The 51,290-nt window shown below is 60.6% G+C and carries 45 protein-coding genes, 1 tRNA gene and 2 pseudogenes (1 of these 48 only partly in view); 38 read left to right on the top strand and 10 right to left on the bottom strand.

The features are described 5' to 3' along the window. Positions 1–407: pseudogene (locus tag BM026_RS25490) on the bottom strand (transposase); the annotation flags it as partial. Continuing rightward, positions 406–1,287, bottom strand: a pseudogene (locus tag BM026_RS25485) (DNA/RNA helicase, superfamily II protein); the annotation flags it as partial. The pseudogenes BM026_RS25490 and BM026_RS25485, both read right to left, overlap by 2 nt. Before the next feature lie 384 nt (positions 1,288–1,671). Here BM026_RS25485 and BM026_RS25480 point away from each other — a divergent pair. Then, positions 1,672–1,995 carry a DUF3077 domain-containing protein gene (locus BM026_RS25480; protein ID WP_093530481.1) on the top strand — a complete coding sequence of 108 codons (324 nt, stop codon included), beginning with the start codon at positions 1,672–1,674 and terminating at the stop codon, positions 1,993–1,995. Positions 1,996–2,147: 152 nt separating this feature from the next. Here BM026_RS25480 and BM026_RS25475 read toward each other — a convergent pair. Further along, a tRNA-Leu gene (locus BM026_RS25475) sits at positions 2,148–2,232 on the bottom strand. Positions 2,233–2,340: 108 nt separating this feature from the next. Here BM026_RS25475 and queA point away from each other — a divergent pair. The 6 genes from queA to BM026_RS25445 all read left to right on the top strand — a co-directional run bounded on the left by queA (position 2,341) and on the right by BM026_RS25445 (position 8,417). Continuing rightward, positions 2,341–3,390: a tRNA preQ1(34) S-adenosylmethionine ribosyltransferase-isomerase QueA gene (gene queA, locus BM026_RS25470; protein ID WP_093530479.1), complete on the top strand. Its 1,050-nt coding sequence runs from the start codon at positions 2,341–2,343 to the stop codon at positions 3,388–3,390. A gap of 5 nt (positions 3,391–3,395) precedes the next feature. Then, the gene (tgt, locus tag BM026_RS25465; protein WP_003175976.1) at positions 3,396–4,511 is read left to right on the top strand and encodes a tRNA guanosine(34) transglycosylase Tgt; all 1,116 of its coding nucleotides are present in this window, start codon (positions 3,396–3,398) and stop codon (positions 4,509–4,511) included. Between the two features lie 43 nt (positions 4,512–4,554). Then, positions 4,555–4,893 (top strand): preprotein translocase subunit YajC, encoded by a 339-nt coding sequence (yajC, locus tag BM026_RS25460; protein WP_003175975.1) that lies wholly within the window; start codon positions 4,555–4,557, stop codon positions 4,891–4,893. A gap of 62 nt (positions 4,894–4,955) precedes the next feature. Next, positions 4,956–6,827, top strand: coding sequence for a protein translocase subunit SecD (secD, locus tag BM026_RS25455; protein ID WP_071489243.1), 1,872 nt, complete (start codon positions 4,956–4,958; stop codon positions 6,825–6,827). A 9-nt stretch (positions 6,828–6,836) separates the two neighbouring features. Continuing rightward, complete coding sequence (gene secF, locus BM026_RS25450; RefSeq protein WP_071489244.1) at positions 6,837–7,751, top strand: protein translocase subunit SecF; 915 nt, start codon at positions 6,837–6,839, stop codon at positions 7,749–7,751. A 123-nt stretch (positions 7,752–7,874) separates the two neighbouring features. Next, entirely contained in the window at positions 7,875–8,417 is a 543-nt protein-coding gene (locus tag BM026_RS25445) for a glycine zipper 2TM domain-containing protein (RefSeq protein ID WP_092249227.1), read from the top strand. A 52-nt stretch (positions 8,418–8,469) separates the two neighbouring features. Here the strand turns inward: BM026_RS25445 and suhB are convergent, their stop codons facing one another. Then, entirely contained in the window at positions 8,470–9,285 is an 816-nt protein-coding gene (suhB, locus tag BM026_RS25440) for a type III secretion system regulator SuhB (RefSeq protein WP_003175971.1), read from the bottom strand. Positions 9,286–9,430: 145 nt separating this feature from the next. Here suhB and trmJ point away from each other — a divergent pair, with 145 nt between their 5' ends. The 21 genes from trmJ (at position 9,431) to BM026_RS25335 (ending at position 28,220) form a co-directional block, all read left to right on the top strand. Next, complete coding sequence (trmJ, locus tag BM026_RS25435; RefSeq protein ID WP_092249224.1) at positions 9,431–10,201, top strand: tRNA (cytosine(32)/uridine(32)-2'-O)-methyltransferase TrmJ; 771 nt, start codon at positions 9,431–9,433, stop codon at positions 10,199–10,201. Between the two features lie 2 nt (positions 10,202–10,203). Then, a complete protein-coding gene (gene cysE / locus BM026_RS25430; protein ID WP_093128400.1) occupies positions 10,204–10,986 on the top strand; it encodes a serine O-acetyltransferase in 783 nt (260 codons plus the stop codon). 286 nt (positions 10,987–11,272) lie between these two features. Beyond that, entirely contained in the window at positions 11,273–11,764 is a 492-nt protein-coding gene (iscR, locus tag BM026_RS25425; protein WP_003194020.1) for a Fe-S cluster assembly transcriptional regulator IscR, read from the top strand. Positions 11,765–11,814: 50 nt separating this feature from the next. Beyond that, positions 11,815–13,029, top strand: a complete 1,215-nt coding sequence (locus BM026_RS25420; RefSeq protein WP_058423378.1) for an IscS subfamily cysteine desulfurase — start codon at positions 11,815–11,817, stop codon at positions 13,027–13,029. A gap of 99 nt (positions 13,030–13,128) precedes the next feature. After that, positions 13,129–13,515 (top strand): Fe-S cluster assembly scaffold IscU, encoded by a 387-nt coding sequence (gene iscU / locus BM026_RS25415; protein ID WP_028617851.1) that lies wholly within the window; start codon positions 13,129–13,131, stop codon positions 13,513–13,515. A 28-nt stretch (positions 13,516–13,543) separates the two neighbouring features. After that, complete coding sequence (gene iscA / locus BM026_RS25410; protein WP_003175963.1) at positions 13,544–13,867, top strand: iron-sulfur cluster assembly protein IscA; 324 nt, start codon at positions 13,544–13,546, stop codon at positions 13,865–13,867. An 8-nt stretch (positions 13,868–13,875) separates the two neighbouring features. Next, on the top strand, positions 13,876–14,397 hold the full coding sequence (hscB, locus tag BM026_RS25405; RefSeq protein WP_028617850.1) for a co-chaperone HscB: 522 nt from the start codon (positions 13,876–13,878) through the stop codon (positions 14,395–14,397). 53 nt (positions 14,398–14,450) lie between these two features. Beyond that, positions 14,451–16,313 (top strand): Fe-S protein assembly chaperone HscA, encoded by a 1,863-nt coding sequence (gene hscA, locus BM026_RS25400; protein WP_092249218.1) that lies wholly within the window; start codon positions 14,451–14,453, stop codon positions 16,311–16,313. Positions 16,314–16,316: 3 nt separating this feature from the next. Next, positions 16,317–16,658, top strand: coding sequence for an ISC system 2Fe-2S type ferredoxin (gene fdx, locus BM026_RS25395; protein ID WP_003175958.1), 342 nt, complete (start codon positions 16,317–16,319; stop codon positions 16,656–16,658). A gap of 14 nt (positions 16,659–16,672) precedes the next feature. Then, positions 16,673–16,873 carry a Fe-S cluster assembly protein IscX gene (iscX, locus tag BM026_RS25390; RefSeq protein ID WP_016977667.1) on the top strand — a complete coding sequence of 67 codons (201 nt, stop codon included), beginning with the start codon at positions 16,673–16,675 and terminating at the stop codon, positions 16,871–16,873. A gap of 91 nt (positions 16,874–16,964) precedes the next feature. Continuing rightward, complete coding sequence (gene ndk / locus BM026_RS25385) at positions 16,965–17,390, top strand: nucleoside-diphosphate kinase (protein ID WP_003175956.1); 426 nt, start codon at positions 16,965–16,967, stop codon at positions 17,388–17,390. A gap of 29 nt (positions 17,391–17,419) precedes the next feature. Further along, positions 17,420–18,568, top strand: a complete 1,149-nt coding sequence (gene rlmN / locus BM026_RS25380) for a dual-specificity RNA methyltransferase RlmN (RefSeq protein ID WP_071489247.1) — start codon at positions 17,420–17,422, stop codon at positions 18,566–18,568. A gap of 12 nt (positions 18,569–18,580) precedes the next feature. Beyond that, positions 18,581–19,339, top strand: a complete 759-nt coding sequence (gene pilW / locus BM026_RS25375; protein ID WP_093128403.1) for a type IV pilus biogenesis/stability protein PilW — start codon at positions 18,581–18,583, stop codon at positions 19,337–19,339. Then, on the top strand, positions 19,339–20,310 hold the full coding sequence (locus BM026_RS25370) for a RodZ domain-containing protein (RefSeq protein WP_093128406.1): 972 nt from the start codon (positions 19,339–19,341) through the stop codon (positions 20,308–20,310). The genes pilW and BM026_RS25370 overlap by 1 nt, the downstream gene beginning before the upstream one ends. 2 nt (positions 20,311–20,312) lie before the next feature. Further along, positions 20,313–21,422, top strand: a complete 1,110-nt coding sequence (gene ispG / locus BM026_RS25365) for a flavodoxin-dependent (E)-4-hydroxy-3-methylbut-2-enyl-diphosphate synthase (protein ID WP_071489250.1) — start codon at positions 20,313–20,315, stop codon at positions 21,420–21,422. 21 nt (positions 21,423–21,443) lie between these two features. Beyond that, positions 21,444–22,733 (top strand): histidine--tRNA ligase, encoded by a 1,290-nt coding sequence (hisS, locus tag BM026_RS25360; protein ID WP_092249206.1) that lies wholly within the window; start codon positions 21,444–21,446, stop codon positions 22,731–22,733. A gap of 41 nt (positions 22,734–22,774) precedes the next feature. After that, complete coding sequence (locus BM026_RS25355) at positions 22,775–23,416, top strand: YfgM family protein (protein WP_032890712.1); 642 nt, start codon at positions 22,775–22,777, stop codon at positions 23,414–23,416. After that, on the top strand, positions 23,409–24,560 hold the full coding sequence (bamB, locus tag BM026_RS25350) for an outer membrane protein assembly factor BamB (RefSeq protein WP_071489252.1): 1,152 nt from the start codon (positions 23,409–23,411) through the stop codon (positions 24,558–24,560). The genes BM026_RS25355 and bamB overlap by 8 nt, the downstream gene beginning before the upstream one ends. Before the next feature lie 134 nt (positions 24,561–24,694). Then, positions 24,695–26,164, top strand: coding sequence for a ribosome biogenesis GTPase Der (der, locus tag BM026_RS25345; RefSeq protein ID WP_058423368.1), 1,470 nt, complete (start codon positions 24,695–24,697; stop codon positions 26,162–26,164). Positions 26,165–26,292: 128 nt separating this feature from the next. After that, a complete protein-coding gene (locus BM026_RS25340) occupies positions 26,293–27,441 on the top strand; it encodes a pyridoxal phosphate-dependent aminotransferase (protein ID WP_093513876.1) in 1,149 nt (382 codons plus the stop codon). Beyond that, positions 27,429–28,220, top strand: coding sequence for an amidohydrolase (locus BM026_RS25335; protein ID WP_092249200.1), 792 nt, complete (start codon positions 27,429–27,431; stop codon positions 28,218–28,220). Before BM026_RS25340 ends, BM026_RS25335 begins: the two co-directional genes overlap by 13 nt. Before the next feature lie 164 nt (positions 28,221–28,384). Here BM026_RS25335 and leuA read toward each other — a convergent pair whose 3' ends face one another. The 4 genes from leuA to BM026_RS25310 form a co-directional block, all read right to left on the bottom strand. Next, a complete protein-coding gene (gene leuA / locus BM026_RS25330) occupies positions 28,385–30,064 on the bottom strand; it encodes a 2-isopropylmalate synthase (RefSeq protein WP_071489254.1) in 1,680 nt (559 codons plus the stop codon). A 324-nt stretch (positions 30,065–30,388) separates the two neighbouring features. Then, positions 30,389–31,210 carry a M23 family metallopeptidase gene (locus tag BM026_RS25320; RefSeq protein WP_071489255.1) on the bottom strand — a complete coding sequence of 274 codons (822 nt, stop codon included), beginning with the start codon at positions 31,208–31,210 and terminating at the stop codon, positions 30,389–30,391. 3 nt (positions 31,211–31,213) lie between these two features. After that, positions 31,214–32,593 carry an exodeoxyribonuclease VII large subunit gene (gene xseA / locus BM026_RS25315; protein ID WP_093513878.1) on the bottom strand — a complete coding sequence of 460 codons (1,380 nt, stop codon included), beginning with the start codon at positions 32,591–32,593 and terminating at the stop codon, positions 31,214–31,216. Between the two features lie 10 nt (positions 32,594–32,603). Further along, entirely contained in the window at positions 32,604–33,494 is an 891-nt protein-coding gene (locus BM026_RS25310; protein WP_092249195.1) for a LysR family transcriptional regulator, read from the bottom strand. Positions 33,495–33,593: 99 nt separating this feature from the next. Here BM026_RS25310 and BM026_RS25305 point away from each other — a divergent pair, with 99 nt between their 5' ends. The 4 genes from BM026_RS25305 (at position 33,594) to guaA (ending at position 38,267) form a co-directional block, all read left to right on the top strand. Continuing rightward, the gene (locus tag BM026_RS25305; RefSeq protein ID WP_093128414.1) at positions 33,594–34,361 is read left to right on the top strand and encodes a sulfite exporter TauE/SafE family protein; all 768 of its coding nucleotides are present in this window, start codon (positions 33,594–33,596) and stop codon (positions 34,359–34,361) included. A 125-nt stretch (positions 34,362–34,486) separates the two neighbouring features. After that, positions 34,487–35,035, top strand: a complete 549-nt coding sequence (locus BM026_RS25300; RefSeq protein WP_093128416.1) for a sugar ABC transporter ATPase — start codon at positions 34,487–34,489, stop codon at positions 35,033–35,035. A gap of 104 nt (positions 35,036–35,139) precedes the next feature. Next, on the top strand, positions 35,140–36,609 hold the full coding sequence (guaB, locus tag BM026_RS25295; RefSeq protein ID WP_010207937.1) for an IMP dehydrogenase: 1,470 nt from the start codon (positions 35,140–35,142) through the stop codon (positions 36,607–36,609). An 80-nt stretch (positions 36,610–36,689) separates the two neighbouring features. Beyond that, positions 36,690–38,267: a glutamine-hydrolyzing GMP synthase gene (gene guaA, locus BM026_RS25290; protein WP_092249186.1), complete on the top strand. Its 1,578-nt coding sequence runs from the start codon at positions 36,690–36,692 to the stop codon at positions 38,265–38,267. A 74-nt stretch (positions 38,268–38,341) separates the two neighbouring features. On the opposite strand, the gene treR is transcribed toward guaA, so the two are convergent. Further along, positions 38,342–39,046: a trehalose operon repressor gene (gene treR / locus BM026_RS25285; RefSeq protein WP_093513880.1), complete on the bottom strand. Its 705-nt coding sequence runs from the start codon at positions 39,044–39,046 to the stop codon at positions 38,342–38,344. A 237-nt stretch (positions 39,047–39,283) separates the two neighbouring features. Here treR and treP point away from each other — a divergent pair, with 237 nt between their 5' ends. The 5 genes from treP to BM026_RS25260 all read left to right on the top strand — a co-directional run bounded on the left by treP (position 39,284) and on the right by BM026_RS25260 (position 46,627). Beyond that, a complete protein-coding gene (treP, locus tag BM026_RS25280; RefSeq protein WP_093125001.1) occupies positions 39,284–40,726 on the top strand; it encodes a PTS system trehalose-specific EIIBC component in 1,443 nt (480 codons plus the stop codon). Positions 40,727–40,843: 117 nt separating this feature from the next. Beyond that, complete coding sequence (gene treC, locus BM026_RS25275; RefSeq protein WP_093530477.1) at positions 40,844–42,490, top strand: alpha,alpha-phosphotrehalase; 1,647 nt, start codon at positions 40,844–40,846, stop codon at positions 42,488–42,490. A gap of 69 nt (positions 42,491–42,559) precedes the next feature. Continuing rightward, a complete protein-coding gene (locus BM026_RS25270; protein WP_093530475.1) occupies positions 42,560–43,780 on the top strand; it encodes a maltoporin in 1,221 nt (406 codons plus the stop codon). Between the two features lie 49 nt (positions 43,781–43,829). Next, positions 43,830–46,346: a phosphoenolpyruvate--protein phosphotransferase gene (gene ptsP / locus BM026_RS25265; protein ID WP_093530473.1), complete on the top strand. Its 2,517-nt coding sequence runs from the start codon at positions 43,830–43,832 to the stop codon at positions 46,344–46,346. Positions 46,347–46,348: 2 nt separating this feature from the next. Beyond that, positions 46,349–46,627: a PTS sugar transporter subunit IIB gene (locus BM026_RS25260; RefSeq protein WP_071489269.1), complete on the top strand. Its 279-nt coding sequence runs from the start codon at positions 46,349–46,351 to the stop codon at positions 46,625–46,627. A 124-nt stretch (positions 46,628–46,751) separates the two neighbouring features. On the opposite strand, the gene mltF is transcribed toward BM026_RS25260, so the two are convergent. Continuing rightward, entirely contained in the window at positions 46,752–48,212 is a 1,461-nt protein-coding gene (gene mltF / locus BM026_RS25255; protein ID WP_071489270.1) for a membrane-bound lytic murein transglycosylase MltF, read from the bottom strand. 287 nt (positions 48,213–48,499) lie between these two features. Between mltF and purL the strand changes: the two genes are divergently transcribed. Continuing rightward, on the top strand, positions 48,500–51,290 hold the 5' portion of the coding sequence (gene purL, locus BM026_RS25250; RefSeq protein WP_093530471.1) for a phosphoribosylformylglycinamidine synthase. 1,106 nt of this gene lie beyond the right edge of the window; only the first 2,791 of its 3,897 coding nucleotides appear in the window; its start codon is at positions 48,500–48,502; the stop codon falls past the right edge of the window.

Here is a 51,290-nt window from a genome sequence, read left to right as displayed (position 1 = left end):
AACATTTCGACCTTCTTACGTTCGTGGCGAGAGCGCACGTACGCAGGTGTCGTTGCGATTCGCCGAGCCACATCGCGCGCGGCTTCATGGACGCTGCGGGCGATCTTGCGGAACGCAGTGTTCGGGCAGCACTTGGCTTTCATCGGACAGGCAACGCAGTCGGTCTGCCTGGATCGGAAGATAATGGTGTTGGCTTTGGTGACGTGCGAACGCTCGTTCTTGAAGGCTCGCCATTCGCTACGTAATGCATTGCCAGCCGGGCAGCAGTATTCCTCAGCCTCTTCATTCCAGTGGAAATCGTTGCTCGAAAAACTGTCGTTCTTGCGTTCGGTTTTGTCCTACACCGGCACATGTGGCTCGATGTCCTTTTCCTCCAACATCCAGGCCAGCATCGACGCGGTACCGTAACCCGGGCAGGCGAATCAAGCTGTACGCCTTTCCGTCGGTTCCCGGCTCGAGCACGCCCCGTTGCAGCAGCTCCTTGTTCACCGCACTGATATTCATGCCCTTGAAGATTTCAGCCCTCCAGGCTTCCGGCAGCACGTAGTAGGTGTTGGTGGTGTGCAGTGCGTCCCCCATGCCGTGTTCCAGGGTCTTGCGAAAGCCCAGCCGATCAATCGTGCGTGGGCCGTGTTCATCGATTTTTGCGGCAGCAGATTCCCAGCGGGTAAAGCGGCTTTCTCCAAACCGCTCAATGACCTGTCTCAGCCGCGCCAAAATCGCATCACCCTCGAAATTTCCGGCGCCGCCATGCTCGGCCAGCCACGCATGCAGACACACGCGCGCGGCGGTCGTGGCTGTGCCGTCAGGCCAGCCGGTGACGCCGAAAGCGGTGGCCAACTCTCCGGCCGCTGCTGCGAGGCCAAAGCGAAGGGCTGCACGCTGGGCCTGTCCACTGGCCGATGCGGGTAGGTTTTGTGTGATGAACTGCTCCACCGTGCGGCGAACGATCACCGACCATCTGAGCATTTCTCCAGGCGCGCACAGTGCGTGCAGGAAGGCGGTGAGGGGTGTGCCGTAGTATTTGGCTACACGGACCTTGAGCGCATCGGAGAGGGCAGCAGCGTCCTCAAAACCGTTCAGCTCATCGAACATGCCGAGGCCTTTGCTCTTGTCAGCTGGCAGGGCGAGCATGCGAACTTCCATACCGGCTTTCAACTCTTTGTTGACGTCTGCCATGTGCTGCGCCAACGTCTTCTCGCCCGTAGAGAGAAACAGCAAGCGCCACGCCTGCACGTAAGCGGGGTTTGTGCACGACTTTCCTCTTCCTAACGCCCGCAACCCTCCAGACTGGCCGCCGGAAATCTCTCGCCACAGATACTAACTTTCATCTCCAGGCGCTCCTGAGCTACTTTTTCTCCGTCGCTTCCAACCCAGCGACCGGACTTGAGAATCCGAGAAACAATAGGCGCATAGGCGCCACCATCCATTAGACTGTTGGCGCTTTTTTGTGCCCGCATGTCTGTGTCATGGTGGCTATGCGTGGGAGACCTTCGGGTCTGCCGGGTTCCTATTGTCCCGGTTTCTCAGCCCGCGCATAGCTGCCACCCATTCGCATGAGAAACGAACGTGGTAGCTCTCTACATTAGGAGCTTGAGCAATGAGCGTTTCTGATAGGTCGTACCCTCGCAATCCCACAACCCACACCTCCGCCCACTTGGGAGGTGCCCAATGATCAACCCACCTCTCAACAAAACCCTCGGCGTCATCACCTTCTCCAACTGCGGCAAACAGCCCAGCCTCCACCACCTATTCCGCGTCAATTCCGGCGTACCCATTCGCGATGCCCTTGAGCATGCCTCCGAGCTTCTCCATTGTTCAAAAATGCTGGCATTGGATGCAGCCATGGACAAAGGCGCAGATCGCTATGCCTGGGCGGCGCATTATTTGGGGGAGATGGCGAAGGCGGTGGTGGATGATTTGGCGAATGGGATGTTGCCGAATGGGGTTGTGGCAGAGGGTGACTCTGGGGGGAGTAGGCAGCAGGTAGTTTGAGGGTGTTTGGGCTGGCGTCTTCGCAGGCAAGCCAGCTCCCACAGGGGATTGTGTTTGAACTTGATAGTGGGCGCTGAGCAGCGAGTCAGCTGACCATCCACTTTTCTACAGGCGAAAAAAAAGACCTTGAATTTCAAGGTCTTTTTTTAAGATGGTGCCCCGAGGGAGACTCGAACTCCCACTCCTTTCGAAAACGGATTTTGAATCCGCCGCGTCTACCAATTCCGCCATCAGGGCTCAATGGCGGCGAAGTATAGAGAGGTGATTACCGTTGGTCAATCACGTTTCATGGTCAATTTTGACTATTTCCGCTAGACTTCCCGGCCCTGCTAGACGAACCCCATCATGCGCGTTGCTGACTTTACTTTTGAGCTCCCTGATTCGCTGATCGCTCGCCACCCTTTGGCCGAGCGTCGCGCCAGTCGACTGCTGACCCTGGACGGGGTGAGCGGTGCCCTCGCACACCGTCAATTCACTGATTTGCTTGAGCATTTGCGCCCAGGCGACTTGATGGTGTTCAACAATACCCGGGTGATTCCGGCGCGGCTGTTTGGCCAGAAAGCCTCCGGCGGCAAGCTGGAAATCCTGGTGGAGCGGGTGCTGGACAGCCATCGCGTGCTGGCCCATGTGCGCTCCAGTAAGTCGCCGAAACCGGGCTCTTCCATCCTCATTGATGGCGGTGGCGAAGCCGAGATGGTGACGCGCCATGATGCGCTGTTCGAGCTCAAGTTCGCCGAAGAGGTGTTGCCGCTGCTGGAGCGTGTCGGCCATATGCCGTTGCCTCCTTATATAGACCGCCCCGACGAGGACTCGGACCGCGAGCGCTATCAGACGGTGTACTCCCAGCGCCTGGGCGCCGTTGCCGCGCCGACGGCCGGGTTGCATTTCGACCAGCCGCTGCTGGATGCGATTGCGGCCAAGGGCGTCGAAACCGCCTATGTGACCCTGCACGTGGGGGCCGGGACGTTTCAGCCGGTGCGTGTGGATAACATCGAAGACCACCATATGCACAGCGAATGGCTGGAAGTCAGCCAGGACGTCGTGGATGCCGTGGCTGCGTGCAAGGCGCGTGGCGGGCGGGTGATCGCGGTCGGCACCACCAGCGTGCGCTCCCTGGAGAGTGCGGCGCGTGATGGCGTGCTCAAGCCGTTCAGCGGCGACACCGATATCTTTATCTACCCAGGCCGGCCGTTCCATGTGGTCGATTGCCTGGTCACCAACTTCCATTTGCCGGAATCCACGCTGTTGATGCTGGTGTCGGCATTTGCCGGTTACCCCGAGACCATGGCCGCTTATCAAGCCGCCATCGACAATGGGTACCGTTTTTTCAGCTACGGTGATGCGATGTTTATCACCCGTAACCCGGCGCCACGCGGCCCAGAGGAACAACTATGAGTCGTATGTCGTTTGAATTGCTCGCCACCGACGGTAAAGCCCGTCGTGGTCGCCTGACTTTCCCGCGCGGCACCGTCGAGACCCCGGCCTTCATGCCCGTGGGCACCTACGGCACCGTCAAGGGCATGCTGCCGCGTGACATCGTCGCCACCGGCGCCGAGATCATCCTCGGCAACACCTTCCACCTGTGGCTGCGCCCGGGCACGGAAGTGATCAAGAAGCACGGCGACCTGCATGACTTCATGAAGTGGCAGGGCCCGATCCTGACCGACTCGGGTGGTTTCCAGGTGTTCAGCCTGGGCGCCATGCGCAAGATCAAGGAAGAGGGCGTGACCTTCGCCTCGCCGGTTGACGGTTCCAAAGTGTTCATGGGCCCGGAAGAGTCGATGCAGGTGCAGCGCGACCTGGGTTCCGACATCGTGATGATTTTCGACGAGTGCACGCCGTACCCGGCAGACGAAGATGTCGCGCGGATTTCCATGGAGTTGTCGCTGCGTTGGGCCCAGCGCTCGAAGAACGCCCATGGCGACAATACGGCGGCGCTGTTCGGGATCGTCCAGGGCGGCATGCATGAAAGCCTGCGCAAGCGCTCGCTGGAAGGCCTCGACAAGATCGGCTTTGACGGCCTGGCCATCGGCGGTCTGTCGGTGGGCGAGCCCAAGCACGAGATGATCAAGGTGCTGGATTACCTGCCGGGCCTGATGCCCGCTGACAAACCTCGTTACCTTATGGGCGTTGGCAAACCGGAAGATCTCGTAGAGGGTGTGCGCCGCGGTGTGGACATGTTCGATTGCGTGATGCCAACCCGTAATGCCCGCAATGGGCATCTGTTCATCGATACAGGCGTGCTGAAGATCCGTAACGCGTTCCATCGCCATGATGATTCGCCGCTGGATCCCACCTGTGACTGCTACACCTGCCAGAACTTCTCCCGTGCTTATCTGCACCATCTGGACAAGTGCGGGGAAATGCTGGGTAGCATGTTGAATACCATCCACAATTTGCGTCACTACCAAGTCCTGATGGCTGGTTTGCGCGAGGCTATTCAACAGGGTACATTGGCCGCCTTCGTCGATGCCTTCTATGCCAAGCGCGGGCTCCCTGTGCCGCCCTTGGACTGAGTTTTCCGACCCTAAGATTCACTATTTGCAACTGGAGTGCTAAATGAGCTTTTTTATCTCTAACGCCATGGCTGATGCCGCTGCGCCTGCCGCTGCCGGTCCTATGGGCGGTGGTTTCGAGTGGATTTTCCTGGTCGGCTTCCTGGTCATCTTCTACCTGATGATCTGGCGTCCACAGGCCAAGCGCGCCAAAGAGCAGAAAAACCTGCTCGGCAGCCTGCAAAAAGGCGACGAAGTGGTGACCACTGGCGGTATCGCCGGCAAGATCACCAAGGTTTCCGATGCTTTCGTGGTCCTGGAAGTCTCCGACACCGTAGAAATGAAGTTCCAGAAGGGCGCCATCGCCGCCACGCTGCCAAAAGGCACGCTCAAAGCGATCTGAGTAACAACCTTTACCAATCGACGGGGCGCGCAAGGCGCCCCGCGTTATAAGCGGGCGGCGTGATGCTGAACAAATACCCTCTGTGGAAATACGTACTGATCCTGGCGGTGCTGGCGATCGGTTTTATTTATTCCGCTCCCAATCTTTATCCTGATGACCCGGCGATCCAGATCACTGGCGCCAGCACTTCGCTGCAGGTCAATCAGGCTGATCTGGAACGCGCGAGCAAAGCGCTCAACGACGCGGGTATCCAGGTCAAGGCGGCAACGTTGGCAGCTGGTGCGAAAGGCGGTTTGCTGCGCCTGACCAAGGCAGAAGACCAATTGCCGGCCAAGGATGTCGTGCGCAAGGCCATGGGTGACGACTATGTGGTCGCGCTCAACCTGGCACAGACCACGCCACAATGGCTGCGCAGCATTGGCGCGCACCCGATGAAACTGGGCCTGGACTTGTCCGGTGGCGTGCACTTCCTGCTGGAAGTCGACATGGACAAAGCGCTCGACGCGCGCCTGAAAGTCTACGAAGGCGATGTGAAGAGCCTGCTGCGCAAAGAGAAGTTGCGTTATCGCAGCCTGCCGCAGATCAACGGCGCCATCCAGCTGGGCTTCTCTGACGAAGCATCCCGCGAACAGGCCCGTGCGCTGGTGCGCAAGAACTTCAACGATTTCGATATCGTACCGGCCGACCTCAATGGTCAGCCTGTACTGCGTCTGGCGATGACGCCAGCCAAGATCGCGGAAATCCGTGAGTACTCCATCAAGCAGAACTTGACCACGGTGCGTAACCGGGTCAACGAACTGGGTGTGGCCGAGCCGATCGTTCAGCGCCAGGGCGCCAACCGCATCGTGGTTGAGCTGCCAGGTGTGCAGGACACGGCTGAAGCCAAGCGTATCCTGGGCAAGACCGCCAACCTGGAATTCCGTCTGGCGGCTGAGCCGGGTGCTACCCGCGCCACGGCCGAAGAGTTCGAATTCCGCGAAGGCAACCGTCCTCCTGCATTGATCGAGCGTGGCTTGATCATCACCGGTGACCAGGTCACCGACGCCAAGGCCGGTTTCGATTCGCAGCACGGTACGCCTGAAGTGAACATCCGCCTGGATGGCCATGGCGGCGACCTGATGAGCCGCGCCACGCGCAGCAACGTCGGTCGCAGCATGGCGGTGATCTTCATCGAGCAGCGCCCGGTCACCACTTACACCAAGCAAATGGTCGACGGCGTCGAGAAAGACGTACCGGTCCAGACCTTCAAGGAAGAGAAGAAGATCATCAGCCTGGCGACCATCCAGTCGCCACTGGGTGCTCAATTCCGTATCACCGGCCTGAACGGCCAGGGTGAATCGTCTGAGCTGGCCCTGTTGCTGCGTGCCGGTGGCCTGGCGGCGCCGATGTACTTCGCTGAAGAGCGTACCATCGGCCCGAGCCTGGGTGCCGACAACATCACCAAGGGTATCGATGCAGCCTTGTGGGGCATGCTGTTCGTGTCGCTGTTCATCATCGCCATCTATCGCTTCTTCGGCATCATCGCCACCGTGGCCCTGGCGGGCAACATGGTGATGCTGCTGGCCCTGATGTCACTGCTGGGCGCTACACTGACCCTGCCAGGTATCGCCGGTATCGTACTCACCATGGGTATGGCGGTAGACGCCAACGTACTGATCTTCTCGCGGATCCGTGAAGAGATCGCGGCAGGCATGACCGTACAGCGTGCAATCAACGAAGGCTTCGGCCGGGCATTTACCGCGATTCTCGACTCCAACCTGACCACGTTGCTGGTCGGCGGGATTCTCTTTGCCATGGGCACCGGCCCGGTCAAAGGTTTTGCGGTGACCATGTCCCTCGGTATCTTTACCTCGATGTTCACGGCCATCATGGTGACCCGCGCAATGGTCAACCTGATCTTTGGCGGGCGTGACTTCAAGAAGTTGTGGATTTAAGGGGCTGCCATGTTACGTACAATCAACTTCATGGGCGTTCGCAACGTTGCGTTCGGCGTCACCGTGCTCCTTACCGTTCTGGCGTTGTTCAGCTGGTTCCATAAGGGCCTGAACTACGGTCTGGACTTTACCGGCGGTACGCTCATCGAGCTGACCTACGAGAAGCCTGCCGACGTTACCCTGGTGCGCAACGAGCTGGTCAAGGCCGGCTATCACGAAGCCGTCGTGCAGAGCTTCGGTGCGACCACCGACCTGCTGGTGCGCATGCCGGGCGAAGACCCGCAACTGGGTCACCAGGTGGCGGAGGCCTTGCAGAAGGTCGGCGGCGACAACCCGGCATCGGTCAAGCGCGTCGAGTTCGTCGGCCCGCAAGTCGGTGAAGAACTGCGCGACCAGGGCGGCCTCGGCATGCTGATGGCGCTGGTCGGCATCATGATCTACCTGGCGTTCCGCTTTCAGTGGAAGTTCGGTGTCGGCGCGATTGTGTCGCTGATCCACGACGTGATCGTGACCGTGGGTATCCTGGCGTACTTCCAGGTGACCTTCGACCTGACCGTACTGGCGGCTGTGCTGGCGATCATCGGTTACTCGCTCAACGACACCATCGTGGTATTCGACCGGGTTCGTGAGAACTTCCGCGTACTGCGCAAGGCGTCGCTGATCGAGAACATCAACGTCTCCACCACCCAGACCCTGCTGCGCACCATGGCGACGTCGATCTCCACGCTGCTGGCGATTGCGGCGCTGATGATCTTCGGTGGCGACAACCTGTGGGGCTTCTCCCTGGCGCTGTTCATCGGCGTACTGGCGGGTACCTATTCGTCGATCTACATCGCCAACGTGGTGCTGATCTGGCTGAACCTCAACAGCGAAGACCTGATCCCTCCGGCCAGCACTGGCAAGGAGGTCGACGACCGTCCTTGATGGGCGCTTGTTGATCTGCTGTTACAAAGAAGGCACGAGTATTGAACTCGTGCCTTTTTTTTTGCTCCAAGGCTGGGTATAGCGCGGATCTTTCGATCCGTTTGTGATGGTCAGGAGGTTCACGTGAACAAGTCGTTACTGGTTGGTGCGGTATTGGGTGCTGTCGGTGTGACTGCCGGGGGTGCTGTTGCCACCTACAGCCTGGTAAAAAGCGGCCCTGAGTATGCGCAAGTGCTGGCAGTGCAGCCGGTGAAAACCCAGATAAAAACCCCGCGCGAGGTCTGCAAGGACGTCGCCGTGACCCGGCAGAAGCCGGTGCAGGATCAGCATCAGATCGTCGGCACTGTGGTAGGTGCACTGGCCGGTGGCCTGCTCGGCAACCAGGTCGGTGGCGGTAATGGCAAGAAGCTGGCTACGGTAGCCGGTGCGGTGGGTGGCGGTTACGCCGGTAACAAGGTTCAGGAAGGTATGCAGAACCGCGATACCTACACCACCACGCAAACCCGCTGTAACACCGTCAACGACATCAGCGACAAGGTGGTCGGCTATGACGTGCGTTACAACCTGGATGGCAAGGAAGGCACCGTGCGTATGGATCGTGATCCAGGTGGCCAGATCCCGGTCGACAAAGAAGGTCGTCTGATCCTGGGTCAGAACCAGCAGTAATCCCAGGCACAAAAAAAAGCACCCCTCGGGGTGCTTTTTTGTGCTCGCTCGCTTAACGCTTCAGCGAAGCCGGCAGGTGCGGCTGGATCGCCGTCAGTACTGCCTTGAAGCATTTGGTGTTGCCGGCAACCACGTGGCCTTTTTCAAGGAAGTCGTGGCCACCGGTGAAGTCGCTCACCAAGCCGCCTGCTTCCTGGATCAGCAGGGCACCCGCAGCCATGTCCCACTCGGACAGGCCCGACTCCCAGAACGCATCAAAACGACCGGCGGCCACATAAGCCAGGTCCAGGCTTGCTGCGCCAGCGCGGCGAATGCCGGCGGTCTGGCCAACCAGGGCGCGGAACATGCCCAGGTAGTTTTCCAGGTTGTCCATCTGGTCGTCACGGAACGGGAAGCCGGTACCCAGCAGGGCGCCGTCCAGACTGGTGCGGCCGCTGACGCGCAGGCGACGACCGTTCAACTGGGCGCCACGGCCACGGCTGGCGGTGAATTCTTCCTGGCGGACTGGGTCGAGTACAACGGCGTGTTCCAGGCGGCCACGGTATTTGCACGCGATGCTCACGGCAAAGTGTGGGATGCCGCGCAGGAAGTTGGTGGTGCCATCCAGTGGGTCGATGATCCACAGGTAGTCTTCGCCTTCACCGCTGCCTTTGTGCAGGCCGGTTTCTTCACCGAGGATGCCGTGGGTAGGGTAGGCCTTGCGCAGGGCGTCGATGATTTTCTGTTCGGCGGCGCGATCAACCTCGGATACGTAATCCTTGGCGTCTTTTTCGTCGACCTTGATGGTATCCAGGCGCTCGATGGAGCGGAAGATCAATTCACTGGCGCTGCGGGCGGCGCGCAGCGCGATATTCAGCATGGGCTGCATGGATGTGTCACCTAAGGTTGTTAAAGAAAGCCGAGCATTCTAGCAGAAACTTTCTTCAGGTGAAGGACGACGTTAGCTTTCATGGCATAACCTTAGGCTGTTCTGTAAGATTTGCTCCCCTTTCCCGTGTCCGAGAGCGCCTCCCTTGCTGCAAAACATTCGTGTCGTCCTGGTCAATACCAGTCATCCCGGCAACATCGGCGGGGTGGCGCGAGCCATGAAAAACATGGGGCTGACGCGCCTGGTGCTGGTCGACCCGCGCGTGTTCCCGCATCACGAGGCCGATGCCCGTGCATCCGGCGCCAATGACCTGCTTGAAAAAGCCCAGGTCGTCGCCACCTTGGAAGACGCCTTGGTCGGCTGCAACCTGGTGCTTGGCACCAGCGCCCGTGACCGTCGCATCCCCTGGCCACTGCTGGATCCGCGTGAGTGCGGCACCAAGGTGGTGGAAGAGGCCGCTGGTGGTGCTGAAATCGCCTTGGTGTTTGGTCGTGAAGACTCCGGCCTGACCAATGAAGAGCTGCAGCGATGTCATTACCACGTGCACATCCCATCAGACCCCGAGTTCAGCTCGCTGAACCTCGGGGCAGCGGTGCAGGTGTTGACTTACGAAGTGCGCATGGCCTGGCTGGCCGCTGCTGGCCAGCCGAGCAAGGTAGAGAAGGACGAGGTTGCCTCGACCAAAAGCGGCGAACTGGCCACTATGGACGAGCTGGAACGGTTTTATGAGCACCTGGAGCAAACCCTGGTGGCCATCGAATTCCTCGATCCGGAAAAACCACGGCACTTGATGGCGCGCCTGCGTCGCCTTTACGGACGCAGCTCGGTCAGCCGGGCGGAAATGAATATATTGCGTGGCATCCTCACGGAAACCCAGAAAGCGGCCCGTGGCGAGCTTCTTAAGCGGAAGGATTAAAAATGTTCGAGCGTCTGCGAGAAGATATCCAGAGTGTTTTCCACCGTGACCCGGCGGCGCGCAACGCCTTTGAAGTGCTGACCTGCTACCCAGGCATGCATGCGATCTGGATTCACCGCTTGTCCGGTGCCCTGTGGGGCATGGGCTGGAAATGGCTGGCGCGGCTGGTGTCGAACTTCGGTCGTTGGTTGACCGGGATCGAGATTCACCCGGGCGCCAAAGTCGGGCGCCGTTTCTTTATCGATCATGGCATGGGCATCGTGATTGGCGAGACCGCCGAAATTGGTGATGACGTCACCCTTTATCAGGGCGTGACCCTGGGCGGCACCAGCTGGAACAAAGGCAAGCGCCACCCGACGCTGGGTGATGGCGTGGTGGTAGGGGCGGGCGCCAAGGTGCTCGGTCCGTTCACTGTCGGGGCGGGCGCCAAGGTCGGTTCCAATGCTGTCGTGACCAAGGCCGTACCTCCGGGAGCGACCGTAGTCGGTATTCCAGGCCGGATCATCGTCAAGCCGGAAGTCGGCGATGAGCAGGAGGCCAAGCGCAAGGCCATGGCCGAGAAGATCGGTTTCGATGCTTATGGTGTCAGCGAGGACATGCCGGACCCGGTGGCGCGTGCTATCGGCCAGTTGCTCGACCATCTGCAGGCGGTTGACGGCAAGTTGGAGGGTATGTGCGGTGCGCTGAAGGATCTGGGCAGCCCTTACTGTGCGAAAGATCTGCCTGAGTTGCGCGAAGAAGACTTCGCCGAGATCAAGGACGAGGCTGCGTCCAAGGCCGGCTGAGACCTTTCTGTGGGAGGGGGCTTGCCCCCGATAACAATGTGTCATTCACCACTTTCGTGGCTGGTACACCGCTATCGGGAGCAAGCCCCCTCTCACATTTTGGTCTCCGTTGATCCAGCGATCTCCATCCGCCCCTGTTCTCGCTGTTCGTCGTCGACCCATCCTGCTATGATTCGCGCGCCCTTTTTTACGGGTAATCCTGACTAAAGTACTAGGTCTTATAGTTGACTTAAATACTCGGGAATCGCATACTTGCTCCCATTCTGAAACACCTTGGTACTTGTCCATGAGACTGACTACAAAAGGCCGATACGCGGTGACCGCCATGCTCGACTTGGCTTTGCACGCGCAAACTGGGCCGGTGTCCCTGGCCGATATCTCTGAGCGCCAAGGCATTTCCCTGTCCTACCTCGAGCAACTGTTCGCCAAATTGCGTCGCAGCAACCTGGTTTCCAGTGTGCGTGGGCCGGGTGGTGGCTATCAGTTGTCCCGCGACATGCAGGGCATTCAGGTCGCCCAGGTGATCGACGCGGTCAACGAATCCGTCGACGCCACCAAATGCCAGGGGCTGGGTGATTGCCACGCCGGCGACACCTGCCTCACGCACCACTTGTGGTGTGACTTGAGCCTGCAGATCCATGAGTTTTTGAGTGGTATCAGCTTGGCTGATCTTGTGACTCGCCGTGAGGTGCAAGAAGTAGCCCAGCGTCAGGACCAGCGCCGTTGCAACACCAAGGCGCCGCGTCTGGACAAGATCGAAGCGTCCGCCGTCGAGTGACAGCCGAAGAGCTAACGGCGCGCCAGCCAGCCTGATTTAGGAGAAAGTCCATGAAATTGCCGATTTACCTTGATTACTCAGCGACCACCCCGGTTGATCCGCGTGTCGCGCAAAAGATGAGCGAATGCCTGCTGGTTGACGGAAACTTCGGCAACCCGGCCTCCCGTTCCCACGTGTTCGGCTGGAAGGCCGAGGAAGCGGTCGAGAACGCTCGTCGCCAGGTGGCTGACCTGGTGGGTGCAGACCCGCGTGAAATCGTCTGGACCTCCGGTGCCACCGAGTCCGACAACCTGGCTATCAAGGGCGCGGCGCATTTCTACGCGACCAAAGGCAAGCACCTGATCACCACCAAGATTGAGCACAAGGCTGTCCTCGACACCATGCGCCAACTGGAGCGTGAAGGTTTCGAGGTCACCTACCTCGAGCCGACCACCGACGGTATCGTCACCCCGGCCATGATCGAAGCCGCGCTGCGTGAAGACACCATCCTGGTTTCCGTGATCCACGTGAACAACGAAATCGGCACCATCAACGACATCGCGGCCATCGGCGAGCTGACCCGTTCCAAGGGCATCCTGCTGCACGTCGACGCTGCACAGTCCACCGGCAAGGTCGACATCGACCTGTCGAAACTGAAAGTCGACCTGATGTCGTTCTCGGCCCACAAGACCTACGGCCCCAAAGGCATCGGCGCCCTGTACGTGAGCCGCAAGCCACGTGTGCGCATCGAAGCCACCATGCACGGCGGCGGTCACGAGCGCGGCATGCGTTCGGGCACCCTGGCGACCCACCAGATCGTCGGCATGGGCGAAGCCTTCCGCGTGGCCAAGGAAGACATGGCTGCCGAAAACGTGCGCATCAAAGCGCTGAGCGACCGCTTCTACAAGCAGGTCGAAGGCCTTGAAGAGCTGTACATCAACGGCAGCATGACCGCCCGCGTACCGCACAACCTGAATTTGAGCTTCAACTACGTCGAAGGCGAGTCGCTGATCATGGCGCTCAAGGACCTGGCGGTTTCGTCCGGTTCGGCCTGCACTTCCGCGTCCCTTGAGCCTTCGTACGTACTGCGCGCCCTGGGCCGCAACGACGAACTGGCACACAGCTCGATCCGCTTTACGTTCGGCCGCTTCACCACCGAAGAGCAAGTCGACTACGCCGCGCAGAAAGTCTGCGAGGCCGTCAACAAGCTGCGCGTCCTGTCGCCGCTGTGGGACATGTACAAAGACGGTGTCGATATTTCCAAGATCGAGTGGGCGGCACACTAACTATAGAAGCCGCCACCCCAGCTCTGTAGGAACGTGGCGGAAAACGCAGGCGTTTCTACAGGGTTCCAGAGCGGCCCTGATGAGTGAGGATTCAGTACCATGGCTTACAGCGAAAAGGTCATCGACCACTACGAAAACCCGCGCAACGTCGGCAAGATGGACGCGGAAGATCCTGATGTCGGCACCGGCATGGTCGGCGCTCCGGCGTGCGGCGATGTGATGCGCCTGCAGATCAAGGTCAACGACGCTGGCGTTATCGAAGACGCCAAGTTCAAGACCTACGGTTGCGGTTCGGCTATCGCCTCCAGCTCCCTGGCGACCGAATGGATGAAAGGCAAGACCCTGGATGAGGCTGTCACTATCAGCAACACCCAGCTGGCCGAAGAACTGGCCCTGCCGCCCGTGAAAATCCACTGCTCGGTACTCGCAGAAGACGCCATCAAGGCGGCCGTTCGCGACTACAAGCAGAAGAAAGGCTTGATCTAAGCATTTGGCGACGAGTAAGGAGTCAACGATGGCTATCAGCATGACAGAAGCGGCTGCGCAGCACATTCGCCGCTCCCTGAATGGGCGCGGTAAAGGTGAGGGGATTCGTCTGGGTGTTCGCACCACGGGCTGTTCCGGCCTTGCCTACGTGCTGGAGTTTGTCGACGAGGTGGTTGCGGAAGACCAGGTGTTCGAAAGTCACGGCGAGAAAGTGATTATCGACCCCAAGAGCCTGACCTACCTGGACGGCACCGAACTCGATTTCGTCAAGGAAGGGTTGAACGAAGGCTTCAAGTTCAACAACCCCAACGTACGCGGTGAATGTGGCTGCGGCGAAAGCTTCAACATCTGAGGCTATTCGTGGGTACTCCTTGTCATTTCGCTTTATTCGAGCTGCAGCCGAGCTTTCGGCTTGACCTTGAGCAGCTTGCCACGCGCTACCGAGAACTGGCGCGTGGCGTGCACCCGGACCGCTTCGCTGACGCTTCCGAGCGTGAGCAGCGCCTGGCGCTGGAGCAATCGGCCAGCCTCAACGAAGCCTATCAGACGCTCAAAAGCCCCCCGAAACGCGCGCGCTACCTGCTCGCGATGAACGGTGGCGAGTTGCCGCTGGAAGTGACCGTGCATGATCCGGACTTCCTGATGCAGCAGATGCAGTGGCGCGAAGAACTCGAAGACTTGCAGGACGAGGCCGATCTGGCTGGTGTTGCAGTCTTCAAGCGTCGTCTGAAAACCGCCCAGGATGAGCTCAACGAAAGCTTCGCAGCCTGTTGGGATGATGCAGCGCAACGTGAGCAGGCCGAACGCCTGATGCGGCGCATGCAGTTCCTCGACAAGCTCACCTACGAAGTGCGCCAGCTAGAAGAGCGCCTCGACGATTAACCCCGTGTGCTGCCCGTGATGCACGCCTGATAGACAGATAAGACCTGATTACCATGGCCCTACTGCAAATCGCCGAACCCGGCCAAAGCCCTCAACCGCACCAGCGTCGCCTGGCGGTCGGGATTGACCTGGGCACCACCAATTCCCTGGTTGCTGCCTTGCGCAGCGGCCTGTCCGAGCCGCTGCCGGACGCTGATGGCCAGGTGATCCTGCCCTCTGCCGTGCGCTATCACGTTGATCGTACCGAAGTGGGTGAGTCGGCCAAGCTGGCGGCGTCTTCCGACCCTTTGAATACCGTACTGTCGGTCAAGCGCTTGATGGGTCGTGGTCTGTCCGACGTCAAGCAATTGGGCGACCAGTTGCCGTACCGCTTTGTCGGTGGCGAATCCCATATGCCGTTCATCGACACCGTCCAAGGCCCGAAAAGCCCTGTGGAAGTGTCGGCCGATATCCTCAAGGTACTGCGTCAGCGCGCGGAAAAGACTCTGGGCGGCGAACTGGTCGGCGCGGTGATCACCGTTCCCGCTTATTTCGATGATGCCCAGCGCCAAGCTACCAAGGATGCGGCCAAACTTGCCGGCCTGAACGTGCTGCGCCTGCTCAATGAGCCGACCGCTGCAGCCGTGGCCTATGGCCTGGACCAGCATGCCGAAGGCCTGGTTGCCATTTACGACCTGGGCGGTGGCACCTTTGATATATCGATTTTGCGCCTGACCGGTGGCGTCTTCGAAGTGCTGGCCACTGGTGGCGACAGCGCCCTGGGCGGCGACGACTTCGACCACGCCATTGCGGGTTGGATCATCGCCAGCGCCGGCTTGTCTGCCGACCTGGACCCGGGCGCGCAGCGCAACCTGCTGCAGACCGCTTGCGCGGCCAAGGAAGCACTGACCAATGCGGCAAGCGTTGAAGTTTCCTACGGCACTTGGTCAGCTCAGCTGACCCGCGAAGCCTTCGATGCGCTGATCGAGCCTATGGTCGCCCGCAGCCTGAAAGCCTGCCGCCGTGCCGTACGTGATTCCGGTATCGAACTGGAGGACGTGGGTGCAGTGGTCATGGTCGGTGGTTCCACCCGCGTACCACGCGTGCGTGAAGCCGTCGCCGAAGCCTTTGGCCGCCAGCCGCTGACTGAAATCGATCCGGACCAGGTGGTCGCCATCGGCGCCGCGATCCAGGCAGACACCCTGGCCGGTAACAAGCGCGATGGTGGCGAACTGCTGCTGCTCGACGTGATCCCGCTGTCCCTGGGGCTGGAAACCATGGGGGGGCTGATGGAGAAGGTGATACCACGCAACACCACCATCCCCGTCGCCCGTGCCCAGGATTTCACCACTTACAAAGATGGCCAGACGGCCATGATGATCCATGTGCTGCAAGGCGAGCGCGAGCTGATCAGTGACTGCCGCTCCCTGGCGCGCTTCGAATTGCGCGGCATTCCGGCGATGGTGGCTGGCGCGGCAAAGATTCGCGTGACCTTCCAGGTCGACGCCGACGGCCTGCTCAACGTCGCTGCGCGTGAGTTGGGTTCGGGTGTTGAAGCCAGCATCCAGGTCAAGCCGTCCTACGGCCTGACCGACGGCGAAATCGCCAAGATGCTCAAGGACTCGTTCCAGTATGCCGGTGACGACAAGGTCGCTCGCGTGCTGCGCGAGCAACAAGTGGATGCCCAGCGCCTGCTCGAAGCGGTGCAGGGTGCCCTTGATGCCGACGGCGAGCGCCTGCTGGATGCCGAAGAGCGCATGGTCATTGACCTGCAGATGCAGGAACTGGCCGAGCTGATGAAAGGCAACGATGGCTACGCTATCGAGCAACAGACCAAGCGCCTGTCGCAAGTGACAGATGCCTTTGCCGCCCGCCGCATGGATCAGACGGTGAAAGCCGCACTGGCCGGGCGCAACCTGAATGAAATCGAGGAATAATCAATGCCGCAGGTCATTTTTCTGCCACACGCCGAGCATTGCCCGGACGGTATGGTCGTGGAGGCTGAGACCGGCAAGTCCATCCTCGAAGTTGCCCATGACAACCACATCGAGATCGAAAGTGCCTGCGGCGGTGTCTGCGCCTGCACCACCTGTCACTGCATCATCCGCGAGGGTTTCAATTCCCTGGAAGAAGCAGACGAGCTGGAAGAAGACTTTCTTGACCGTGCCTGGGGCCTGGAAGCGACTTCTCGCCTAAGCTGTCAGGCAAAGGTTGGCACGGAAGACATCACCGTCGAAATCCCGAAATATTCCCTCAACCATGCAGCCGAAGCGCCGCATTGATTCAAGGAAGTGTCATGAGTCTTAAATGGGTTGATGTGCAAGAGATCGCTATCCTGTTGGCCGACGCCAACCCGGATCTGGATCCTTACTCCCTGAACTTTGTAGCTTTGCGTGACATGGTCATGGCGCTGCCAGGGTTCGAAGATGAGCGTGATCGCGGTGGTGAGAAGGTCCTGGAGGCTATCCAGACTGCCTGGAAAGAAGAACAGGACTGACGCCTCCCTTACGCAGTTAGGCAATACCCAATAACCCGCGTATAATTCGCGGGTTTAATTTTTCGTAAATTACCGTTTCTGGAGTTACACCATGGCTGTTCAACGTACTTTCTCCATCATCAAGCCTGACGCTGTTGCAAAAAACGTCATCGGCGAGATCACCACTCGTTTCGAAAAAGCCGGCCTGAAGGTTGTAGCTTCGAAACTCAAGCAACTGTCCAAGGCTGAAGCTGAAGGCTTCTACGCTGAGCACAGCGCTCGTGGCTTCTTCGGCGACCTGGTTGCCTTCATGATCTCCGGTCCTGTTGTTGTTCAGGTTCTGGAAGGCGAAAACGCTATCGCTCTGAACCGTGAGCTGATGGGCGCTACCAACCCTAAAGAAGCCGCTGCCGGCACCATCCGTGCTGACTTCGCCGAGTCCATCGACGCCAACGCTGTACACGGTTCGGACTCCGAAGCCGCTGCTGCTCGCGAAATCTCGTACTTCTTCGCCGCTACTGAAGTAACCGCTCGCTAAGCATCGGCTTAAAGAGTGAGGGTGAATCCATGACGACATCGACTGTAAAAACCAACCTGCTGGGGCTGACCCAGCCGGAAATGGAGAAATTCTTCGACTCAATCGGGGAGAAGCGTTTCCGTGCCGGTCAGGTAATGAAATGGATTCACCACTTTGGCGTCGATGATTTCGACGCCATGACGAACGTCAGCAAGGCCCTGCGCGACAAGCTCAAGGCCATTGCCGAGGTACGTGGTCCGGAAGTGGTCAGCGAGGACATCTCCAGCGACGGCACCCGTAAATGGGTGGTGCGCGTTGCGTCCGGCAGCTGTGTCGAGACCGTGTACATTCCCCAGGGCAAACGCGGCACCTTGTGCGTTTCGTCCCAGGCAGGCTGTGCCCTGGACTGCAGTTTCTGCTCCACCGGCAAGCAAGGCTTCAATAGCAACCTCACCGCCGCCGAAGTGATCGGCCAGGTGTGGATTGCCAACAAATCCTTTGGCAGCGTCCCGGCGACCGTCGACCGTGCCATCACCAACGTGGTGATGATGGGCATGGGTGAGCCGCTGCTGAACTTCGACAACGTGGTTTCGGCCATGCACCTGATGATGGACGACCTGGGCTACGGCATCTCCAAGCGCCGTGTAACCCTGTCCACCTCCGGCGTGGTGCCGATGATCGATGAGCTGTCCAAGCACATCGACGTCTCCCTGGCGTTGTCGCTGCACGCACCCAATGACGCATTGCGTAACCAATTGGTGCCAATCAACAAGAAGTATCCGCTTAAGATGCTGCTCGAATCTTGCCAGCGCTATATGTCGTCCCTGGGCGAAAAGCGCGTGCTGACCATCGAGTACACCTTGCTCAAGGACATCAATGACAAGGTTGAGCACGCGGTCGAGATGATCGAGTTGCTCAAGGACACCCCGTGCAAGATCAACCTGATTCCGTTCAACCCGTTTCCACATTCTGGCTACGAGCGGCCGAGCAACAACGCCATCCGTCGTTTCCAGGATCAACTGCACCAGGCCGGCTACAACGTCACCGTCCGCACCACCCGTGGTGAAGACATCGACGCCGCCTGTGGCCAATTGGTCGGGCAGGTGATGGACCGCACCCGCCGCAGCGAGCGCTATATCGCCGGACGCGAAGTGAACGCCGCCGACGATTTGCCGCTGATCGCTGTGAATCGAATCTGAGAGAGGAACTCTATGCCCTTGCGCCTTGCGCTGCTTTTACTTTTTACCGGTCTTGCGGCCGGTTGTGTTTCATCGGGCCATGACAGCCCTTTGCAAACCGGTAAAGGCCGTGATGAGGCGCGAGTTGCCTATGTGCAACTGGGCTTGGGTTACCTGCAACAAGGCATGAGCGAGCAGGCCAAGGTGCCGTTGAAGAAGGCCCTTGAGCTGGACAGCCACGACGCCGATGCCAATGCCGCACTGGCCCTGGTGTTCCAGGCCCAGGCCGAGCCTGAACTGGCTGACCGCTATTTCCACAAGGCCCTGGCCGCACGCCCTGCCGATCCGCGGCTGCTGAACAACTACGGCAGTTTCCTGTTTGCGCAGGAACGTTATGAGCAGGCCGCCCTTTATTTCCAGCAAGCCAGCGCCGATACCCTCTATCCTGAGCGTTCGCGGGTGTTCGAGAACCTTGGGGTCACCTCGATCCGCCTCGGCCAGCGCGACAATGCTCGCCGGCAACTGGAAAAAGCCCTGCATTTGAACGGTCGTCAGCCTCGGGCATTGCTCGAAATGGCTGAGATATCCTTTGATGACAGGCATTATGTGCCGGCACGTGACTATTACGAACGTTTTAGCCTGCTCAGCGGGCAAAATGCACGTAGTCTATTGCTCGGTGTGCGACTGGCGACGGTTCATGAAGAACGCGACAAGGCCGCACGTTTTGGCCAACAACTCGAACGACTCTATCCCGGTACGCCGGAATATCAGCAATACCTGTCGGAGCAATGATGAAAGCGGCGCACCCGGAAGTTGTAGCAGCTAATCGCGTAAACCCAGGCGACACCTTGCGTCAGGCCCGCGAAAGCAATGGTTGGTCGCTGGCGGAAGTGGCCCTCAAGCTCAATTTGACCACTACATCCCTGGGCAACCTGGAAGCTGGCGCGTTCGATAAGCTGCCTGGGCATACCTTCGCCCGCGGCTATATCCGTGCCTACGCCAAGCTGCTGGGGATCGACCAGGCAGTTTTGGTCCAGGAATTCGACCAGTTCACCGGCACCGACTCCCAGGGCAGCAATGTGCATGGCTTGGGTCGCATCGAAGAGCCGGTGCGGGTTTCCCACACGATTTTGCGAATTGTCAGCCTGCTGCTGCTGATCGCTGTCATTGGTGGCGGTTTTGTCTGGTGGCAAGACCAGACCTCCCAGCGCACCAAGGACCTGACCAGCAACGCCATGGAGCACGTCGAAGTCGAAAGCGCCGACGGCACCACCCAGATTCATCCGCTGGACGAGCCGGAAGACCAGGCTGTAGCAGAAGGCCAGACCACGCCTGAAGCGCCGCTTGCCACTGAGCAGCCTGCACCGGAAACCCCGCCTGCCTCGACCGCTGTCGCACCGGCTCCCGCGACGCCTGCAGCTCCGGCCCACACCCCGGCCGCTCCTGTACAGGCGCCAGCGACTCAGGCCCAGACCGCCCCGGCAGCGATTTCGCCACCTACCACCCCAGCGTTGATCGCCGGTGATGGCCGCGTACAGATTACCTTCGTCGCCGACTGCTGGACGCAAGTCACCGACGGCAATGGCAAAGTGCTGTTTAGCGGTCTGAAGCGTAAGGGAGATACGCTCGACCAGGGCGGCAAGCCTCCTTTGACGCTGCGTCTGGGCTTTGCCCGTGGCGCGCAAGTGGCCTACAACGGCCAGCCTGTGGACGTAGCGCCGTTCACCACCGGCGAGACCGCTCGCCTGAAGTTGGGACAATAGTCATGCACGGCGAATCTCCAATCAAACGTCGCGTATCGCGCAAAATCTGGGTCGGCTCGGTGCCGGTGGGTGGCGACGCCCCCATCGCCGTACAGAGCATGACCAACAGCGACACCAATGACGTGGCCGCCACCGTTGCCCAGATCAACCGCCTGGAAGCCGCTGGCGTGGACATCGTGCGCGTTTCCGTGCCGGACATGGACGCTGCCGAGGCCTTCGGTCGCATCAAGCAACAGGTCAAGGTGCCTTTGGTTGCCGACATCCACTTCGACCACAAGATCGCCTTGCGCGTGGCCGAGCTGGGCGTGGACTGCCTGCGTATCAACCCGGGCAACATCGGCAGCGAAGCCCGTGTGCGTGCGGTGGTGGATGCTGCTCGCGATCGCGGCATTCCGATCCGCATCGGCGTCAACGCCGGTTCCCTGGAAAAAGACCTGCAAAAGAAATACGGCGAGCCGACCCCGGCCGCGCTGGTTGAATCTGCGCTGCGCCACGTCGAACACCTTGAGCGCCTGAATTTCCAGGACTACAAGGTCAGCGTAAAGGCCTCCGACGTGTTCATGGCGGTAGAAGCCTACCGCCTGCTGGCCAAGGAGATCGTGCAGCCGTTGCACCTGGGTATCACTGAAGCCGGCGGTTTACGCTCAGGCACAGTGAAATCTGCGGTGGGTCTCGGTATGCTGCTCGCCGAAGGGATTGGCGATACTATCCGCATCTCCCTGGCGGCAGACCCCGTAGAGGAAGTGAAGGTCGGTTACGACATTCTCAAATCCCTGCGTTTGCGTTCCCGAGGCATCAACTTCATTGCCTGCCCGAGCTGCTCGCGGCAGAACTTCGACGTGGTGAAAACCATGAACGAACTGGAAGGACGCCTCGAAGACCTGCTGGTGCCGCTGGATGTTGCGGTGATCGGATGCGTGGTCAACGGTCCGGGTGAAGCCAAAGAGGCGCACATCGGCCTGACCGGCGGCTCACCGAACCTGATCTACATCGACGGCAAACCGTCGCATAAGTTGACGAATGACAATCTGGTGGATGATCTCGAAAGACTGATCCGCGAGAAAGCGGCCGAAAAGGTCGCGGCTGACGCAGCGCTGATCGCGCGCGGCTAAGAACGAATTTAAGGATTTGATGTGAGCAAGTCTCTGCAAGCCATTCGTGGCATGAACGACATCCTTCCGGAGCAGACGCCGCTGTGGCGCTACTTCGAGGGCACTGTTGCGCGCCTGCTGGATAACTACGGTTACAAGCAGATCCGCATGCCGATCGTCGAGTTCACCGAGCTGTTCAAGCGCTCCATCGGTGAAGTGACCGACATCGTCGAAAAAGAGATGTACACCTTTGAGGACCGCAACGGCGACTCCCTGACCCTGCGTCCGGAAGGCACTGCCGCGTGCGTGCGCGCCGTACTCGAACATGGTCTCACCGGTGGCGGCCAGCCACAGAAGCTGTGGTACATCGGCCCGATGTTCCGCCACGAGCGCCCGCAGAAAGGTCGCTATCGCCAGTTCCACCAGATCGGCCTGGAGGTGTTCAACCTCGACGGTCCGGACATCGACGCCGAGCTGATCGTGCTGACCTGGCGCCTGTGGGGCCTGCTGGGCATCCGCGACGCGGTCAAGCTTGAGCTCAATAGCCTGGGCACCAGCGAGTCCCGGGGCCGCTATCGCGTGGCCCTGGTCGAGTACCTGTCCGCCCACCTGGACAAGTTGGACGAAGACAGCCAGCGCCGCCTGAAAACCAACCCGTTGCGCGTCCTTGATACCAAGAACGCCGACACCCAGGCCGTGCTGGTCAACGCGCCGAAAATGGCCGATTACCTGGACGACGAATCCCGCATCCACTTCGAGGGCCTCAAGGCTCGCCTGGAGGCAGCCGGTATTCCTTACGTCATCAATCCAAAGTTGGTGCGTGGCCTCGATTACTACAGCAAGACGGTCTTCGAGTGGGTCACCGACAAGCTTGGCGCCCAGGGCACCGTGTGTGCCGGTGGCCGCTACGACGGCCTGGTCGAGCAGATGGGCGGCAAGCCGACCACCGGCGTGGGTTTTGCCATGGGCATCGAGCGGCTGATCCTGCTGCTGGAAACCCTGGAGCAGGTCCCGGAAGAGATCTCCCGCCAGGTGGATGTGTACCTGTGTGCCTTTGGCGAGGCCGCTGAACTAGCTGCCCTGGCCCTGAGCGAACAAGTACGCGATCAACTGCCGAACCTGCGCCTGCAGGTCAACGCCGGCGCCGGCAGCTTCAAGAGCCAGTTCAAGAAGGCCGACAAGAGCGGTGCGCTGTATGCACTGATCCTCGGCGAAGACGAACTGGCCCAGCAAGTGATAGGTTTCAAACCCCTGCGTGGCCAGGGTGAGCAACAGAACATTGCCTTTGATGCGCTCGCTGCGCACTTGGCCACCTGCGTCGTGCAGGGTTGAAGCTGTCGAACAGCCGAATTTAGCGATTAAGGAGTATTGGGGTGTCGAGTACTGATGATGAGCAACTGGCCGAGTTCAAGGACTGGTGGCAGCGCAACGGCAAGCCCCTGGTTACTGGCGGTCTGCTGGCTTTAGTGGTGGTGTTCGGCTGGCAGGCCTGGACCAAGTATCAGGCCAACCAGTCCCAAGGCGCCTCGATCCTCTATCAGCAATTGCTGGAAACCACCCTGACGCCGGACGGCAAGCCCGATCCTGCGCAGGTTGCAGACCTGGCCGGTAAGCTGAAGAACGAATTCGGCGGTAGCACCTACGCCCAATACGGCAGCCTGTTCGTCGCGAAGGTCGCGGTCGACACCGGCAAGCTGGACGACGCCGCCGCTGAGTTGAAGGCCATCGCCGACAAGCCGACCAACCCGACCCTGGGTGAAATCGCACGTCAGCGCCTGGCCCAGGTACTGGCGGCACAGAACAAGGCTGACGAAGCACTCAAACTGCTCGACGGCGATGCTGACAAGGCATTTGTAGCCACTCGCGAAGAGCTCAAGGGCGACCTGTTGGTCCAATTGGGTCGTACCGACGAAGCCAATGCTGCGTACAAGAAAGCCAAGGCGGCGCTGTCTGATGAAGCGGCGGTCGGTGGCTTACAAATCAAGCTGGACGACTTGGCCAAAGGGGATGCGTGACGTGATCCGTTGGAAACATGCAGCATTGCTGGCTCTGGCCATTCTGGCCGCGGGTTGCAGCAGCAACAGTAAAAAAGAACTGCCGCCTGCGGAGCTGACCAGCTTCAAGGAAGAAGTGGTCCTGCAAAAGCAGTGGAGCCGCTCCATCGGTGACGGCCAGGGTGAAACCTACAACATGCTGGTACCGGCTATCGACGGTGAAAATATCGTCGCCGCCGACGTGACCGGCGTCGTCATTTCCATGGATCGCATGAACGGCGACGTGAAGTGGAAGAAAGACCTCGAAATTCCGGTATCCGGCGCCGTAGGCGTAGGTTACGGCATGGTCTTGCTCGGCACGCTCAAGGGCGAAGTCGTGGCGTTGGATTCCAGCACCGGTGAAGAGAAATGGCGCGCTCGCGTGACCAGTGAAGTGCTCGCACCGCCTGCCACCAACGGCGATATCGTCGTGGTGCAAACCCAGGATGACCGTGTGATCGGCCTTGACGCCAGCACCGGCGAACAGCGTTGGTTGTACGACAGCACCCCGGCGGTGCTGACGTTGCGTGGTACCAGTGGTCCGATTGTGACCAACAATCTGGCCGTTGCAGGCCTGTCGACCGGTAAAGTGGTCGCCCTGGATACCCAGAACGGCGTGCCGGCCTGGGAAACCCGTGTGGCCATCCCGCAAGGTCGTTCCGAACTGGACCGCGTGGTGGACATCGATGGCGGCCTGCTGCTGTCGGGTGAAACCCTCTACGTCGCCACTTACCAGGGCCGTGTTGCGGCACTGGACCTGCAGAGCGGCCGCGTCAACTGGCAGCGTGATGCTTCCAGCTACGCCGGTGTCGCCCAAGGGTTTGGCAGCGTCTACGTCAGCCTGGCGTCCGGCACCGTTGAAAGTGTCGACGAGCGTTCCACCACGGCACTGTGGAGCAACGATTCCCTGGCGCGCCGCCAGTTGTCGGCACCGGAAGTGTTCTCCAGTTATGTCGCGGTCGGCGACTTCGAAGGCTACCTGCACCTGTTGAGCCAGGTGGACGGTCGTTTCGTCGGTCGTGAGCGTATCGACAGCGACGGCCTGCGTGCGCGTCCGCTGGTGGTGGGTAACATGCTTTATGTGTATGGCAACAGCGGCAAGCTGGAAGCCCTGACCATCAAGTAAGAACTATGCTTGGGGTAATACCCAGGCGGCCCCGCTCAGGCGGGGCATGCGGCATTTGATTATGCTGCCCCGAGCACCAGCCGCTGCCCTGCAGCGGCTTTTGTATTTTCTGAAATAACGAAGTGGAGAGCCGCATGGTTCCCGTAATCGCCCTGGTGGGCCGACCTAACGTCGGCAAGTCCACCTTGTTCAACCGCCTGACCAGGACTCGCGACGCCATCGTCGGCGACTTGTCCGGTCTGACCCGTGATCGCCAATACGGTGAGGCAAAGTGGCAAGGGCGCTCCTATATTATCGTCGACACCGGTGGTATCTCCGGTGACGAGCATGGCATGGACGAAAAGATGGCCGAGCAGTCGCTGCTGGCCATTGAAGAAGCCGATGTCGTGTTGTTCCTGGTGGACGCCCGTGCGGGCTACACCGCTGCCGACCAGATGATTGGCGAGCACCTGCGCAAGCGCAACAAGCGTTCCTATCTGGTCGCGAACAAGATCGACAACATCGATCCTGAAGCTGCCCGTGCCGAATTCAGCCCGATGGGCCTGGGCGATGCGATCCCGGTCGCAGGTGCCCACGGTCGTGGTATCACCCAGATGCTGGAAATTGCCCTGCGCGATTTCCCCAAGGATGACGTCGAGGAGGAAGAGGGCGAAGAGGAAATCGTTGCCGAAGGTGAGGAAGCCAAGCGCATTCCTGGCCCGAGCGAAAAAGACGGTATCAAGATCGCTATCATCGGTCGTCCCAACGTCGGCAAGTCGACCCTGGTCAACCGCATGCTCGGTGAAGACCGGGTCATCGTCTATGACCAGCCCGGCACCACCCGCGACAGCATCTACATCCCGTTCGAACGTAACGAGGAAAAGTACACGCTGATCGATACCGCCGGTGTGCGCAAGCGCGGCAAGATCCACGAGGAAGTCGAAAAGTTCTCGGTGGTCAAAACCCTGCAGGCGATCAAAGACGCCAACGTGGTGATCTTCGTGATGGACGCCCGCGAGGGTGTGGTGGACCACGACCTCAACCTCCTGGGCTTTGCCCTGGAGGCCGGTCGTGCCCTGGTGATCGCGATCAACAAGTGGGACGGCATGACGCCGAGCGAGCGCGACTTCGTCAAGGTCGAGCTGCAACGGCGCCTGTTCTTCGTCGAGTTCGCCGACATCCACTTCATCTCGGCACTGCACGGCACCGGCGTGGGCAACCTGTACGCTTCCGTGCAGAACTCGTTCAAGTCCGCAGTGACCCGCTGGCCGACCAACCGCCTCACCCAGATCCTGGAAGATGCGGTTGGCGAGCACGCGCCGCCGATGGTCAACAACCGCCGGATCAAACTGCGTTACGCCCACTTGGGTGGTGCCAACCCGCCGATTATCGTGATTCACGGTAACCAGATCGAGAAGGTGCCGAAGTCCTATGTGCGTTACCTGGAAAACACCTACCGCCGTGTCTTGAAACTGGTCGGCACGCCGATCCGTATCGAGTTCAAGGGTGGCGAGAACCCATACGAAGGCAACAAGAACACACTGACTGACCGTCAGGTGAACAAGAAGCGTCGTTTGATGACTCACCACAAGAAGGCCGACAAGAAGCGCCGCGATAAGAAGTAACGACAGCTTCAAGTTGTCAGCTGCAAGAGAGGGCTCCTTTGGAGCCCTTTTTTGTGCCTGGTGGTTTGCCCCTTGACCTGCTTGCGGCTTGCAGCTTAAAACTTGTAGCTCACCCGAAGGGGGCTCCCATGATCACCAGCAAGCTGCCGAATGTCGGCACGACCATTTTCACCACCATGTCGCAACTCGCCGCCGAAACCGGTGCGCTGAACCTGTCCCAGGGCTTTCCGGACTTCAATGGCCCCCAGGGTTTGCTCGATGCGGTGGGCAAGCATATCGCTCTCGGGCACAACCAATACGCGCCCATGACCGGCCTGCCGGTGCTGCGCCAGCAGGTAGCCGCCAAGATCGCCCGTAGCTATGGCGCCACGGTCAATGCGGACACTGAAGTGACCATTACCCCTGGTGCTACCGAGGCGATCTTCTGTGCGATCCAGGCGGTGATTCGCCAGGGTGATGAAGTCATCGTGTTAGACCCCAGCTACGACAGCTACGAGCCTTCGGTGGAGCTGGCCGGCGGCCGTTGCGTGCACGTGCAACTGAGCCTGGATGGCTTCGCGCTGGACTTCGAGAAGATCAAGGCGGCGCTGTCACCGCGTACGCGGATGATCGTCCTCAATTCCCCACACAACCCGACCGGCGCGCTGATCAGCCGCGCCGAACTGGACCAGTTGGCCGAACTGATCCGCGACCGTGACATCTACCTGGTCAGCGATGAAGTCTACGAGCACCTGGTATTTGACGGTGTGCCCCACGTCAGTGTGCTGGCCCACGATGAGCTGTATCAGCGTGCGTTCGTGGTCAGTTCCTTCGGCAAGACTTACCACGTCACCGGTTGGAAAACCGGCTACGTCGTCGCGCCGCCGGCCCTCACCGCTGAACTGCGCAAGGTGCATCAATACGTCAATTTCTGTGGTGTAACCCCGCTGCAGTACGCATTGGCCGATTTCATGGCAGAACACCCGGAGCATGTCGACGAGTTGCCAGCGTTCTATCAGGCCAAGCGCGATCTGTTCTGCGACCTGCTGGTGCCATCGCGCTTCAGCTTCACCCCAGTGACCGGCACCTACTTCCAACTGGTGGATTACTCACAGATCCGCCCGGACCTGGATGACGTCGCCATGTCACTGTGGATGACCCGCGAGCATGGCGTGGCGACGATTCCGGTCTCGGTGTTCTACCAGACCCCACCCCAAGGCCAGCGCCTGGTGCGCCTGTGCTTTGCCAAACGCGAGGAAACGCTGCAACAAGCGGCTGAAAAACTATGCGTGATCTGAGTGCACTGCCGAACCTGAACATCGCCCTGATCCAGACCAGCCTGGCCTGGCACGACCGCCAAGCGAACCTTGAGCACTTCGAGTTATTGTTGGAACAGGCGCAAGGTGCCGACCTGATCGTATTACCGGAGATGTTCACCACCGGTTTCTCCATGGAATCCGCGACCCTCGCCGAACCCGAGAACGGCCCGACCCACCGTTGGCTACAGGCCCAGGCCGCGAAGTACAACGCCGTCATCACCGGTAGCGTGATCATCCAGGCTGCCGACGGCAGCCACCGCAACCGCCTACTGTGGGCACGGCCGGATGGCGAGGTGTTGCATTACGACAAGCGCCACCTGTTCCGCATGGCCGGCGAGCACAACCACTACACCCCCGGTGAGCGCCAGGTGCAGTTCGAAGTGAAAGGCTGGCGTATTCGCCCGTTGATTTGCTACGACCTGCGCTTCCCGGTGTGGAGCCGCGATGCCCAGGACACCGACCTGCTGCTGTACACCGCCAACTGGCCGGGGGCGCGGCGCTCGCACTGGAACCGACTGCTGCCGGCGCGGGCGATTGAAAACCTGTGCTATGTGGCGGCGGTGAATCGGGTGGGCACGGATGGGAAGGGCTTTGCCTACACCGGGGACAGCCAGGTGTTGGACTTCCAGGGCGAGACCCTGCTGAGTGCGGGGGAGGCGGATGGGGTGTTCCAGGTCAATCTGGATGCAGCAGAGCTGGCGGCGTACCGCACGCGGTTTCCGGCGAACCTGGATGCCGATACTTTCCAGTTTGTCTGACAGACCGCTATCGGGGGCAAGCCCCCTCCCACATTTTGAATGTATTCACAAATTAAAGTGTGGGAGGGGGCTTGCCCCCGATGAGGCCCTCACAGACCACAAAAAACCAAAAAAAAGGCCCCAGGACTCATATCCAGGGGCCTTTCACATTTTAAGCAGACTGCTTATGCCGCCTTCGCTGCCAACTGGCTCAACGAACGGTTCAGCGCGCTGAACAGCGCCTTGAAACTGGCCGTGGTGATGTTTTCATCAATGCCCACGCCATGTACCGGACGCTCACCGTTCACACGCAGTTCGATGTAGGCCGCCGCCTTGGCGTTGGTGCCCGCACCGATCGCATGTTCGTTGTAGTCCATGATCTCCACGCCAATCGGCAAGCCGGCCACCAACGCTTCCAGGGCGCCGTTGCCTTTGCCTTTCCAGTGCAGGTTGGTTTCGCCCTGGCCCTTGCCCGAGACTTCCACCTCGACAAAACTGTTGCCGTTTTCTTCCTGCAGGCGATGGCTGACCAGCGCATACGGGGTGTTGGCTTGCAGGTATTCGCGCTGCAGCAAGGCGTAGATCTGCGGTGCAGTCATCTCAAGGCCCACGCGGTCGGTTTCGGCCTGTACCACTTGGCTGAATTCGATCTGCATGCGACGTGGCAAGCTGATGTCGTATTCCTGTTCCAGCAGGTAGGCGATGCCGCCTTTGCCCGACTGGCTGTTCACGCGAATCACAGCCTCGTAGCTGCGACCGATGTCGGCCGGGTCGATCGGCAGGTACGGCACTTCCCACAGCGCATCGTCTTTCTGCTGGGCGAAGCCCTTGCGGATCGCGTCCTGGTGAGAGCCGGAGAACGCGGTGTGCACCAGGTCGCCGACGTACGGGTGACGTGGGTGAACCTGAATCTGGTTGCACTCTTCGACGACTTTGCGCACGCCGTCGATGTCGGAGAAGTCCAGCTGCGGGTCGAGGCCCTGGGTGTACATGTTCAGTGCCACGGTGACCAGGTCGACGTTGCCGGTACGCTCGCCGTTGCCGAACAGGCAGCCTTCGACACGGTCGGCGCCGGCCATCAGGCCCAACTCGGTAGCCGCTACGCCGGTGCCACGGTCATTGTGGGTGTGCAGGCTGATGATCACACTGTCCCGACGGTTGATATGGCGACCGAACCACTCGATCTGGTCGGCATAGATGTTCGGCGTGGCGCACTCCACAGTGGCCGGCAGGTTGAGGATCATCTTGTGCTCAGGCGTCGGGTTCCACACCTCGATCACCGCGTCACAGACTTCCTTGGCGAATTCCAGCTCGGTGGCACTGAAAGTCTCCGGGGAGTATTCGAAGGTCCACTGGGTTTCCGGCTGCTGGGCGGCGTATTTGACGAACAGCTTGGCCGCGTTGACCGCGATGGCCTTGATGCCTTCCTTGTCCTGGTTGAACACAATGCGGCGGAAGGACGGCGACGTGGCGTTGTACAGGTGCACGATGGCCTTCTTGGCGCCGCGCAGGGATTCGAAGGTGCGTGCGATCAAGTCTTCACGGCCCTGGGTCAGCACCTGGATGGTGGTGTCCTCGGGGATGTGGCCGTCTTCGATCAGGGTGCGCACGAAGTCGAAGTCGGTTTGCGAGGCAGCGGGGAACGAGGCTTCGATTTCTTTCACGCCGACGGCGACCAGGGTCTTCCAGAAACGCAGCTTTTTCACTGCGTCCATCGGCTCGATCAGCGACTGATTGCCATCACGCAGGTCGGAGCTGCACCAGATCGGCGCTTCGGTGATGGTCTTCGATGGCCAGGTGCGGTCCGGGATATCGATGGTCGGGAACGCGCGGTACTTCGAAGACGGGTCTTTGAGCATGCTCATCGGGAAATCCTTTGTTGTAGGGGCCGAGAAAAGGCGGCCTGCCGTAGAACTGTTTTTAGGGATAAAACGTAAAGACGAGGCAGATCGATTCAGCCTGGCAGTCGTGCGCTGACGAGGCACAGGCTGCGGTGCTGGCGGAGCTGAATGAGGGTGTGAGAGGTTTTCATAGGCTCAACCCTAACTGCCGGGGTGAAAGATGGCAAGCAGTCGCTAAAAATTGAGAGAACTTCTGTTATTGACCTGTGAAACGAGATTTATTGCCTGAAGATGGTCTGGCGGCTGGATTTAATTGCGCGCCCGTTGTCGAGCGCGCAATCGAGCCTTTCAGGGTTGGAACGCGCCGATAAAGATCGCCGGATCAACCCGCGCATCATTCAGGCTGACGTTCCAATGCATGTGCGGCCCGGTCGCCCGACCAGTCGAGCCGACCTTGCCCACCACTGCGCCGCGTGTGAGCTGATCGCCCACTTTCACGTCGATCTTCGACATGTGGCAGAACATGCTGATAAAGCCTTGGCCATGGTCGACGAACACGGTGTTGCCGTTGAAGAAGTAGTTGCCCACAAGAATCACTTTGCCATTGGCCGGCGTTTTGATCGGCGTACCGGCCGGCACGGCAAAGTCCAGGCCAGAATGGGGGTTGCGCTCTTCACCGTTGAAGAACCGCCGCACGCCAAACTTGCTCGACAGCGGCCCGTTCACCGGTTTGTCCAGCACCAGGTTGCTCGGCAGGTTAGGGCTGAAACTGCGGTAGGCCTTGAGCTGCACTGCCAATTCGCCTTCGATGCGCTTGAGCTGCGCCGGGTCAGGGTTTACCTGGCTTTTGTTTTTCAGGGTGATGCGCTGTTCCGGGTACTTTTTGTAGCCGACGATAAACGGCAGGTTGCGCCCGCCGCTGCTGATGCGCTCATTGCCCGGCTTGACCGTCAACGGAATACCGACAATCGCCAGCCAGGTGTCCGCTTCTTTCACCACCAATACAGGCTTGCCCTGGTACGTGGCTTTGGGCGCGGCAGCGGAAGGACCGAGTTCGACCACGGCAACCCCGCCAGGCACGGGCTTGTTGAGGGTGCGGGAAATGTAGCTGTCGGCCTGCGCGTTAAAGGCAAGGCACAGCAGCATCAACACACTGAAGAGACGTGGCATCGATCAATCCAATAACGAAAGGGTGACGGGTGTCAGGTGGTTGTCTTCCACCCGCACCTGCAATTGGCCCTCACCGAGGCGCGCGGTCAGGCGCTGGCCGGTGTGGGTCTGCGCGGCATTGCGAATAGCCTGTCCGCGCTCGTCCAGCAGGATGCTGTAGCCACGGCCCAGGGTCGCCAACGGGCTGACCACATGCAGCGTCTGCATCTGGCTTTGCAGTTGCAGGCGCCGCGCCTTGAGGCCTTCGCGCATGGCGCGGGGCAGGCGTTCGGCGAGGCTGTCCAGGCGCTGGCGCAGCAGTGCCAGTTGGCGCCCCGGGTGTTGGCCGGCAAGGCGCGTTTCCAGGCGGATCAGGCGTTCACGGCGGGTATTGAGGTTGCGCTCGAAGGCGCGGCGCAGGCGCATGTCAAGGTCGTCCAGGCGCTGGGCTTGCTGGCGCAGGCGTTCGCCGGGGTGACGCAGGCGCCGGGCCATGCCTTCCAGGCGCAGGCGGTCGTGGCTCAGGCGATTGCGCATCAGCAGCACCAGGCGGCGGTGCAGGTTTTCGACCTGGCGCACCAGGTGGCTGGCATCTGGCGCGAGCAGTTCGGCTGCGGCGGAGGGCGTAGGAGCGCGCACGTCTGCCACGAAGTCGCTGATCGACACATCGGTCTCATGCCCGACGGCGCTGACGATCGGTGTGACGCAGGCGTCCACCGCACGGGCCACGGCTTCCTCGTTGAAGCACCAGAGGTCTTCCAGCGAGCCGCCGCCACGGGCCAGGATCAGCGCATCGAAGCCACGGGCATCCGCGAGTTTCAACGCGCGCACAATCTGCGGGATCGCTTCGCGGCCTTGCACGGCGGTGGGGATCAGGGTCAGTTCAATGTTGGGCGCACGGCGGCGGAACACACTGATGATGTCGCGGATCACCGCGCCGGTCGGCGAGCTGATAATGCCGATGCGTCGAGGATGCGCCGGCAGCGGCACCTTGCGTTCGGCACTGAACAGCCCTTCGGCGCTGAGCTTTTCCTTCAGCGCATCGAACGCCAGGCGCAACGCCCCATCACCGGCCGGCTCCACGGTATCGAGGATCAGTTGGTAGTCGCCCCGTCCCTCGAACAGCGAGACCTTGCCGCGCACTTTCACCGCCAGGCCATCCTTCAGCGCCTGGCGCACCCGTGCAGCGTTGTTGCGAAACAACGCGCAACGCACCTGGGCGCCGCTGTCCTTGAGGGTGAAATACACATGACCGGAAGCCGGGCGGGCGAGGTTGGAGATCTCGCCTTCGACCCAGATATTGGTGAACACGTCTTCCAGCAGCACCCGCGCACGGCCGTTGAGCTGGCTGACAGTCAGGACTTCGCGGTCCAGGCCCAGACGGGCAAAAGGATCTTTAATCATGGGCGGCAGTTTATAGGCATTCGTGCAAGGTTTGGCAGAATTGCTCCACCAGCGCGCTCGGCGCCTGTGCGCAGGCCAACGCCACGGTGCTGAGGCAGTCCGGGTCGGCCAGGGGCAAAAAGTGCACGTTGGCGGGGGCGATGTCCTGCATGGATTTTGGTAACAAGGCAATACCGAAGCCGGCCTGGATCAGTTGCAGCTGGGTGGTCTTGCGCGACATCACTCGCGCGGCCTTGGGGAAAAATCCGGCACGCATGCACAACTCGGCTGACAGATAGCTCAAGCCGCCGCGCTGGGGATGGGGTATTGAAATAAACGCTTCGTCCTTCAATTGCCCTAGCTCGATGGGCGCCTGACTACGCGCTAACGCATGGTTGGGCGGTACGGCCAGCAACAGTTGCTCGTTATACAAAGGTAGCACCCGAACCCCCTCGCGCTGGCGCAGTACCGGCAAGCGCAGCACGCCCACCTCAAGGCGACCGTCGGCGATTTCTTCCAGCTGCGCTTCGGAGGACAGTTTGACGATATCCATCGACACCCCAGGGCAGCGTTCCAGCCAAGCGCTGATGCCCTGCAGCAAAGGGCCGCTCATCGGCACAGTGCTCGAATGGCTCAGGCGCAGCGTGCCCAGTTCGCCATTGCCCACTTGGGTCGCCAGTTCGCTGGCCTTGAGTAGTTCACTCAGCAGGTTGCGGGCCCGCGGATAAAAGGCCTCACCTGCGGCCGTAAGGCGCGGTTGACGTGCGGTGCGCTCGAACAACGGGGTTTTCAGCTGGGTCTCCAGCTCCTTGATCTGTCGGCTCAAGGCTGACTGCGCCACAAACAGGCGCTCGGCGGCGGCACTGAAGCTGCCGCTGTCGGCGATTTCGACGAAGTACCGCAGTTGGCGGGTGGATATCACACGTCATGCCTTTTCGAGATAGGTAGAGGGTTTCGAAGATATTAGTCGCATCCCTCACCGATGGCTAAAGTGATGGCCATCTCTTGCAAGGAATACCCCATGAGCCCGGTTGAGCTGATGAGTCAGTGGTCGTTTGGCGGGATGGATTGGCTGGTGATCGGCCTGGGCATCGTCGTGGCCTATATCGTGTTCGGTATCGCGGGATTTGGCACCGCGTTGGTGGCGGGGCCGCTGCTGATCCTGTTCATGCCGTTGTCGAAGATCATCCCGCTGTTGGTGTTGCTGGATTTTGTCGCGGCGTTTGGCAACCTGCTGCAGTCGCGGCGCGATGTGAACAAGCCGGAGCTGCTGCGCTTGCTGCCGTGCATGGCGATTGGCTGCACACTTGGCGTGGTGTTTTTGCTCAACCTGCATTCGGACCTTTTGCTGTTGTTGATGGGCCTGTTTATCAGTGCCTATGCGATCTATAGCCTGGCGGTGAAGGCGCGGCCGACGCAGCTCGCTGCCAGGTGGTCAATACCCATGGGCACGGTGGGCGGATTGTTTGGTGCGTTGTTTGGCAGTGGCGGCTTTCTCTATGCGATCTATCTGAATAGCCGTCTCCCCAAAGACGCGGCGCGCGCCACCCAGAGTGCGTTGATCAGTTGCAGCACGGTGGTGCGCTTGAGCCTGTTCCTGATTGCCGGGGTGTACGCGGACCTGCCGCTGCTGATGTTGGCGCTTTGCCTGTTGCCGGCGATGGCCATGGGGCTGTGGTGTGGGCGCCGGTTGACGATGCGTATGTCGCGTGAGGCGTTTGTGCGGTTGGTGACGTGGTTGGTGCTGGCCAGCGGTATTGCATTGATCGGGCGGTATTTGAGTACTTGACCTGTTTTTTTCAGGGATTAAGCTGCCTGCCTTCACGGCCTCTTCGGGGGCAAGCCCTCACCCGCCCCAAAATGTGAGAGGGGGCTTGCTCCCGATGACGCCAGACGCCACACCGCAGGACTCCCATGAATTCCCAAAGCATCCTTGTCCCGAAAATCTCCACCTTGCCCGTCCACGAACCCCGCGCCCGGGCGATCGTGCGCTGGTTGGTGCGCAAGAACATCATCAAGGAAGAGCTGACCACCTGTGGCCGCACCGGCAACCGCATGGGCTACGCCCTGGCCGATGGCGCACGCGCCGTGGTGCTTTACCCGCAGGCACTGCCGTTCAACGAGCCGATCAATGGCCTGGAGATCATCTACAAGCGCTGCATCTACACGCCGGCCAAGGGCTTTCTCGAAGAAGCCGGTTGCCCGCAATGCCGCAAGGAAGTCGGCGAAGCGCTGTTCGAAAGCCTGGAAGACTGGATGCCCGGCCACACCGACAACTTCACCTGCCCGCTGTGTGGGTATGAAGACGACATCAACGGGTTCCTGTTCCTGCAGGAGTGCGGGTTTTCCAACCTGGGATTTATCTTCAACAACTGGGCGGAGGCAGGGTTCAAGCAAAGTTTTATCGACGAATTCGCCGATTGGCTGGACCAGAAGATGAGTTGGGTCAAAGTCGAGTTGTAACCCTTCTATCAGTATTCCCAAGTTTGTCAGAGTTTTACATTGAGCCCGACAGGGTGCATGTATATAATGGCGCGCTTCCATTTTCCCGCTCGGGAGCCCCCGCGATGCTGCGTATCAGCCAAGAAGCTCTGACATTCGACGACATTCTCCTAGTGCCCGGTTATTCCGAGGTGCTTCCTAACGAAGTCAGTCTCAAGACCCGCCTAACCCGTGGCATCGAGCTGAATATTCCCCTGGTTTCCGCTGCCATGGACACCGTCACCGAAGCCCGTCTGGCCATCGCCATGGCTCAGGAAGGCGGCATCGGCATCATCCACAAGAACATGACCATCGAGCAGCAGGCTGCCGAAGTGCGCAAGGTCAAGCGTTACGAAGCCGGCGTGGTGAAAGATCCGATCACCATCGAAGCCGACGCCACCGTGCGCGACCTGTTCGACCTGACCCGCCTGCACAACATCTCCGGCGTTCCGGTACTGCACGATGGCGACCTGGTTGGCATCGTCACTTCCCGTGACGTACGTTTCGAGAACCGTCTTGAAGTCACCGTCCGTGAAGTGATGACGCCCAAAGAGCGTCTGGTCACTGTCAAGGAAGGCGCCGACAAGAACGATGTGCGCGAGCTGCTCCACAAGCACCGCATCGAGCGCGTGCTGATCGTCGACGACAAATTCGCCCTCAAAGGCATGATGACCGTCAACGACATCGAAAAAGCCAAGGCTTACCCGCTGGCCAGCAAGGACGATCAAGGTCGTCTGCGCGTTGGTGCCGCCGTCGGTACCGGTAAAGACACCGGCGACCGTGTTTCGGCCCTGGTCGCTGCCGGCGTTGACGTGGTGGTGGTCGACACGGCCCACGGCCACTCCAAAGGCGTGATCGACCGCGTGCGCTGGGTCAAGCAGAACTTCCCTGAAGTACAGGTGATCGGCGGCAACATCGCCACCGGCGCAGCCGCCAAGGCCCTGGCCGAAGCGGGCGCCGATGCGGTCAAGGTCGGTATCGGCCCTGGCTCGATCTGCACCACCCGTATCGTCGCCGGTGTCGGCGTGCCGCAAATCAGCGCCATCGCCAACGTCGCCGCAGCCCTTGAAGGCACCGGCGTTCCGTTGATCGCCGACGGCGGCATCCGTTTCTCCGGTGACCTGTCCAAGGCCATCGTAGCCGGTGCTTCCTGCGTGATGATGGGCTCGATGTTCGCCGGTACCGAAGAAGCGCCAGGCGAGATCGAACTGTTCCAGGGTCGTTCCTACAAGGCTTACCGTGGCATGGGTTCGCTGGGCGCCATGTCCCAGGCGCAAGGTTCTTCCGACCGTTACTTCCAGGACTCCTCGGCAGGCGCCGAGAAGCTCGTCCCGGAAGGCATCGAGGGCCGTGTTCCTTACAAAGGCACCCTGAGCGCGATCATCCATCAACTGATGGGCGGCCTGCGTTCCTCGATGGGCTACACCGGCAGCGCCGACATCGAAGAAATGCGCACCAAGCCAGAGTTCGTACGGATCACCGGCGCCGGCATGGCTGAATCCCATGTCCACGACGTGCAGATCACCAAGGAAGCGCCAAACTACCGCGTAGGTTGAGGCTTCCAGCAAAATGTTAAGTAACCGGGGCTGTTCTTCAGCCCCGAGTTGTTTCTGATTCATTAGACGAGACTGACTTCATGGCCCTCGACATTCACGCCCACCGCATCCTGATCCTCGATTTCGGTTCCCAGTACACCCAGCTGATCGCCCGCCGCGTGCGCGAAATCGGCGTGTACTGCGAACTGCATCCGTTCGACATGGACGACGAAGCGATCCGCGAATTCGCACCGAAAGGCGTCATCCTCGCCGGTGGCCCAGAGTCTGTGCACGAAGCCAACAGCCCGCGTTGCCCGCAAGCGGTATTCGACCTGGGCGTACCGGTCTTCGGTATCTGCTACGGCATGCAGACCATGGCCGAGCAACTGGGCGGCAAGGTTGAAGGTTCCGAGCTGCGTGAATTCGGTTATGCCCGTGTCGACGTGGTCGGCAAGAGCCGCCTGCTGGACGGCATCGAAGACCACGTCGACGCCGACGGCCTGTTCGGCCTCGACGTATGGATGAGCCATGGTGACAAGGTCACCAAAATGCCGCAGGACTTCCACATCCTGGCCAGCACCCCGAGCTGCCCGATCGCCGGCATGTTCAGCGACGAGCGCCGCTACTACGGCGTGCAGTTCCACCCGGAAGTGACCCACACCAAGCAAGGCGGGCGCATCCTGTCGCGCTTCATCCTCGACATCTGCGAGTGTGAGGCCCTGTGGACCCCGTCCAAGATTGCTGAAGATGCCATCGCCCAGGTTCGCGCCCAGGTCGGCACCGATAACGTCCTGCTCGGCCTGTCCGGCGGTGTTGACTCCTCCGTGGTCGCAGCCCTGCTGCACAAAGCCATCGGCGACCAGCTGACTTGCGTATTCGTCGACAACGGCCTGCTGCGCCTGCACGAAGGCGAGCAGGTGATGGCCATGTTCGCCGAGAACATGGGCGTCAAGGTGATCCGCGCCAACGCCGAGGACCAGTTCCTCAACAACCTGGCCGGCGAGTCCGACCCGGAGAAGAAGCGCAAGATCATCGGTCGTACCTTCATCGACGTGTTCGATGCCCAGTCCAGCAAACTGGACAACATCAAGTACCTCGCCCAGGGCACCATCTACCCCGACGTGATCGAGTCGGCCGGCGCCAAGAGCGGCAAGGCCCACGTGATCAAGTCCCACCACAACGTGGGTGGCCTGCCGGAGGAAATGAACCTCAAGCTGGTCGAACCGCTGCGCGAACTGTTCAAGGACGAAGTCCGCCGCTTGGGCCTGGAACTGGGCCTGCCGTACGACATGGTCTACCGCCACCCATTCCCGGGCCCGGGCCTGGGCGTGCGGATCCTCGGTGAAGTGAAGAAGGAATACGCCGACCTGCTGCGTCGCGCCGACCACATCTTTATCGAAGAACTGCGCAAGGCCGACTGGTACCACAAAGTCAGCCAGGCGTTCGTGGTGTTCCAGCCGGTGAAATCGGTTGGCGTGGTCGGTGACGGCCGTCGTTACGCATGGGTCGTGGCCCTGCGTGCGGTGGAAACCATCGACTTCATGACCGCCCGTTGGGCGCACCTGCCATACGAACTGCTGGAGACCGTCAGTGGCCGTATTATCAATGAGATCGAAGGCATTTCGCGCGTGACGTATGACGTGTCGAGCAAGCCGCCGGCGACGATTGAGTGGGAGTGATCCTGCGGTAGCAGGTGAGCGTTGAATAACAAAACCCCGGTCATGTGCCGGGGTTTTGTGCTTTTGGTGTTTGTTTACCGCCGCGCAATATCCGAAAAGTAAAACTTATCCAACGTATGCCGCGACTCGGTGTACTCGAACTGCCGCCCGTCCTGCAAAAACGTCTGGTTACTTACCACTATCACATGGCTCTGACCTTCGAGGTCGAGGTGTGTCTGGTCGTCCTTGCCGCGCGGCAGGGCTTCGATGGTGCGTTGGGCGTAGGCGATTTGCAGCTGCAACGTCTGTTCGATAAACGCGTAGATCGACTGCTCGGCAATCGAGCGGTCCAGGCCGGGGATCACGTCGGCCACGAAGTGGTTGATGTCGAGGATCACCCGTTTGCCACCGATGCGCCGTACCCGTTTGATGCGGGTGATCAGGGTGCCGGGTTCGGCTTCGATGTGTTGCAGCAGTGAGCCTTCCAGTGGGAACTGAGTGAATTCGACCACTTCGGTGCGTACGTCGTCGCCCAGGTCGGCATGGGTTTCGTGGAAGCTGACGATGCCGCCCAATTGGAACTCGATCGGGTTGGGCGACAACACGAACGTGCCCTTGCCGTGGATCTTTTGCGCAAACCCGCGCTCCTGCAACTGCTCGATGGCGCGACGCACGGTGCCTCGGCTGGCCTGGTAGCTGTCCATCAGTTCGGTTTCGGAGGGGAGGCGCGTGCCGCGTTGCAGGCGTTCAGTGGTGATGCTGGCAAGCAGATCCGTATAGATCTGGTTGTATTTGCTCATGGGGATGGCTCTTTGCCGGGGTTGCGGTCAAGGCAGGAACCTTAGTGGCAGAGAGGCGGTTTGTCCATTAGACCCTTGGTTCATGCGGCTTGCAGCGACGCGCTGTCCTACAAAAGATAAACAATATGTAACTCGTACAGACGAGTTGTTGCTTTAACTCGTACAGACGAGTACTTTTGCCCTCGGCGTGCTGCCAATGACTGCCCCCAATAAAAAAAACCAAAGTGGAACCCAAGCATGAGCCACGACTATTCCAATATCGCCCGCGAGATTCTCGAGAACCTCGGGGGCAGCGACAACCTTGAGCAAGCTGCCCACTGTGTGACCCGTCTGCGCCTGGCGCTCAAGGACCCGAGCCTGGTCAACAGCAGCGCGCTGAACCAGGTGGATCTGGTCAAGGGCTCGTTCTTTACCGGCGGTCTGTTCCAGGTGGTGATCGGCCCCGGCGAAGTGGAGAAGGTCTACGCCGCCCTGCGTGAACAGACCGGCCTCGCCGCCGCGACCATCGCCGACGTGAAGAAGAAGGGCGCCGACAAGACCAACGCCATGCAGCGCCTGGTGCGGGTGTTCTCCGATGTGTTCATGCCGATTCTGCCCGCGCTGATCATCGCCGGCCTGTTGATGGGCGTGAACAACCTGATGGGCGCCAAGGGCATGTTCATCGAGGGCAAGACGCTGCTGGAGGCTTATCCGGACCTGGATGGCCTGTGGAGCCTGATCAACCTGATGGCCAACACCTCGTTTGTGTTCCTGCCGGCCCTGGTGGGCTGGTCGGCGGCCAAGCGGTTTGGCGGCAGCGAAATCCTCGGCATCGTGCTCGGCCTGATGCTGGTGCACCCGGACCTGCTCAACGCCTGGAACTACGGCAAGGCGGTGGCTGGTCTCGACGGCCAGAGCCTGCCGTACTTCGATATCTTCGGTTGGTTCAAGATTGAAAAAGTCGGTTACCAGGGGCAGATCCTGCCGATCCTGATGGCGGCCTACGTGATGAGCGTCATCGAGAAATGGCTGCGGGCGCGGGTGCCCAACGCGATTCAACTGCTGGTCGTGCCGATCACCACCATCGTCGTGACCGGCGTGCTGGCCCTGGCCATCATCGGCCCGGTGACCCGTCACCTCGGCATCCTGATCACCGAAGGCGTGGTCACCCTGTTTGACCTGGCGCCGATGGTCGGCGGGGCGATTTTCGGCCTGCTGTATGCGCCGCTGGTGATCACCGGCATGCACCACATGTTCCTCGCCGTGGACCTGCAACTGATCTCCACCCAGGGCGGCACTTTCATCTGGCCGATGATCGTCATGTCCAACCTGGCCCAGGGCAGCGCCGCGCTCGCGGTGTTCTACACCACCCGTAATGCACGGGACAAAAGCATGGCCTCGACCTCGGCAATTTCCGCGTACTTCGGCATCACTGAACCTGCGATGTTTGGCGTGAACCTGCGCTTCAAGTTCCCGTTCTATGCAGCGCTGCTCGGCTCGGCGCTGGGCAGCATTTTCCTGTCGCTGAACAAGGTGCAGGCGTCGGCCATCGGCGTCGGTGGCTTGCCTGGATTCATTTCGATCATTCCGCAGTACATCCCCAGCTTTGTTATCGGGATGGTCATCGCGATCGTGGTGCCGTTTGTCCTGACCTGTGCGTTGAGCATGAAAATTGTTCGGCCTGGATATCGCGTCGCCTGAACCATCGCAATCGGGGCAAGCCCCCTCCCACATTGAAACGCATTTCAAATGTGGGAGGGGACTTGCCCCCGATGAGGCCCGAAAGGCCTGCACAGCAATCAACTGAAGGAACCCACCATGCAAGACTGGCAACACTCGGTGATCTACCAGATCTACCCCAAAAGCTTCCACAGTCACGCGGGTAACGCCACCGGTGACCTGCTGGGCATCGTGGACAAGCTCGACTACCTCAAATGGCTGGGCGTGGACTGCCTGTGGATCACTCCATTCCTGCGCTCGCCGCAACGCGACAACGGCTACGACATCAGCGACTACTACGCCATCGACCCCAGCTACGGGACCATGGCCGACTGCGACCTGCTGATCAGCGAAGCGGCCAAGCGCGGCATCAAGCTGATGCTCGACATCGTGGTCAACCACACCTCCATCGAGCACGAATGGTTCCAGCAGGCACGCAGCAGCCTGGACAATCCGTACCGCGACTTCTACATCTGGCGCGACCAGCCGAACAACTGGGAGTCCAAGTTCGGCGGCTCGGCCTGGGAATACGAGGCGCAAACCGGCCAGTACTTCCTGCACCTGTTCGACCACACCCAGGCCGACCTGAATTGGGACAACCCCAAGGTGCGCGCCGAGGTGTTCAAGCTGATGCGCTTCTGGCGCGACAAGGGCGTGGGCGGTTTCCGCCTGGATGTGATCAACCTGATCTCCAAGCCCGCCGATTTCCCCGAGGACACCAGCGACGGCCGCCGTTTCTACACCGACGGCCCGAACGTGCATGAATACCTGCAGGAAATGCACCGCGAAGTCTTCGAGGGACATGACCTGATCAATGTCGGCGAGATGTCGTCCACCAGCCTCGAGCACTGCATTCGCTACTCCAATCCCGCGTCGAAAGAACTGTCGATGACCTTCAACTTTCATCACCTGAAAGTCGATTACCCGAACCTGCAGAAGTGGGTGAAGGCTGACTTCGACTTCCTGCAGCTCAAGCAGATCTTCTCTGACTGGCAGCTGGGCATGCAGGCCGGTGGCGGCTGGAACGCGCTGTTCTGGTGCAACCACGACCAGCCGCGGGTGGTCTCGCGTTTCGGCAATGACGGTGAACATCGCGCGGTCTCGGCCAAGATGCTCGCCACCGCGCTGCACTTTCTCCAGGGCACGCCGTATGTGTACCAGGGCGAAGAACTGGGCATGACCAATCCGGGCTTTGACCGGATCGAACAGTACCGCGATGTGGAGACCCTGAACATCTTCCGACTCAAGCGTGATGCGGGGGAATCCGAGGCGTCGAGCATGGCGGCGATCATGCAGAAGTCCCGCGATAACGGCCGTACGCCGATGCAGTGGAATGCCGACAGGAATGCCGGTTTCAGCAGCGGAGAACCCTGGATCGGCATTCCGGCCAATGCCTCCATCATCAACGTCGAAAGCCAACGGGATGACCCCGAGTCCGTGCTGCATCACTACCGCGCATTGATTGCGTTGCGCCGTCATGAACCGCTGATCCAGGAAGGTATTTATCGCGAGCTGCTGCAAGGCCACTCGCAAGTCTGGGCGTACCTGCGCGAAGGCCATGGCGAACGCCTGCTGGTGCTGAACAACTTCTACGGCACGCCCTGCGAAATCCAACTGCCGGACAACGTGATCAACCAGGCGACTGAACAACGCCTGCTGATCAGTAACTACCCCGACTGCCCGGCGCGAACGGGCACGGTTGCATTACGCCCTTACGAATCGTTCGTGCTGCACCTCAAGGACTGAGACCCGCTGTAACCCCGTGTGGGAGCACGGGGCGCTGCAAAAAACATAATAAAAATATCGGAGTGCTTTATGAAAACAACAATAAAGCTGGGCCTCGTTGCGTCTTGTCTAAGCCTGCCTCTTGGCGTTCAAGCCTTGGAATTTGCGGGTTACGTGCGCAGTGGCGCGGGGACGTCGACGGGCAGTGGCCCACAGCAGTGTTTCCAATTACCCGGGGCGCAAACCAAATACCGTCTGGGCAACGAGTGCGAGCAGTACGCCGAACTGGAGTTGCGCCAGGACCTGCTCACCCTCGACGACGGCTCGGTGCTCAGCGTCGATGCCATGGCATCGCTCTACAACAAGTACGACCGCGCGCTGAAGTTCCAGGGCGAAAACAACGGCACCGCGCGCATGCCGCAGATGTATGCGCAGTGGTCCAACCTGCCAGCCCTTAATGGCGGTTCGCTGTGGGCCGGCCGGCGTTACTACAAACGTAACGACATCCATATCTCTGACTTCTACTACTGGAACCAGAGCGCCACGGGCGGTGGTATCGAGGACGTGCTGATCGGCGACCTCAAGTACAGCTATGCCATTTCCCGCAAGGACAACCTGTACCAGAAGGAATACTCCACCCGTCACGACTTCAACGTCGCGGGCTTCAAGACCAACCCTGGCGGCGAGCTGGAACTGGGCCTGAGCTACATCGAAAAAGCCGGCGGGCGCGACACCAACAGCGGTTGGGCGCTCACCGCGCAGCACGTGCAAAAACCTTTCCTGGGCGGCAAGAACAAGTTCGCCTTGCAGTACGGCGAAGGCCCCGGCACCGGCCTGGGTTACACCGGCAATACCTTGCTGGACAAGAGCAGCAAAAGTTACCGCGCCGTGGAGTTTTTCGATTGGCAGGTGACCCCGCGTTTCGGTGGGCAGATCGAAGCGGTATACCAGAAGGATATTCGTCCGGGCAGCCAGGACCAGACCTGGATGTCCCTCGGTGTGCGTCCGGCGTACGCCATCAGCGAACAGTTCAAACTGGTCGCCGAGCTTGGGCATGATCAGGTCGAGGCTACGGGCGGGACGCGCAAACTGAGCAAATTCACCTTCGCTCCGACCTGGTCGCCCAAAGGCCCGGATTTCTGGGCGCGGCCGGAGGTGCGCTTGTACTACACCTATGCCACCTGGAACGAAGCGGCCAAACGTGCGGCGAATGAATTGGCGGCGGGGTCGGCGTTGTCCGATACCGGCTCGTATGGCACGGCGCGGCATGGGTCGAACGTTGGTGTGCAGGTTGAGTATTGGTGGAAGTGACCCTTCCTCCGCTCAATGATATCTACGGAACAAAACAACAGGTGAAGTCATGACCACAACTCAACCCCTGGAATTACTGGCGCCCTTGTCGGGTGTGCTGCTGGCGCTGGACAAGGTGCCCGACCCGGTCTTCTCCAGCCGCCTGATCGGCGATGGCCTGTGCATCGACCCCACGTCGCAGACCCTCTGCGCGCCATTGGCCGGGACGATCAGCAATATCCAGGACAGTGGTCATGCCGTCAGCATCACCGACGACAACGGCGTCCAGGTGCTCATGCACATTGGCCTGGACACTGTGAACCTGGCGGGCAAGGGCTTCACCCGGTTGGTGCAGGAAGGCCAGCGGGTGGAGGCCGGGCAGCCGTTGATCGAATTCGATGCCGACTACGTGGCGCTCCATGCGCGCAGTCTGCTGACCTTGATGCTGGTGGTCAGCGGCGAGCCGTTCAGCGTGTTGGCCACCGATGGTGTGGAGGTCGGCCAGCCGTTGCTGCAGTTATCCCCCGGTGAAGCCGTTGGCGCAGTGGACGAGGAGGAGGGCGATGCGCTGTTCTCCAAGCCGTTGACCTTACCCAATGCCAACGGTTTGCACGCCCGGCCGGCGGCGGTGTTCGCCCAGGCGGCGAAGGGGTTCAAGGCGAGCATCTACCTGCACAAGCAAACCCAGAGCGCTAACGCCAAGTCGCTGGTGGCAATCATGGCGTTGCAAACGGTACGGGGCGACAGCTTGCAGGTGAGCGCAGCAGGGCAAGATGCCGAAGAGGCGATCAAGGTGCTGGTGGCCTTGTTGGCTGAAGGTTGTGGCGAGGTAATTGCGAGCGTTGCCGAGCCCGTCGAAATTCAGTCGTCGGCGACCGTGCTGCGGGGCGTGTGTGCATCGCCGGGTTCGGCGTTTGGCCAGGTTGTTCAAGTGACTGAGCCTGAACTGACCATCACTGAGCAAGGCACGGGGGAAGCCACCGAACGTGCTGCCTTGGCGCGTGGCCTGCTGGCTGCCACTGAGGCATTGCAGGCGTTACGGGACAAGGCTGCCGGCAGTGCCCAGGCCGAGATTTTCCGCGCTCACCAAGAATTGCTCGAAGACCCGACCTTGCTGGAACAAGCCCACCGTTTGTTGGCGGAGGGCAAGAGCGCCGCGTTTGCCTGGAACAGTGCCACGCTCGCGACCGTCAAGCTATTCCAGGGGCTGGGCAACGCGCTGATCGCCGAGCGCGCGGCAGACCTGGCCGATGTCGGCAAGCGTGTGCTGAAACTGATCCTGGGTATTCAGGACAACGCCTGGGACTTGCCGGAGCGCGCGATCCTGATCGCCGAGCAATTGACCCCTTCGCAGACGGCCAGCCTGGATACCCGCAAAGTGCTGGGGTTCGTCACCGTTGGCGGCGGCGCGACCAGTCATGTCGCCATCCTTGCCCGCGCCCTCGGCCTACCGGCCATTTGCGGTGTTCCAACCGAGGTACTGGGGCTGGCCAATGGCAAACAGGTGTTGCTCGACGCCGACAAGGGCGAGCTGCACCTGGAGCCGGACCTGGCCGAAATCGAGCAACTGGACATTGCGCGCAAGCAACAGGCGCTCCGCCATCAGCGCGATGTGGCACAGGCGTCTTTGTCCGCCACCACCCGCGATGGCCATCACGTCGAAGTCACCGCCAACGTGGCCTCGTTGCAGGAGGTGGAGCAATCCCTGACCCTGGGTGGCGAAGGTGTCGGCCTTCTGCGCTCGGAATTCCTCTACCTGGATCGCAACCGCGCGCCAGGCCCCGATGAACAAGCGGCCACCTACACCGCCATCGCCCGTGCCCTGGGTACCGAGCGCAACCTGGTGGTGCGCACCCTGGACGTCGGCGGCGACAAGCCGTTGGCCTATGTGCCGATGGACGCCGAAACCAATCCGTTCCTCGGCCTGCGCGGTATCCGCCTGTGCCTGGAGCGTCCTGAGCTGCTGCGCGAACAATTCCGTGCGATCCTCGCCAGCGCAGGCTTTGCGCGGCTGCACATCATGTTGCCGATGGTCAGCCTGCTGTCGGAGCTGCACCTGGCCCGCAGGATGCTTGAAGAGGAAGCACTGGCGCTGGGGCTTACCGAGCTGCCGAAGCTGGGCATCATGATAGAAGTGCCGTCCGCCGCGCTGATGGCGGATGTGTTCGCGCCCCATGTGGACTTTTTCTCCATCGGCACCAACGACCTGACCCAATACACCCTGGCCATGGACCGCGACCACCCGCGCCTGGCCAACCAGGCCGATAGTTTCCACCCGGCGGTGCTGCGCCTGATCGCCACCACGGTCAAGGCCGCCCATGCCCATGGCAAGTGGGTGGGGGTGTGCGGTGCGCTGGCTTCCGAAGCGCTGGCCGTGCCGGTGCTGATCGGGCTGGGCGTGGACGAGTTGTCGGTGAGCGTGCCGTTGATCCCCACCATCAAGGCCACCGTGCGCGAACTGGACCTGGCCGACTGCCAGATCATCGCCCGTCAGGTACTGGGCCTGGAAGAAGCCGCCCAGGTGCGTGAGGCCTTGCGCCAATATCACGCAGCCACCGTTGAAACCTCACCTGTCATGGAGCTTTGAGCATGTTCGAGAAATTACAGCGGGCGTTCTGGAAAGCCCTGACGCCGGATTTGATTGCCGAGACCGTAGCAACACCGACGCAGAGTCTATTGCCGGCCGAAGTAATCAGCGCGTTGGGCGGCGCGGACAACCTCAAAACGCAGCAGCGTGTGGCGCTGACACGGGTGCGGGTGCAGTTGCAGGATGCGGGGCGGTTGGATGAGGTGGCGTTGAAGGCGGCCGGTGTCGCAGGGGTGATGGTGTTAACAGGCGGCGTAGTCCATCTGCTAACGGGTCTCTAATCCAAATAGAGATCAAAATGTGGGAGGGGGCTTGCCCCCGATTGCAATGTATCTGTCAGCTTATTTGTAGCTGACACACCGCTATCGGGGTGCAAGCCCCCTCCCACTGGGTTTTGCTGTGTTCTTACAACTGTGGGTTGTCTTCCGGCGGCTTGGTCTTGTCGATACCCGGCACATGCAAGTTGCCTTCGACCACCTGGTTGCCCTCCAGCTGCGGCTGGGTCACCCAGGTGAGGATGTCGTAGTAACGCCGGATGTTTGCCACAAAGTGCACCGGCTCACCGCCTCGCGCATAGCCGTAGCGGGTCTTGCTGTACCACTGCTTCTGCGACAGGCGCGGCAGCATCTTTTTCACATCCAGCCACTTGTTCGGGTTCAGGCCTTCGCGCTTGGCCAGCGTGCGCGCATCCTCCAGGTGGCCGGTGCCAACGTTGTAGGCGGCGAGGGCGAACCAGGTGCGATCCGGTTCGGCGATGCTGTCGTCCAGTTCATCCTTGATCTTGGCCAGGTATTTGGCGCCGCCCATGATGCTTTGCTTGGGATCCAGGCGGTTGGACACGCCCATGGCCTGGGCGGTGTTCTGGGTCAGCATCATCAGGCCACGCACGCCGGTCTTGGAGGTGACGGCCGGCTGCCACAGCGATTCCTGATAGCCGATGGCGGCCAGCAGGCGCCAATCGACCTTTTCTTCCTTGGCATAGGCGCGGAAGTGTTTCTCGTACTTGGGTAAACGCTGCTGCAGATGCTGGGCGAAGGTGTAGGCACCCACATAGCCGAGCACGTCGACGTGCCCGTAGTAGCGGTCTTTCAGACGCTGCAACGTGCCGTTCTTCTCGACTTTATCCAGGTAACTGTTGATCTCGTTGAGCAGGCTGTTGTCATCACCGGCAGCGACAGCCCAGCTCTGGTTGCTGGCGTCGCCCAGGTCGAACGCCACGCGTACGTTGGGGAAGTACACCTGGTTCATCGCCACTTCGTTGGAGTCCACCAGGGTCAGATCGATTTGCCCCTCGTCCACCATGCGCAGCAGGTCGACTACCTCAACGGCGTCGGATTCTTCGTATTCAATTGCAGGATTCTGCTTCTTCAGCGCCGCCAATTGTTCGGCGTGGGTGCTGCCCTTGAGCACCATGATCTTCTTGCCCACCAGGTCCGCCGCGTTCGTCGGGCGGGACTGGCCATTGCGGTAGATGATCTGCGGAGTGACTTCCAGGTAAGGGTGGGAGAAACGTACCTGCGCCTTGCGCTGCTCGCTGCTGACCAGGCCGGCGGCGGCGAGGACCGGGCCGTTGGGTTTGCCCAGCTGGCCGAACAGGTCGTCGAGGTTGTCGGCGGTCTCGATCTCCAGCTTCACGCCCAGGTCGTCGGCGAAGCGCTTGACCAGTTCGTACTCGAAACCGGTTTCACCGTTGCGGTCCTGGAAATAAGTCGCCGGGCTGTTCCGGGTGATCACCCGCAAGACGCCATCCTCCTTGATTCGCTCGAGCGTGCTGGGTTTATCAACACAGGCGCTGAGCATCAGGAAGAGTCCGGTGGCGATGAGCCATTTGGCGCATCGCGGTCGCAAAGCCGTTGGGGAGAACATCTGCGCAGTATACGCAAACGGCCCACGGCGCCATATCTCGACAGCGTGGGCGTTGTCTGCTAGCGCCGGCAAAACTGTGCTGCAACCCGCAGAAACGCGGCTTGGCGAGGGATTGTGACGGTTAAAATAACTGCGCCGAATGCCCCTCATGACCCGGCGAAAGGGGTGCAATCCGGCCAACTGACGTTCGGCGGCAGCCACCGGTAGCGTTTCGGGTGCCGTTGGCGGCGGTTTACGCTAGAATGCACGGCCTCAAAGCACACCCCCTTCCCGAGGCTGTCCCGAAGATGTTGATCCTGCGCGGCGCTCCTGCCCTTTCTGCCTTTCGCCACAGCAAGCTCCTTGAGCAACTGAGCCAGAAGGTTCCAGCTGTTACAGGCCTGTACGCTGAATTTGCTCACTTCGCCGACGTTACCGGCGTGTTGAACGCCGACGAACAGCAAGTGCTCGCACGCCTTCTGAAGTACGGCCCAAGCGTTCCGGTCCAAGAGCCTGATGGCCGCTTGTTCCTGGTGCTGCCACGGTTCGGCACCATCTCGCCCTGGTCGAGCAAGGCCAGCGATATCGCCCGTAACTGCGGCCTGGAGAAAATCCAGCGTCTGGAGCGTGGTATCGCTTTCTACGTCGCGGGCCAGTTCAGCGATGCCGAGGCCGAGCTGATCGCCAGCAGCCTGCACGACCGCATGACCCAGATCATCGTCAGCCAGCTGGAACAGGCTGCCGGCCTGTTCAGCCATGCCGAGCCCAAGCCGCTGACCGCGATTGACGTGCTCGGCGGTGGCCGCGCCGCCCTCGAGAAGGCCAACACCGAGCTGGGCCTGGCCCTGGCCGAAGACGAGATCGACTACCTGGTCAACGCCTTCAACGGCTTGAAGCGCAACCCGCACGACATCGAACTGATGATGTTCGCCCAGGCCAACTCCGAGCACTGCCGTCACAAGATCTTCAACGCCAGCTGGGACATCGACGGCGAAAGCCAGGAAAAAAGCCTGTTCGGCATGATCAAGAACACCTACGTGATGCACAGCGAAGGGGTTCTTTCTGCTTATAAGGACAACGCCTCGGTGATCGTCGGCTCCGTCGCCGGCCGTTTCTTCCCGGACCCTGAGACCCGCCAGTACGGCGCGGTCCAGGAGCCGGTGCACATCCTGATGAAGGTCGAGACCCACAACCACCCGACCGCGATTGCCCCGTTCCCGGGCGCAGCCACCGGTTCCGGCGGCGAAATTCGCGACGAAGGTGCTACCGGTCGCGGCGCCAAGCCCAAGGCGGGCCTCACCGGTTTCACCGTGTCCAACCTGCAGATCCCGGGTTTCGAACAGCCGTGGGAAGTGCCGTACGGCAAGCCTGAGCGCATCGTCACCGCGCTGGACATCATGATCGAAGGCCCGCTGGGCGGCGCTGCGTTCAACAACGAATTCGGGCGTCCGGCGCTGACCGGTTACTTCCGGACCTTCGAACAATCCATCACCACCCCGCGTGGCGATGAAGTGCGCGGCTACCACAAGCCGATCATGTTGGCCGGCGGCATGGGCAACATCCGTGAAGAACACGTCAAGAAAGGCGAGATCCTGGTCGGCTCCAAGCTGATCGTGCTCGGCGGCCCGGCGATGCTGATCGGCCTCGGCGGCGGCGCGGCGTCCTCCATGGCCACCGGCACCAGCTCGGCAGACCTGGACTTCGCTTCGGTACAGCGCGAAAACCCGGAGATGGAACGCCGCTGCCAGGAAGTCATCGACCGTTGCTGGCAGTTGGGTGACAAGAACCCGATCAGCTTCATCCACGACGTCGGCGCGGGCGGTTTGTCCAACGCCTTCCCGGAACTGGTCAACGATGGCGACCGGGGTGGTCGCTTCGAGCTGCGCAACATTCCAAACGACGAGCCGGGCATGGCCCCGCACGAAATCTGGAGCAACGAATCCCAGGAACGCTACGTACTGGCGGTTGGCGCAGAAGACTTCGCGCGCTTCCAGGCCATCTGCGAACGCGAGCGCTGCCCGTTTGCCGTGGTCGGCGAAGCCACTGCCGAACCGCAGCTTACCGTCACCGACAGCCACTTCGGCAACAGCCCGGTGGACATGCCGCTCGAAGTGCTGCTGGGCAAAGCCCCGCGCATGCACCGTTCTGCGGTACGTGAAGCCGAGCTGGGCGATGACTTCGACCCAAGCCAACTCGAACTGGCCGACAGCATCGAACGCGTGCTGCACCATCCGGCCGTGGCGAGCAAAAGCTTCCTGATCACCATCGGCGACCGCACCATCACCGGCCTTGTGGCCCGTGACCAGATGGTCGGCCCGTGGCAAGTGCCGGTGGCTGACGTTGCCGTCACCGCCACCAGCTTCGACGTCTACACCGGTGAAGCCATGGCCATGGGCGAACGTACGCCGCTGGCCCTGCTGGATGCGCCGGCGTCAGGCCGCATGGCAATCGGTGAAACCCTCACCAACATCGCGGCGTCGCGCATCGGCAAGCTGTCCGACATCAAGCTGTCGGCCAACTGGATGTCCGCTGCCGGCCACCCGGGTGAAGATGCGCGCCTGTACGACACCGTCAAGGCGGTCGGCATGGAACTGTGCCCTGAGCTGGGCATCACCATTCCGGTGGGCAAGGACTCCATGTCCATGGCCACCCGTTGGAACGAAGACGGCGTCGACAAGACAGTCACCTCGCCGCTGTCGCTGATCGTCACCGGTTTTGCACCGGTTACCGACATCCGCCAGACCCTGACCCCGCAACTGCGCATGGACAAGGGCACCACTGATCTGATCCTGATCGACCTGGGCCGTGGCCAGAACCGCATGGGCGCGTCGATCCTGGCGCAGACCCATGGCAAGCTCGGCAAGCAGGCTCCGGACGTCGATGACGCCGAAGACCTCAAAGCCTTCTTTGCCGTGATCCAGGGCCTCAACGCCGACGGTCACCTGCTGGCTTACCACGACCGTTCCGATGGCGGCTTGCTGACCAGCGTTGTCGAGATGGCCTTCGCCGGTCACTGCGGCCTGAATATCGTGCTCGACAGCGTTGCCGAGGATGCGTCCGAGATCAACGGCATCCTGTTCAACGAAGAGCTGGGCGCAG

This window comes from Pseudomonas sp. NFPP24, assembly GCF_900112095.1.
Lineage (GTDB): Bacteria > Pseudomonadota > Gammaproteobacteria > Pseudomonadales > Pseudomonadaceae > Aquipseudomonas > Aquipseudomonas extremorientalis.
Note: the sequence above shows the minus strand (reverse complement) of the source record. Positions and strands in the feature narration are given on the sequence as shown.

Coding starts and splice junctions, on each gene's coding strand:
- BM026_RS25480 (WP_093530481.1), top strand. CDS start 1,672: ATGATCAACCCACCTCTCAACAAAACCCTCGGCGTCATCACCTTCTCC.
- queA (WP_093530479.1), top strand. CDS start 2,341: ATGCGCGTTGCTGACTTTACTTTTGAGCTCCCTGATTCGCTGATCGCT.
- tgt (WP_003175976.1), top strand. CDS start 3,396: ATGTCGTTTGAATTGCTCGCCACCGACGGTAAAGCCCGTCGTGGTCGC.
- yajC (WP_003175975.1), top strand. CDS start 4,555: ATGAGCTTTTTTATCTCTAACGCCATGGCTGATGCCGCTGCGCCTGCC.
- secD (WP_071489243.1), top strand. CDS start 4,956: ATGCTGAACAAATACCCTCTGTGGAAATACGTACTGATCCTGGCGGTG.
- secF (WP_071489244.1), top strand. CDS start 6,837: ATGTTACGTACAATCAACTTCATGGGCGTTCGCAACGTTGCGTTCGGC.
- suhB (WP_003175971.1), bottom strand. CDS start 9,285: ATGCAGCCCATGCTGAATATCGCGCTGCGCGCCGCCCGCAGCGCCAGT.
- cysE (WP_093128400.1), top strand. CDS start 10,204: ATGTTCGAGCGTCTGCGAGAAGATATCCAGAGTGTTTTCCACCGTGAC.
- iscR (WP_003194020.1), top strand. CDS start 11,273: ATGAGACTGACTACAAAAGGCCGATACGCGGTGACCGCCATGCTCGAC.
- BM026_RS25420 (WP_058423378.1), top strand. CDS start 11,815: ATGAAATTGCCGATTTACCTTGATTACTCAGCGACCACCCCGGTTGAT.
- iscU (WP_028617851.1), top strand. CDS start 13,129: ATGGCTTACAGCGAAAAGGTCATCGACCACTACGAAAACCCGCGCAAC.
- iscA (WP_003175963.1), top strand. CDS start 13,544: ATGGCTATCAGCATGACAGAAGCGGCTGCGCAGCACATTCGCCGCTCC.
- hscA (WP_092249218.1), top strand. CDS start 14,451: ATGGCCCTACTGCAAATCGCCGAACCCGGCCAAAGCCCTCAACCGCAC.
- fdx (WP_003175958.1), top strand. CDS start 16,317: ATGCCGCAGGTCATTTTTCTGCCACACGCCGAGCATTGCCCGGACGGT.
- iscX (WP_016977667.1), top strand. CDS start 16,673: ATGAGTCTTAAATGGGTTGATGTGCAAGAGATCGCTATCCTGTTGGCC.
- ndk (WP_003175956.1), top strand. CDS start 16,965: ATGGCTGTTCAACGTACTTTCTCCATCATCAAGCCTGACGCTGTTGCA.
- rlmN (WP_071489247.1), top strand. CDS start 17,420: ATGACGACATCGACTGTAAAAACCAACCTGCTGGGGCTGACCCAGCCG.
- pilW (WP_093128403.1), top strand. CDS start 18,581: ATGCCCTTGCGCCTTGCGCTGCTTTTACTTTTTACCGGTCTTGCGGCC.
- BM026_RS25370 (WP_093128406.1), top strand. CDS start 19,339: ATGAAAGCGGCGCACCCGGAAGTTGTAGCAGCTAATCGCGTAAACCCA.
- ispG (WP_071489250.1), top strand. CDS start 20,313: ATGCACGGCGAATCTCCAATCAAACGTCGCGTATCGCGCAAAATCTGG.
- bamB (WP_071489252.1), top strand. CDS start 23,409: ATGCGTGACGTGATCCGTTGGAAACATGCAGCATTGCTGGCTCTGGCC.
- der (WP_058423368.1), top strand. CDS start 24,695: ATGGTTCCCGTAATCGCCCTGGTGGGCCGACCTAACGTCGGCAAGTCC.
- BM026_RS25340 (WP_093513876.1), top strand. CDS start 26,293: ATGATCACCAGCAAGCTGCCGAATGTCGGCACGACCATTTTCACCACC.
- BM026_RS25335 (WP_092249200.1), top strand. CDS start 27,429: ATGCGTGATCTGAGTGCACTGCCGAACCTGAACATCGCCCTGATCCAG.
- leuA (WP_071489254.1), bottom strand. CDS start 30,064: ATGAGCATGCTCAAAGACCCGTCTTCGAAGTACCGCGCGTTCCCGACC.
- BM026_RS25320 (WP_071489255.1), bottom strand. CDS start 31,210: ATGCCACGTCTCTTCAGTGTGTTGATGCTGCTGTGCCTTGCCTTTAAC.
- xseA (WP_093513878.1), bottom strand. CDS start 32,593: ATGATTAAAGATCCTTTTGCCCGTCTGGGCCTGGACCGCGAAGTCCTG.
- BM026_RS25305 (WP_093128414.1), top strand. CDS start 33,594: ATGAGCCCGGTTGAGCTGATGAGTCAGTGGTCGTTTGGCGGGATGGAT.
- BM026_RS25300 (WP_093128416.1), top strand. CDS start 34,487: ATGAATTCCCAAAGCATCCTTGTCCCGAAAATCTCCACCTTGCCCGTC.
- guaB (WP_010207937.1), top strand. CDS start 35,140: ATGCTGCGTATCAGCCAAGAAGCTCTGACATTCGACGACATTCTCCTA.
- guaA (WP_092249186.1), top strand. CDS start 36,690: ATGGCCCTCGACATTCACGCCCACCGCATCCTGATCCTCGATTTCGGT.
- treR (WP_093513880.1), bottom strand. CDS start 39,046: ATGAGCAAATACAACCAGATCTATACGGATCTGCTTGCCAGCATCACC.
- treP (WP_093125001.1), top strand. CDS start 39,284: ATGAGCCACGACTATTCCAATATCGCCCGCGAGATTCTCGAGAACCTC.
- treC (WP_093530477.1), top strand. CDS start 40,844: ATGCAAGACTGGCAACACTCGGTGATCTACCAGATCTACCCCAAAAGC.
- BM026_RS25270 (WP_093530475.1), top strand. CDS start 42,560: ATGAAAACAACAATAAAGCTGGGCCTCGTTGCGTCTTGTCTAAGCCTG.
- ptsP (WP_093530473.1), top strand. CDS start 43,830: ATGACCACAACTCAACCCCTGGAATTACTGGCGCCCTTGTCGGGTGTG.
- BM026_RS25260 (WP_071489269.1), top strand. CDS start 46,349: ATGTTCGAGAAATTACAGCGGGCGTTCTGGAAAGCCCTGACGCCGGAT.
- mltF (WP_071489270.1), bottom strand. CDS start 48,212: ATGTTCTCCCCAACGGCTTTGCGACCGCGATGCGCCAAATGGCTCATC.